Genomic DNA, 57,381 nt, shown 5'->3' on the forward strand with positions numbered 1-57,381 from the left:
CGGCTCGCGCTCCCGACTCACGCGTCGACGAAGCAGGGCTCGAATCTCGGTGCTCAGCAGACGGGCACCAGCCCCGCGCCACACGCGCACCGCTCAGACGAAGCTCCTCATGCTCGTCCGCTCCGCTTCGGAGCGCGCGATGACCGGCTGATCCGCACCGCTCGAATCACGCCGAACGTCGTGGTTCCGCAGCGGCCAGCAGACAGCTACGCAATCAGATCTAGGAAAGCCACATGTCATCTGACACCGCTCCGGCCGTTCCCCGGCCTCCCGCACGCAGTTCCGCCCAGGCGCCCGTGCTCACGGGAGCAGAGGCCGTCGTCCGTTCGCTCGAGCTGCTCGGCGCGGACGACGTCTTCGGCCTGCCGGGCGGCGCGATCCTTCCCGCATACGACGCGCTGATGAGCGCGAACTCGCTCAACCACATCCTTGTTCGTCACGAGCAGGGCGCTGGCCACGCGGCCGAGGGGTACGCGTCGGCGAGCGGCAAGGTCGGCGTCGCGATCGCGACGTCAGGGCCCGGAGCGACCAACCTCGTCACCGCGATCGCCGACGCGCACATGGACTCCGTGCCGCTGGTCGCGATCACCGGTCAGGTCTTCTCGACGCTGATGGGGACCGACGCGTTCCAGGAGGCCGACATCGTCGGCATCACGATGCCGGTCACCAAGCACTCGTTCCTGGTGAAGAAGGCGGAAGACGTTCCGGGCGCGATCGCCGCGGCGTTCGAGATCGCCTCCACCGGCCGTCCCGGCCCGGTGCTGGTCGACATCACGAAGGATGCCCAGCAGAACGAAGCGCCGTTCGTGTGGCCCCCGCGCTACGACCTGCCCGGCTACCGACCGGTGACCAAGGCGCACGGCAAGCAGATCCAGGCCGCGGCGCAGATGCTCTCCGAGGCCAAGAAGCCGGTGCTCTACGTGGGCGGCGGCGTGATCCGTGCCCGCGCGGCCGAGGAGCTGAAGACGCTCGCCGAAACGAGCGGCGCCCCCGTCGTGACCACACTGATGGCACGCGGTGCGTTCCCGGATTCGCATGAGCAGCACCTCGGCATGCCCGGTATGCACGGTGCGGTTCCGGCGGTCCTGGCCTTGCAGGAGGCGGACGTGCTCGTGGCACTCGGCGCTCGCTTCGACGATCGCGTCACGGGCAAGGCGAACCTGTTCGCCCCTGACGCGAAGGTCGTGCACGTCGACATCGACCCCGCCGAGATCTCGAAGATCCGCACGGCGGATGTGCCGATCGTGGGCGACCTCAAGGAGGTCCTGGTCGACCTCGACGCAGCGCTGCGCGGTGCGGAGGCACCGGAGATCGACGAGTGGTGGGCGTACCTGAGCGGGCTGCGGGACCAGTACCCGCTCGGCTTCTCACCGACGACGGACGGCCTGCTCGCCCCGCAGCAAGTGATCCAGCGCATCGGTGAGCTGACGGGACCGGAGGGCGTGTTCGTTGCCGGCGTCGGCCAGCACCAGATGTGGACCGCGCAGTTCATCAAGTACGAGCGCCCCAACTCGTTCCTGAACTCGGGCGGCGCCGGCACGATGGGGTACTCGGTACCCGCGGCGATGGGCGCGAAGGTCGCTCAGCCGGAGCGCGACGTGTGGGCGATCGACGGCGACGGCTGCTTCCAGATGACCAACCAGGAGCTCGCCACGTGCGTGCTCAACGACATCCCGATCAAGGTCGCGGTCATCAACAACTCCTCGCTCGGCATGGTGCGCCAGTGGCAGACGCTGTTCTACGACGGCCGCTACTCGAACACCGATCTGAACACGGGGCACGACACACGCCGCATCCCCGACTTCGTCAAGCTGGCCGAGGCGTACGGCTGCCTCGCGATCCGCGTGGAGAAGGAGGAGGAGATCGATGACGCGATCAAGCTCGCTCTGGAGACCAACGACCGGCCCGTCGTGATCGACTTCGTCGTGAGCGCCGACGCCATGGTGTGGCCGATGGTGCCGCAGGGCGTCTCCAACAGCTACGTCCAGTACGCGCGCGATCACGCGCCGGCATTCGATGAGGAGGTCTGATCCCATGTCGACTCACGTGCTGAGCCTCCTCGTCGAGGACACACCCGGTCTGCTCACCCGCGTCGCCGGACTGTTCGCGCGCCGAGGCTTCAACATCAACTCCCTCGCCGTGGGCGTCACGGAGATTCCGGGTCTGTCGCGGATCACCGTGGTGGTCGACGTCGATGATCTCCCGCTCGAGCAGGTGACCAAGCAGCTCAACAAGCTCATCAACGTGCTCAAGATCGTGGAGCTCGAAGAGGATCAGTCGGTGCAGCGCGAGCACATGCTCGTGAAGGTGCGCGCCGACAACCAGTCGCGGTCGAACGTGATCGAGGTCGTCAACCTGTTCCGCGCGCGCATCGTCGACTACGCCTCTGATGCGCTCGTGATCGAGGTCACCGGCGACCCTGGCAAGGTGCAGGCCTTCCTCAAGGCCGTCGAGCCGTTCGGCATCAAGGAGCTGGCGCAGTCCGGCCTGCTCGCCCTCGGGCGCGGAAGCAAGTCGATCACCGAGCGCGTGCGCTCCGTCGGCTGAGACATCCGGAACCCACGAACCGTGGGACGGCATCCGGATGTCCTCCCGCACAATCCTCCAGACCGAAGTCACAAACACAAGGAGAACAATGGCTGAGATCCTGTACGACGCAGACGCCGACCTCTCGCTGATCCAGAGCAAGAAGGTGGCGATCGTCGGCTACGGCTCGCAGGGCCACGCCCACGCGCAGAACCTGCGCGATTCCGGCGTGGAGGTCGTCATCGCGCTCAAGGACGGCTCCAAGTCGACCCAGAAGGCCACCGAGGACGGCTTCGAGGTCAAGTCCGTCGCCGACGCCACGGCGTGGGCCGACGTCATCATGATCCTCGCGCCGGACCAGCACCAGCGTTCGATCTACACCGACGGCATCGCACCGAACCTGTCAGCAGGCAAGGCGCTCGCGTTCGCCCACGGCTTCAACATCCGCTTCGACCTGATCCAGGCACCGAGCGATGTCGACGTCATCCTGATCGCACCGAAGGCCCCCGGTCACACGGTGCGCCGCGAGTTCGTCGCGGGCCGCGGCATTCCCGACATCATCGGTGTCGAGAACGATGCGTCGGGGAAGGCATGGGATCTCGCACTGTCGTATGCGGCGGCGATCGGCGGAACGCGCGCCGGCGTCATCAAGACGAGCTTCACCGAGGAGACAGAGACTGATCTGTTCGGCGAGCAGGCCGTGCTCTGCGGTGGCACGAGTCACCTGGTGCAGACCGGATTCGAGGTGCTGACCGAGGCCGGCTACCAGCCCGAGATCGCATACTTCGAGGTGCTGCACGAGCTCAAGCTGATCGTCGACCTGATGTGGGAGGGCGGCATCGCCAAGCAGCGCTGGTCGATCTCCGACACCGCCGAGTTCGGCGACTACGTCTCGGGCCCGCGCGTCATCGACGCCGGCACGAAGGAGCGGATGCAGGGAGTCCTCGCGGACATCCAGTCCGGCGCCTTCGCGAAGCGCTTCATCGACGACCAGGACGCGGGCGCTCCGGAGTTCAACGCACTGCGCGAGAAGGAGGAGGGCCACCCGATCGAGAAGACCGGCAAGGACCTCCGCGCCCTCTTCTCCTGGCAGGGCGGCGACGACGACTATGTCGAGGGAACCGCTGCGCGGTAACCCTCGACATAGTCGTCGGGACGACGCGTCGCTGTCTGTTCGCTCCGCTCACGGCGCCGCTGTCGCGCCACGGGTCGAAGGCAGCACCGCGCGCTGACCCCAACCCAATGGCCCCGCACCCCGGTGCGGGGCCATTGCCATACCCGTGCCAGCCGACATCCGGATGACCGGTGCGGGGCAGATGGGGCCGGACACGCCGCGGATCGGGCCAGGAAGCGGCAGAATCGAGCCGATCGCAATACCGTTGGGGTATGGCATCAATTGATTCGACCGATAATCCCGCTGAGGCTCCGGTCGAGACGACCCCGACCCCGACCTTCACCGAACTCGGGCTCGGCGATGCCGTACTCCGCGCGCTGAAGGACGTCGGCTACGAGACGCCGTCGGCCATTCAGGCGCAGACCATTCCGCTCCTGCTCGGCGGCCGCGACGTGCTCGGCGTCGCCCAGACCGGAACGGGCAAGACGGCGGCGTTCGCGCTGCCGATCCTCGATCAGATCGACACCAGGCCCAAGACGCCGCAGGCGCTGGTGCTCGCACCGACCCGTGAGCTGGCACTGCAGGTGTGCGAGGCGTTCGAGAAGTACGCCGCGCGTGTCAAAGGCGTGCACGTGCTTCCCGTGTACGGCGGGCAGGGCTACGGCACGCAGCTGTCGGCGCTGCGTCGCGGCGTCAACATCGTCGTCGGTACGCCTGGCCGCATCATGGACCACCTCGACAAGGGCACGCTCGACCTGTCGGATCTGAAGTTCCTCGTGCTCGACGAAGCGGACGAGATGCTCAAGATGGGCTTCGCTGAGGACGTCGAGACGATCCTCGCCGAGACGCCGGCGACCAAACAGGTCGCACTGTTCTCGGCGACGATGCCCGCGCAGATCCGGCGCATCTCGCAGCAGCACCTGAACGATCCGGCCGAAGTCACCGTCAAGGGGCGCACAACGACGTCCGCGAACATCACCCAGCGCTACCTCATGGTGTCGTACCCGCAGAAGGTCGACGCGCTCACGCGGATCCTCGAGGTCGAGAACTTCGACGGCATGATCGTGTTCGTGCGCACCAAGAGCGAGACCGAGACTCTCGCAGAGAAGCTCCGCGCCCGCGGATACACGGCGGCGGCGATCAGCGGCGATATCGCCCAGGCGCAGCGAGAGCGCACCGTCGACCAGCTCAAGTCGGGAAAGCTCGACATCCTCGTCGCCACGGATGTCGCCGCGCGCGGCCTCGACGTCGATCGCATCACGCACGTGGTGAACTACGACATCCCGATCGACACCGAGTCGTATGTGCACCGCGTCGGTCGAACGGGCCGGGCGGGGCGCTCGGGTGCGGCGATCAGCTTCGTCACGCCGCGCGAGCGCAGGCTCGTCTCGGCCATCGAGCGCGCGACGCGCCAGCCGCTGACCGAGATGCACATCCCCACGGCCGAGGACGTCAACGTCACCCGCCTGAGCCGCTTCGACGACGCCATCACCACGGCGCTCGCCGACGGAGAGCGACTCGCCGAGTTCCGCGACATCGTCGCCCACTACGTCTCGCACCACGATGTGATCGAGTCGGACGTGGCCGCGGCACTCGCACTGGTGTCGCAGGGCGACACGCCGCTGCTGCTGCCGCCTGACCCGCCCAGGCGCGAGCGCGCAGCGCGAGCGCAGCGCGACGACCGCGGGCCGCGGGAACCGCGCGGCCGTGCGAACCTCACGCCGTACCGCATCGAGGTCGGTCGCCGTCAGCGCGTCGAGCCGCGCCAGATCGTCGGCGCCCTCGCGAACGAGGGCGGCCTGCGCCGCGACGATTTCGGTCGAATCGACATCCGGCCCGATTTCTCGATCGTCGAGCTTCCTGCCGAGCTGCCGCGCGACGTGTACGACAAGCTTGCGCAGACGCGCATCTCGGGCCAGCTGATCGAGCTGAAGCCCGATTCGCGTCCGTTCCGCAGCACCGGCGGTCCCCGCGGGGGCGGCAGAGGAGCAGGCCGTGGAGACCGGGACGATCGGCGCGGTTTCCGCAACGATCGGGACGACCGGCGCAGCGGAGGCGACGGAGCGGGAAGCCGCGGCGGACGCAAGCCGCGGCACTGAGCCGTCGGCTGCGCTCGCGCGGATCATCGGTGTCCGCCGCGCGCGGTCCTTGAATCTGCGCGGAATGCGACTACGGTGACGTCATGAACGAGAAGACGGCTTCCGAGTTGCGCGCGCTGCTCGTGGCGCGGCGCGAGGCCGTGCTCGAGCGCGAGCGGGTCGGTGACGAGACGATGGCGATCGTGGCCGACGCGCGCAGCTTCGCCACGGCGGACGACGAGCACGACCCGGAGGGCGGAACCCTCGCCGAGGAGTGGTCGCGCGCCGCAGGGCTCGAGGCAGAGGCGAAGCGCGAACTCGACGACATCGATCGCGCGATCACGAAGCTCGATGCCGGCGAGTACGGTACGTGCGAGTCGTGCGGCAAGCGCATCGCCGTCGGACGGCTGCGCATCCGTCCGATGGCCACGCGCTGCATCGACTGCGCCGCGTAGCGCGATCTCACGTGGTCCGTGCGAGACGGTCCCGCAGAACCGCGGTGTGATCGATGCGCGGGTCACGGGCGGCATGGGCGAGCGTCACGACCGGATCAGCACCGCCTCGACGTGGTCGGGCGATGAGGGAGCACTGCTCATTCCCGAACCACCGCGACGCCGCGGGGCTCCAGCACGGGACCGCCGTGCAGGAACTCTCCGGTGATGCTGCCGAGGGGCACCTCGTCGTCGGTGCGGTTGATCAGGAACCGGATGCGGCCGTGCTCGCCGGTGCGCGATGTCGTCTCGACCTTCCCGTGCAGCGGCTCGGGGAGGTCGGAGGCGACATCGGCGCCGCCCAGCAGCGCGGGCAGCAGCCTGCGCACGCCCTCGATGCCGAGGCTCGTCGACACATAGGACGCGGAGCCGGCGCCGACCGAGCGACGTGTCACGGCCGGTAGACCGTCGAGCTCGTCGGCGGCGTAGCGAAGGAGGACGTCGACGTCATCGGATGTGACGTCGACGGGTTCGCTCCACAGCGACCCCGTGCCGCCGTCCGATAGAGGGATCGTCTCACCCTCGTACAGGGGCCGGAACTCTTCGATCCGGACGCCCAACAACTCGCGCAAGGCGCCCGGGTAGCCGCCGAGCCACACTCTGTCGTCATGATCGACGACGCCCGAAAAATACGTGGCTACGAGGTGGCCGCCGGTCTCGACGAAGGACGACAGGCGCAGGCGCAGCTCATCGGGAACGCTGTACAGCATCGGAGCGATGACGATCCGGTACGACGAGAGGTCGGTGTCAGTGGTCACCACGTCGGCGCGCACGCCGAGATCCACCAGCCCCGTCCACCAGTCCTGCGCCTCGCGGCGATAGCGCAGGCGCTCTGTCGGGTGGGAGTCGAGCTGCGAGCCCCACCACGAGTCCCAGTCGAACAGGATCGCGACGTCCGCCGGGTCGCGGTCGCTGCCTGCGACGTCGCCGATGTCTTCGAGGATGCCGCCCAGGCGCACGACGTCGCGGAAGATTCGGGAGTCCTCTCCGGCGTGCGGGACCATCGCCGAGTGGTACTTCTCCGCACCGGCCGCCGACTGCCGCCACTGGAAGAAGCACACCGCGTCGGCGCCATGGGCGACGTGCGTCAGCGAATCGCGGATCATCTCGCCCGACCGCTTCGGGCGGTTCACCGGCTGCCAGTTCACGGCACTGGTGGAGTGCTCCATCAGGAACCACGGGCGCCCCCGCGCAACACCGCTGGTCAGCGCGGCCGAGAACGCCAGCTCGTCGAGATCCTGCGTGACGTAGTGATCGTTCGAGACGAAGTCGATCTCGCGCGCCCAGGCGCCGTAGTCGGCGAAGTTCGTCTCACCGACGATCATGAAGTTGGTCGTGACCGGGATGTCGGCAGACATCCGGTTCAGGATCTCGCGTTCGGCGACGAGATGATCCTTCAGAGCGTCGGACGAGAACCGCGCGAAGTCGAGCTGCTGCGTCGGGTTCGGGAACGCCGCGGCCAGGCGCGGCGGCAGGATCTCGGCGAACGAGCCGTACCGCTGCGACCAGAACGCCGTGCCCCAAGCGTGGTTGAGAGCGTCGATCGAGCCGTAGCGGGCCTCGAGCCACACGCGGAAGGCGCGCGCCGCGTCGTCGGAGTAGTCGAATGCGTTGTGGCAGCCGAGTTCGTTGTTCACATGCCACGCCACCACTCCCGGATGGGAGCCGTAGCGCTCGGCGAGCTTCTCCACCACACGCAGCGCATGCTCACGGAAGACGGGCGACGTGGGTCGCCAGTGCTGCCTGCCGCCCTGCGCGAGAGTGTGCCCCTCGGCCGTCACCGGCAGAACCTCCGGATGTGCTGTGGTCAGCCACGGCGGGGGAGAGGCTGTGGCCGTGGCGAGGTCGACGCCGATGCCGTTCGCATGCATCAGATCGATGACCTCGTCCAGCCACGCGAAGTCCCACACATCCGGTGCCGGCTGCAGTCGCGCCCAGGAGAAGATCGCCACCGACACGACGTCGACGTTCGCGCGCTTCATCAGCCGAACGTCTTCGTCCCACACCTCGCGCGGCCACTGATCGGGGTTGTAGTCGGCGCCGAACGAGATGCGGCGCTTCGCGCTCTCCGGGGCGCGAAGCCAGCGGTGGTTCTGCATGGGTTCCTCTGTATGACGTCAGCGTGCGGTTGCTCGGGGAGCGGAGTCCGGATGGGACGCCGCTCCCCGGCGTGCGGTCGGGCGCGCTATTCGACAGTGAAGCCCTGATCGTTTCCGTAGGTGATGAGGCTGTCCTGCCATGCGGCGAGGCCGTCGGCGATCGTGCCGTCGCCGTTGTAGGCATCTCCGACGGCGTCGTTGAACACGCTGTTCCCGTACACCTGGTACGGCAGGTACTGCCAGCCATCGACGACGTTCGCCGACGACTCCGAGAGCACCTCGTTGGCCTTCTGGCCGCCGAAGTAGTCGAACTCCTTCGACAGGAAGTCCTCCGACTCGAGATCGGCGACCGTCGACGGGAAGCCGCCGCCGTCGATCCGGTGCTGCACGCCGTCGCCGCTGGAGGCGAACTCGAGGAAGTCGTAGGCGAGCGCCTTGCTCTCGCTGGCCTGCATGACGCTCATCGCACTGCCGCCGTTCTCGGCGGTCGCGGTGCCGCCCTCCTCCCACTGCGGCATCGGGGCGACGCGCCAGTCTCCCGCCGCGTCGGGAACGCCGCTCTCGAGGTTGCCCGGCATCCAGGCGCCGATCGTCAGCGTGGCGATAGAACCGTCGCCGAGTCCCTGGTACCACTCGTCGCTCCACGAGCTGATCGGTGCGACGAGGTCGTCATCGAGCAGCTGCTGCCAGAACTCGGCGAACTGCGCCGAGCCCTCGTCGGCGAGGTCGACGGAGACGTCGGTGCCGTCGGCGGAGAACGGGTGGCCGCCGGCCTGCCAGATCATCGACGTCGTGAAGCCGGCGTCACCGGTGTCGTTCGTGATGTAGAGATCCGGATCGGCTTCGTGCAGCTTCTGCGCCGCCTCGAGATACTCGTCCCACGTGGCCGGCGCCTCGATGCCGTTCTCGTCGAAGACGGCCTTGTTGTAGAACAGCGCCATCGGGCCGGAATCCAGCGGCAGGCCCCACACGCCGTCGCCGCCGTAGGTGACGGCGCCCCATGGGCCTGGCGCGAATGCGTCGGCGTCGGCACCGGCGTCGAACTCGCTCAGATCGGCGAGCGACTCGCTGATCGCGAACTGCGGGATCGCGTAGTACTCCACCTGCGCGAGGTCGGGGACGCCGTTCCCCGCGGCGACGGCGTTCTGCAGCGCCGTGTACTGATCGTTGCCCGTTCCGGCGTTGACGACCTCGATCGTCACACCGTCGTGAGATTCCTCATAGGCCTCGGCGATGGGCTCGACCGTGGTGTCCCAGGCCCAGACGGTGAGCTCCCCGCCCTCTTCCGCGGCGTCGCCCGGGTCGGGCTCGCCGCCGGAGCAGCCCGCGAGCGCGACGGCCGCGACTCCGGCGAATGCGACGCCCGCGAGCGCGCGGCGTCCGATCCGATTCGTGTTGTGGTGCATGATCACTCCGTTGTGTGTTGGTGGTGTCGGGGGGAGGGGAGTCATTCCTTCACGGAACCGGCGGCCAGCCCTGACTGCCAGTACCGCTGCATGAACAGGAAGGCGACGATCAGCGGGACGATCGTGAGCAGCGAGCCGGTGATCACGAGGTTGAAGATCGCCTCGCCGCCGGCGGTCGCGGCCTGCGAGTTCCACTGGTTCAGGCCGATGATGAGCGGATACCAATCGGCGTCTCGCAGCATGATCAGCGGCAGGAAGTAGTTGTTCCAGGTGGCGACCATGGTGAACAGCAGCACGGTGATGGTGCCGGGTGCGAGCAGCGGCATGCACACCTGCCAGAACGTGCGGAGCTCACCGGCGCCGTCGATGCGCGCCGCCTCCATCAGATCGGTCGGGATGGCCTCGCTCGCGAACGTCCACATCAGGTAGAGCCCGAACGGCGAGATCAGCGACGGGATGATCACCGACCACGGCGTGTTCGTGATGCCCATCTCGCTGAACATGAGGAACGTCGGCACGGCGAGCGCGGTCCCCGGCACGGCGACGGCGCCGATGATCACGGCGAAGACGACCTTCTTGCCGGGGAATGCGAACTTCGCCAGCGCGTAGCCGCCGAGGATCGACAGCAGTGTGGCACCGCCTGCGCCCGCACCGACGTACAGTAGCGTGTTCGCGAACCAGCGCAGGAAGATGCCGTCGTCGTAGGTGAGGGTGCGCGAGATGTTGTCGAACAGCGCGAAGTCGCCGCCGAACCACAGTCCGAAGGTCGACAGCAGATCGCCCTGAGTCTTCGACGAGTTGATGAACAGCCAGACGAGCGGCACGAGCGAGTAGACCAGCACGATGCCCGTCAGCACCGTGAGCAGCAGGCTGCGGCGAGGGCGGTCCACCGTGCCGAGGCGCGCACGGTGCTGCCCGCGGGTCGCGTTCGGCGTGAGAGTGATCAGCGATGTCGTGGTCATGTCAGGCGCCCTTCCGCATCCCGCGCAGCTGCACGGCGTACGCGATGATCATCGTGATGACGCCCATGATGATGGCGACCGTCGCGGAGTAGTTCAGCTGCTGGCCCGAGAACGCCAGCGAGTACGCGTACAGATTCGGTGTGAACGAGGTCGTGATCGAGTTCGGTGCCAGCGACTGCATGATGCTCGGCTCGTTGAACAGCTGGAAGCTGCCGATGATCGAGAAGATCGTCGCGATCACGAGCGCGCCCCGGATGGCGGGCAGCTTGATCGCGGTGATCACCCTGACCTGGCCGGCGCCGTCGATCGCCGCCGCCTCGTAGAGCGAGGTGGGGATCACACGCAGTGCCGAGTAGAAGATGAGCATGTTGTAGCCGAGGAACTCCCAGGTGACGACGTTCCCGATGGCGGCGAGCACGAACGGAGGGGAGAGCACGCTCGGCAGGTCAACGCCGAGCAGATCCTGAAGGTTGCCGATCAGGCCGAAACGCTCGCCGTACATGAAGCCCCACATGAACGTCGCCACGACAGCCGGAACGGCGTACGGCAGGAAGATCGACAGGCGGAAGAAACCGCGCCCGTAGAGGCGTCCGCTGTCGATGGCCAGGGCGACCAGCAGCGACAGGAACAGCATGATCGGCACCTGGATCGCCAGGAAGAGCGCGACCCGGATGACGCCGTGCCAGAGCTGCGGGTCGGTGAACGCCTTGACGTAGTTGGCGAAGCCGACGAACTGCGTGCCGCCGACGAGCTGGTCGTGGAACAGGCTGAGCCAGAGCGCGTAGAGGATCGGTGCGATGAAGACCAGTGCGAACACGATCGCGAAGGGCGCGAGGAATCCCCAGCCGGTCCATCGGCCAGCGGCGCGGCTGCGTTTGCGCAGCGGTGGCGCCGCGTGCGTCGTCTCCGACGTGATCGTCATGCTCGTCCTTCGCTTCTCTGCGTGGGGTGCGAGTACTATGTTTACGCAAACATCCTTCATTTCGCTACCCCGGATTCGAATTCGCACTGGTTAGATTGGTCGGGATCCGCCATGAGCACAACGCACTCCCGCCCCCGTCGCAGACGCGTGTCGATGGCGGACGTCGCCGCCCGCGCCGGCGTGTCGGCGCAGACCGTCTCGCGGGTGGCAAACGGAACCGGCACGGTGATCCCCGATACCCGCGACCGCGTCATCCGGGCCATGAACGAGCTCGGCTACCGGCCGAACAGCGCAGCCCGTGCGCTGAAGCTCGGTTCGTTCCGCACGATCGGCGTGCTCTCGCAGACGCTCTCGACGATCGGCGATGTGCGCACGATCGAGGCGATTGCGCAGAGCGCGGCAGCGGAGGGCTACGCGACCACCCTGATCCCTGTGCATGCGACGAGCCTCGCCGATGTGGATCGTGTGTTCTCTCGGCTGCAGGAGCTCGCCGTCGATGCGCTGATCCTCAACCTCGAGGCGCCGCAGCTGCTGCACGCAGCCGGCCTGCTGCCGCCGGGTGTGCCCGCGGTGTATATGGATCCGGATGCGCCGGGGGCGGAGGTGATCGTCGACACCGATCAGATGGGCGGTGCGACTCTGGCCACCCAGCACCTGCTCGGGCTCGGTCATCGCACGGTGTGGCATCTGGCCGGTCCGGAAGCGTCACGGCCCGCGTCGCGTCGCATCCGCGGGTGGCGAGAGACGCTCGAGCGAGCGGGGTGCGACGTGCCGGAGCCGCTGCGGGGCGACTGGAGCGTCGCTTCTGGCTACGAGGCGGGGAGGAGGCTCGCCGAGCGAAGCGACGTGACAGCCGTGTTCTGCGCGAACGACCAGATGGCGCTCGGGCTGTACCGCGCGCTCGCCGAGGCGGGCAGATCGATTCCGGATGACGTGAGCGTGGTCGGCTTCGACGACATCGCGGACGCTCGCGCCTATGCGCCGCCGCTGACATCCGTGCACCACGACTTCGCGGACGTGGGCAACCGCTGTGTGGCGGCCGCGCTCACCCTGGTGCGCGGCGAGACGGCGGAGTCGCTGTCGGTCGTGGAGCCGCAGCTCGTCGTGCGGGAGAGCACCGCGGCGCTGGCGGGGTGAGCCTGGGTGTGACGCTGATCCGCCGCTGCGATGCCTCGCAAAGGGCGGTGGGAACCTGTTAGCATGGGGTGTCACGCGTGTGCGTGCGTATCGGCGTGTTCGCCGGTCGTTCGCCTGCGAGGCTCAGCACAACCCAACCATCGCCTCGGTTCATCCGTGGTCGCGTGCGCCGGGACGCCGACGCTCCGCCGAACCGAAGCCCGAGTAACAAACCCTTAAGGCAAACCACTACATGACTAACGAAACGACCGCCACGGCCACCAAGCAGGTCGCGATCAACGACATCGGCTCTGCTGAGGACTTCCTGGCCGCGGTCGAGAAGACTCTCAAGTTCTTCAACGACGGCGACATCATCGACGGCACGATCGTCAAGATCGACCGCGACGAGGTGCTCCTCGACGTGGGGTACAAGACCGAGGGCGTCATCCCCTCGCGCGAGCTCTCGATCAAGCACGACGTCGACCCCAACGAGGTCGTCGAGGTCGGCGACAGCGTCGAGGCCCTTGTCCTCCAGAAGGAGGACAAGGAAGGTCGTCTGATCCTGTCGAAGAAGCGCGCGCAGTACGAGCGCGCGTGGGGCGACGTGGAGAAGATCAAGGAGAACGACGGCGTCGTCACCGGCACCGTCATCGAGGTCGTCAAGGGCGGCCTCATCGTCGACATCGGACTCCGCGGATTCCTGCCGGCTTCGCTCATCGAGCTGCGCCGCGTTCGCGACCTCACGCCGTACCTCGGCCAGGAGATCGAGGCGAAGATCCTCGAGCTCGACAAGAACCGCAACAACGTCGTGCTCTCGCGCCGCGCCCTCCTCGAGGAGACGCAGTCGGCCAGCCGTGCGCAGTTCCTCAACGGTCTGCACAAGGGTCAGGTCCGCAAGGGCACGGTCTCGTCGATCGTCAACTTCGGTGCGTTCGTCGACCTCGGCGGCGTCGATGGCCTCGTGCACGTCTCCGAGCTCAGCTGGAAGCACATCGAGCACGCCAGCGAGGTCGTCGAGGTGGGCCAGGAGGTCACCGTCGAGGTTCTCGACGTCGACCTCGACCGCGAGCGCGTCTCCCTGTCGCTGAAGGCGACGCAGGAGGACCCGTGGCAGGTCTTCGCCCGCACGCACGCCATCGGCCAGATCACGCCGGGCAAGGTCACCAAGCTCGTTCCCTTCGGCGCGTTCGTCCGCGTCGCGGACGGCATCGAGGGCCTCGTGCACATCTCCGAGCTGTCGGACAAGCACGTCGAGCTCGCCGAGCAGGTCGTGTCGGTCGGCGAAGAGGTCTTCGTCCGCGTCATCGACATCGACCTCGACCGTCGTCGCATCTCGCTCTCGCTCAAGCAGGCGAACGAGATGGTCGACCCGAACGGCACCGAGTTCGACCCGGCGCTGTACGGCATGACCACCGAGTACGACGAGAACGGTGAGTACAAGTACCCCGAGGGCTTCGACCCCGAGACGAACCAGTGGCTCGAGGGCCACGACGAGGCTCGTCAGACATGGGAGAACGAGTACTCCGCCGCTCAGGCTCGTTGGGAAGCGCACAAGGCGCAGGTCACCAAGGCGCTCGAGGCCGAGGCGACTGCCAGCCAGGACTTCGGCGGCGAGTCCGCCGCGTCCTCGGACCAGCAGCACACGGCCGACGCCAACGGCGCAGGCACACTTGCCGACGACGAGGCACTCGCGGCTCTGCGCGAGAAGCTCGCCGGCTCGTAAGCACACGAGAGCAGGCTGATCGGGTCGGGTCCTTCGGGGGCCCGGCCCGATTCGTGTTTCTGCAGTTCATCCGCGAGCCATCGCACGCGAACGGATGTGCCGTCGTGCGCGTGTGATGGGCTCGTCATCTGTGTTGTCGTCGGCGTACGGTCTCGCGGTGATCGATGACGGCGCAGACGAACGCCGTTTCGGCGCGGTGTCGCGCAGAATGGAAGGCATGGACGAATGCCCCTGCGGACGCGCCCCGTACGCCGAGTGCTGCGGCCCGCTGCTCGAAGGGCAGCGGGCGGCGGAGACGCCGGAGGAGCTGATGAGGTCGCGGTACACGGCGTTCGTGAAGGGCGACCGGTTCCACCTCGCCCGTACCTGGCATCCGCGCACGCGGCCCGAAGACGTCTCCGCCGACCCGTCGACCCGCTGGACGGATCTGCAGATCCTCTCGTCCGCGGACGACGGCGACACCGGCACGGTCGACTTCGTCGCCCGATTCGAGGGCAGGCACGGCCCGGACGAGCTGCGCGAGCACTCGCGCTTCGCGCGCCGGGCCGGACGCTGGGTCTACGTCGACGGAGATGTGGGGTGAGAGCCGGCTCGCGAGATGCGCCGATATCGAGAGGACGCGCCAAGAAGTCGGCGCATCTCGGCGACGGTCCATAGACTCGGACGCATGCCGCTCATCGCACTCACCGGGGGGATCGCGTCCGGCAAGTCGACGATCGCGCGACGGCTCGCCGAGCGCGGGGCGGTCGTGGTGGACGCCGATGCGACGGTCCGCGAGCTGCAGGAGCCAGGTCGGCCAGTCACGCGGGCGATCGGAGAGGCCTTCCCCGGGGTCGTCGGGCCGGACGGTGCGCTCGACCGCGCGGCCCTCGGCTCGGTCGTGTTCGGCGATCCGGATGCCCTCGCGCGGCTGAACGCGATCGTTCATCCTGCCGTGAAGCAAGAGACTCAGCGGCGCTTCGCCGCGGCTTTCGCCGCCGACCCGGACGCCGTGGTCGTCTACGACGTGCCGCTCCTGGCCGAAGCGCGCGGCACGGGGGAGTGGGATCTCGTCGTGGTCGCGGATGCCCCCGCCGAGGAACGTGTGGCGCGGTTGGTCTCGGAGCGCGGTATGAGCGAAGCCGACGCGCGAGCGCGCATCGCCAATCAGGTCGACGACGCCGAGCGCCGTGCCATCGCCGATGTTGTGATCGACACATCAGGCGCGCTCGAAGACACCATGCGCCAGTCCGACGCGCTGTGGGCGCAGGTCGCGGGCTGAGGCGCGCTCCCGCTCCGGACACAACGCAGTCGATCTGCGCGAGCATCGGGCGAAACGGCAGGAGCGGCGCGGACGCACTGTTCGAACATCCGGAATCGACTGCGTTGTGTTCAGGCAACGGCGAATGCGCGGTCCCGGTTCGGCGGCGCGAATCGCCGAGCCGGGCGTCAGCCGTTCTGGGCTGATCGCAGCAGGCTGCGGGCGACGCGATCGGTCTCGCGCAGCATCGTCGCATCGGCGCCCGGCATGGGGCTGATGATCGCGTCGTGCATGGTCTCGTCGACCGGAATGCCCGCGATGTGGAACGCACGGTCTATGGTGCCGTCGGCGCGGATGAGCCGCCCCGTGCCGGGGGCGACGTCGACCCCGCCGGTCGCCACGACGTCCCCTGCGCGCGATGACACCTCGAACGGACGGATGCGACCAGCGTCGCCCAGGGACCGGACGAGCGGGTCGGCGCTGCGACCGACGTCGTGGAACCGCATCAGAGCGTCGATGAGCACGGGTGCCGTCACATCGGCACCGGTCACGGCGGATGTCGCGCGGAATCCGTCGGCATCGGCCTCGACACCTGCGGCTGGGCCGATGAAGCGCACCAGCCCCGCTCGGTGCAGCGCCAGCAGCTGACGATTGCGGAACGCCGGCGGCCCGGAGCCGGCATGGTTGCCGATCGCCTGGAACCGCGCCTGTCCGCCCCAGCGCGACTCGGCGTCGAACCCGCCGAACGCGCCGGCCCGGTATGCCACGCCGCGTGCCGACGCCACTGCCCACAGCGCCGCCTTCACCGGGCTGTCCGCGCCGCGCTCGGCCTCGTGCAGGTCGTCCGCGACGAAGCGCGTCGCCCATTCGTCGAACTCCTCGGGCCCGGAGAAGCGGATGTCATGGCCGGGGGAGATCACCGCGCCGAGATCGAGCCGGTCGTCGGGATCGGGGACGAAGGGTGCGACGGCCTCTGCGAGGGCGGTCACGATCGGGGAGCGGGCCGGATCGCCGACATCCGGATGAGCGCTGTTCGCGCCGATGTCGACGGCGTCGATCGCCGCGAGAGCGCCGTCCAGGTCGATGGCGCCCGGCTTCACACGATGGAGCGTCGTGCTGTGGGCGCAGTAGGCGTCCTTGGCGATCAGGGGCCACAGCTCGCGGTCGAAATCGATGGGACGTGGGTGCGCCGACCAGTCGATGCTTCGTGCGTACCGCAGGTCGGCCTTCGGCGGCAGGGAGCCGTACAGGGTCTTCGCGCGGTAGGGCACGCCGCGATTCGAGGTGACGAACAAGCGGGGCTCTCTGCCCGACGGCTCGTACCGCAGCCCCCACGGCACCTCGCCGTCGGCGACGAAGCGCCCGCCGCGCTCCACCGTGAGCAGTGCCATGGCATCGAAGAAGCCCATGCCGACGCCGCGGACGATCGCGTCGGCGCCGTCCGGCACGGCGGAGAGGTTCTGGTCGACGGGACTTCCCTGCCGTACCCACACCAGCGCGGGGCTCGCCGCCACGGCATCGGCCAGCTCCGTCTCGCGGCCCGAGGGCGCAGAGCGAAGCCATCCCGTGGCCGCGACGACCGCGTCAGCCTCGATCCGTTCACCGGATCGGAGGGAGAGCACCTGCCTGCCAGCCTGCTCATAGACGCCCGTGACTCGATCCGTGTGCTCGTGCACGTGCACGTCATCCGGGGCAGAGGCGACGGCGCGCCCCCAGCACCAGCGGATGTACTCGCCGTAGAGCGACCTGCTGGGATGCGACTCCGGACGCTGCGCCTCGAGCTCGTCGCGGTACTCCTCGACGAAGCCCTCGCGCACCGGATGAGATGAGAAGACCCGCACGTGCTCCGGATCGACGTCGTCGATGCGGCGACGGACCTCGCCGGCCGGAACGGCATCCGGAACATCCTGCGCGAGTGCGAGCTGGCACCACTCGTACATCGTGGGCCCCTGCCTGACCGGACCGTCCATCTTCACCGACTCGTCGGTGAAGAGCGTGACGGCGTCCGCCAGGGTGTTCATGCACAGTTCGCGGGTCTGATCGGTGCGCCACACTCGGCCGGCGCCGATCTGGGTGTCGTCGATGATGTGCACGTCGAGTGGTCGAGGGCCGAGCTCACCGAGGTTCGCGACCATCCGGTCGAGAAGGAGAACGCCCCGGGGGCCGCCCCCGACGATCGCGATGGCGGGTCGGCGGGAGGTCATCGCTCCATTCTCCCGCGCACACGGCACGCCGGAGCGCACTGGGTGGTTCGTGTCGTCGTGTTTCGTCACGTCGTGCCACCGTGCCCGCGTATGGGGGAAGATGGTACCTACGTCTTTAGCTACGACGTGGCATCCGACCCCGAAGAAGGACCATCATGACGAAGCGTTTCCGCGTGGCCGCCGCAGCCGTTGTCGCCGCCTCAGCCCTCGCCGCGACGGCGTGCGCCGCCGGAGACGGCTCGTCCGGCGGTTCCTCAGACGAGCCGATCGTGCTCGGAGTCTCCGGCCCGCTCACGGGCAACCAGGCCGAGTACGGCAAGAACTGGCAGGAGGGCTTCCAGATCGCCCTCGATGAGATCAACGGCGACGGCGGTGTGAACGGCCGCGAGGTCGAGATCCAGTTCGAGGACAGCCAGGGCGAGGCCAGCCAGGCCACCACGATCGCGCAGCGCTTCGTCAGCGACGACAGCATCCTCGCCGTGATGGGCGACTTCTCGTCGGCGACGTCGATGGTCGCGAGCCCGCTGTACCAGCGCGGCGGACTCACTCAGCTCGGCATCACCAACTCGCACCCCGACTTCACCACGACCGGCGACTACATCTTCGCCACGTCGATCACACAGGAGGTCGAGGGCCGCGAGGTCGCCACCAAGACCGGCACCCTCGGCGAGAACATCGCGGTGTTCTACCTGAACACCGACTGGGGCACGACGGCGTTCGACGTGATCGAGGACCAGATCGCCGAGGACGGCAACAACCTCGTGTATTCGACGGGCGTCGAGGAGGAGTCGACGGACTTCCGTCCGCAGCTCATCGAGGCGCGCGATGCGGGCGCCGATGTGGTGCTCTACTACACGTACTACTCGTCGACGGCGCTGCTGGCGAAGCAGGCCGACCAGGTGGGGCTGGACGTTCCGGAGGTCGCGGTGAGCTCCAACTACTCGCCGGAGCTGCTCGACCTCGGCGGAGAGGCCGTGGAGGACATCTATCTCAACACCGTGTTCTTCCCCGGCGCCGACGACCCGGCGGTGACCGACTTCGTGACCAGGTTCAACGACGAGTTCGGCTACGACCCGAACTCGTTCGCCGCCTATGCGTACGACGGCGTGAAGCAGCTCGCCTGGGCCGCGGAGAACGCGGAGACAACGGATCGCGACGGCGTCCGCAACGCTCTCGCAGAGGGAATCGACATCCCCTCTGTGATCTTCGGGCCGACCACGTTCAACGACGAGCGCCGCATCGACGACCCGACTTTCACCTGGCTCCAGGTGCAGGACGGCGATTTCGTGCAGACCGACGACCTGAACTGACGCATGCTCGACACACTCGTCGCCGGACTCATCAACGGCAACGCCTACGCGCTCGTCGCGCTCGGGCTGTCGCTGGTGATCGGCGTCGCGAACGTCGTCAACTTCGCGCAGGGCTCGCTGTTCGCCGTCGGCGCGATGGTGGGCTGGTGGGTCACCACGACCATGGGCATGCCGCTGTGGGCCGCGGCGCTCGCTGCGATCATCGTGACCGGTGCGCTCGGGTGGGTGATCAATCTCGTTGCGGTGCGCCCCTTCGCGGGGCGCGCGCCCATCGCGGCCGTACTGTCGACGATCGCGGTGATGATCATCCTGGACAATCTCGTGCAGGTCGTCTTCGGACCGCAGGTGCGCCCGTTCGAGACAGGACTGCCGGATGTCAGACTCCAGGTGGGCGGCATCTCGATCGGGCTGATCGACGTGATCATCCTGGCCACTGGGATCACGCTGATGGTGGCGCTCTCGCTCGTGCTCCGCTTCACCAAGCTGGGCCGCGCGGTGCGCGCGACGAGCCAGGATCGCGATGCGGCCGCTCAGATGGGGGTTCCCGTCCGTCGCGTGCAGGCGGTGGCGTTCATCGTCGCCTCAGCGCTCGGCGGCCTCGCGGGCGTTCTCGTCGCGGCGTACTTCGGCACGATCGCGCCCACGCAGGGCTTCCAGATCGGCATCGCAGGCATCGCCGCGGCGACGCTCGGCGGGCTCGGTTCGCTGCTCGGCGCCGTGGTGGGCGGCTGGATCCTCGGCGTGCTCGAGGCCATCGGCGTGAGCTTCTGGGGTGATTCGGTGCGTCAGCTGATCACCTTCGGAGCGCTGCTGCTCGTGCTCTGGATCCGTCCAGAGGGCATCTTCGGCAGGAAGACCGTCAAACGAGAACCGCTCACCGGAACCTTCTTCTCGCAGGGGCGCGCGATCGTGATGCGCTGGTGGCAGATCGCGATCCTCGTCGGGCTCGCCGCACTCCCGATCATCCCCGGAATATTCTCCGGCTACACCACGCAGGTGGGCATCCAGGTGATCGCGTTCTCGATGATCGCGCTGTCGATGACGGTCATCGGCGGAGCGGCCGGCCAGCTCTCCCTCGGGCAGGCCGGTGCCGTCGCGATCGGCGCCTATGCGGCCGCGCTGCTGATGAAGAGCGCCGGGCTGCCGTTCCTCGTGGTGGTGATCCTCGCCGGTCTCATCTCCGCGGTTCTCGTGTCGCTGCTCGCAGCACCGAGCTGGCGCCTGTCCGGCCACTATCCAGCGATCGCCACGCTCGCCACGGGAGCGGGGATCTCGGCGCTCATCCTGTTCGCCGAACCGCTCACCGGCGGCGGATCCGGGATCTCGCTGATCCCGTTCATGGACGTCTTCGGCTACGAGCTCACCTCGACCAGTGAGATCTACGCGATCGGTCTCGCGCTGCTGCTCGCGCTTGTGCTGATCGTGTGGCGCCTCGGGGGCTCCCACATCGGCCGTTACTGGCGAGCGATCCGCGACGACGAGGTCGCCGCGCGATCGGCGGGCATCGCGGCTCCGCAGTACAAGTCGCTCGCCTTCGGCGTCGGCGGCTTCATCGCCGGCGTCGCCGGCGCCTACTGGGCCGGACAGTACGGCTACCTCGAGCCGCGCATCTTCGACCCGATGCTGTCGTTCCAGATCGTCACGATCGCCGTGCTCGGCTCGATGCTGCGACCCTTCGGCGCGATCGTCGGGTCGGTGATCCTCGTCGGAGGGCTGGAGGTGTTCCGCTTCAGCGCGGAATGGCGACTGGTGATCTACGGCGTGATCCTGCTCCTGCTCGTCCGGTTCCGTCCAGAGGGGCTGTGGACGGTTCCGCGCTGGCTCGAGCGCCTTCGCGCGCGCCGCTCCGACCCGAACGCCCACGTCGCCGCGATGGCGTCGTCCGAGACCGTGGGGACCCTCGGCGCCTCGGATGACGCGGAGCCCGCCGAGAACGGGAGCGAGCGATGACCCGGATCCTCGAGGTGTCAGGTCTGACCCGCCGTTTCGGCGCGCTCAGAGCGGTGGACGAGTCCTCCTTCCATGTCGACGACGGCGAAGTGGTCAGCATCATCGGTCCGAACGGGTCGGGCAAGACCACGACGATCAACCTGCTCAGCGGCGAGCTGAAGCCCGATGGCGGCGCAATTCGGTTCCGAGGACGCGACATCGCCGGTCTGAGCGCCGACCGGATCGCCGGCGAAGGGCTGCGCCGCACCTTCCAGAACGGTCGCGTGTTCGCGAACGCCTCCGTCGAGGAGAACGTGCTGATCGGTCAGGCGCCGCTCGCGCGCGCGGCGGCGCCGATGGGGTCGCTGCGCCGGCTTCCGATCATCCGGTGGGTGCCTCTGGTCGTCGAGACCGTGCTGGCGATCGTGGGCACGCCGGCGCAGCGCAAGGAGGAGCGCGAGCGGCAGCAGCGCGCCGAGACGCAGCTCGAACGGTTCGGCCAGCGTCTGCTGCCGCGGCGCGACCACCCCGCATGGACGCTGTCGTACGCGAACCGCAGGCGCACCGAGATCGCACGGGCGCTCGCCTCCGATCCGGCGCTGCTGCTCCTCGACGAGCCGACGGCGGGCATGAACACGGCGGAGACCCAGGAGGTCATGCATCAGCTGCTCGATCTCAAGGCGCAGGGGCAGACGATCCTGCTCGTCGAGCACAAGCTCGATCTGGTGATGTCCGTATCGGATCGGGTCATCGTGATGGACGGCGGCCAGGTGATCGCCGAGGGCACACCCGTCGAGATCCAGAACGATGAGCGCGTGATCGAGGCGTACCTGGGCAAGCGGCGCGGCACCATCGCCGCACGCACGCATGACGTCGCCTCAGCCGTGCTCGACGACGAGGGCGAGGCACGATGAGCACACTTCTGGACGTTCAGAACGTCGATGTGTACTACGGCGAGTTCCACGCCCTGCAGAACGTCAGCTACACGATCGGCGAGGGAGAGATCGTCTCCCTCCTCGGCGGCAACGCTTCCGGCAAGTCCACGACGATGAAGACGATCCTTCGCCTCGTCGACGTTCGCTCGGGCGACATCCGGTTCGACGGGCGCAGCATCGCGAAGGCCTCGACGGCCGACGTCGTGCGTGCGGGCATCGCCAGCGTGCCCGAGGCGCGGCGTGTGTTCCCCGAGATGTCGATAGAGGAGAACCTGCTCGTCGGCGCCTACACCAGGCGCGGCGGCGCGGACCTGAAGGCCGATCTGGAGACGCAGTACGAGATGTTCCCCAAGCTCGCGCAGCGGCGGCGTCAGATGGCAGGAACCATGTCGGGCGGCGAACAGCAGATGCTCGCGTTCGCGAGGGCGCTGATGTCGAGGCCGCGGCTGATCTGCATGGACGAGCCGACCATGGGCCTCGCCCCCATCGTGGTCGATCAGGTGCTCGAGTCGATCCAGCGCATCAATCGGGAGCTCGGCGTCGCGGTGTTCATGGTCGAGCAGGCGGCCGAGCTGGCGCTGTCGATCGCGCACCGCGGCTACGTTCTGGTCAACGGCGTCGTCAGGCTGGAGGGGTCGGCACGCGAGCTGCTCGCCGATCCGGAGATCCGCGAGGCCTACCTCGGTCAGAGCGCCCAGCAGCAGGACCCGGATGATTCACGACCGGAGAGAAAGGACGTTCGATGACTGACGTGGTCGATTCCATCGTCGGTGTGCGACCAGGGGACGCGCTCGACGCGCTCCGTGCGCGCAGGCCGGAAGCCAGGAGCAACGCGCAGGCGGCGTACGAGGCGCTGTTCGTCGGCGTCGACGAGACGCACGCGAGCCTCGCCGAACGGCGCGCCGTCGGGCTGTTCGTCGCACTGCTGCACCGTCAGGCGGCGGTCGCGGAGCACTACGGCGATCTGCTCTCCGAGCAGGATGAGGAGCTCGCAGAAGCCGTCGCGGGCGCGTCGGACGACGGCGAGGCAGAGGGACCGTACGGCAGGTTCGACGGGCCGCTGGCCGACGAGTCGGTCGACGGCGCGAGCTATCGCGTCGCCGATCGCTCAGCACTGGGAGAGAGGCTCAGCGCAGCGCTCGAGCACGCGCACCTGCTGACCTTCCACCCGCGGGACGCGAAGCGAGAGCACCTGCAGGCGCTCCTCGACGCCGGATGGACGACGACGGGCGCCGTCACGCTGTCGCAGCTGATCGCCTTCCTCGCGTTCCAGATCCGGCTCGTGCACGGGCTGACGGTGCTCGGCCGCCGCGGCGTGAGCGTGTCGGACATCGATGCAGACCGGCTGGCTGCGGCGACTGCCGCGGCTCAGGAAGGAGAGGACGCATGAGCGATCAGCTGGCGCCGCAGCGCGACGTGAATGTGCCCGAGGAGTTCACCCAGGAGATCCTCGGCTGGGTGTCGTGGCTCGAGCCCGTGGCGGAAGCCGAGCTCACCGAGGAGCAGTACGAGGCGATGATCCAGCGCGGTCGTGCCAAGCAGGAGTACTTCCGCCTGCTCGCTCACGACCCGGCCGTGCTGCTGCACCGCACGCGGGCGGATTTCGACATCTTCTTCAACAAGGCGGCGGGGCTCCCGCGCGCCGATCGCGAGATCGCGGCGGCCGCGGCGTCGCGCCTGAACGGGTGCGTCTACTGCGCCTCCGTGCACGCCAGGTTCGCGTCGCACCACGCGAAGCGCACCGATGACGTGCAGCGACTGCTGGACGAGGGCACCTCGGCCAGGCTCGACCCGCGCTGGGATGCGATCGTCGACGCGACCGTGGACCTCACCCGCACGCCGAGCGCGTTCGACGAGTCGACCCTCGATGCGCTCGCCGACGCGGGGCTGGGCGATGACGAGGTGTACGACGTGATCCTCGCCGGCGGGTTCTTCAACTGGGCGAACCGCCTGATGCTCACACTCGGGGAACCTGAGCTCCCGGAGAAATGACCACAGGCGCCGGGCTCGCAAGGGCCCGGCGCCTGATGTCCGTGGTGGGGCATAGCCTGGAAGCATGCAGACGACGCGGAGCGTGCGCCCCTTCGAAGTGGTCAGTGAGTATGAGCCGAGCGGCGACCAGCCCAAGGCCATCGCAGAGCTGGCAGCCCGCATCAACGCGGGCGAGACGGACGTCGTGCTGCTGGGCGCGACGGGAACGGGCAAGTCGGCGACGACGGCCTGGCTGATCGAGCAGGTGCAGCGCCCGACACTGGTGCTCTCGCACAACAAGACGCTCGCGGCCCAGCTGGCGAACGAGTTCCGCGACCTGATGCCGAACAACGCGGTCGAGTACTTCGTGTCGTACTACGACTACTATCAGCCTGAAGCGTATGTTCCGCAGACCGATACCTTCATCGAGAAGGACAGCTCGGTCAACGCCGAGGTCGAGCGGCTGCGCCACTCCACGACCAACGCGCTGCTCAGCCGTCGCGACACGGTTGTGGTGAGCACCGTGTCCTGCATCTACGGCCTCGGGTCTCCGGAGGAGTACCTGCGCGCCCTCGTCGCGCTGCAGGTCGGCGAGAGGTACGACCGCGATGCGATCATCCGGCAGTTCATCGCCATGCAGTACAACCGCAACGACGTCGACTTCTCCCGCGGGAACTTCCGCGTGCGAGGCGACACGATCGAGATCATCCCGGTGTACGAAGAGCACGCCATCCGGATCGAACTGTTCGGCGACGAGATCGAGGCGCTGTACCGGCTGCACCCGCTCACGGGCGACGTGATCGACCGGCTCGACGCGGTCGCGATCTTCCCCGCAACGCACTACGCCGCGGGCACGGATACGATCCAGCGCGCGATCAAGACGATCGAAGACGAGCTGCGCGAGCGGCTCGCCGAGCTGAACGCGCAGAACAAGCTGCTCGAGGCGCAGCGTCTGCAGATGCGAACGCAGTTCGATCTCGAGATGCTCCAGCAGATCGGGTTCTGCTCCGGCATAGAGAACTACTCCAGGCACCTCGACCAGCGAGAGGCAGGGGAGCCGCCGCACACGCTGCTCGACTTCTTCCCCGACGACTTCCTGCTCGTCATCGACGAGTCGCACGTGACGGTTCCGCAGATCGGCGCCATGTACGAGGGCGACGCCTCGCGCAAGCGCACGCTCGTCGAGCACGGCTTCCGGCTGCCGAGTGCGCTCGACAACCGGCCGCTGCGGTGGGACGAATTCCGGGAGCGCATCGGGCAGACCGTGTATCTCTCGGCGACGCCCGGGAAGTACGAGATGGGCATTGCAGACGGCGTGGTCGAGCAGATCATCCGGCCCACGGGGCTGATCGATCCGGAGATCGTCGTGAAGCCGTCGAAGGGGCAGATCGACGACCTGCTCGAGGAGATCAGGGTGCGTGCGGAGCGGGACGAGCGCGTGCTCGTGACGACGCTGACGAAGAAGATGGCGGAGGAGCTCACCGACTTCCTCGAGGAGCACGGTGTGCGGGTGCGCTACCTGCACTCCGACGTCGACACGCTGCGCCGCGTCGAGCTGCTGACGGAGCTCCGCCAGGGCGTGTTCGATGTTCTCGTCGGCATCAACCTGCTGCGTGAGGGCCTCGATCTGCCGGAGGTGTCGCTCGTGGCGATTCTCGACGCCGACAAGGAGGGGTTCCTGCGCTCGAGCACGTCGCTGATCCAGACGATCGGGCGTGCGGCGCGCAACGTGTCCGGCCAGGTGCACATGTACGCCGACGTGATGACCGATTCGCTGACCAGGGCGATCGAGGAGACGGACAGGCGTCGTGAGATCCAGGTGGCGTACAACCTCGAGAACGGCATCGACCCGCAGCCGCTGCGGAAGAAGATCGCTGACATCACCGATCAGCTGACGCGCGAGGAGGCCGACACCGCCGAGCTGCTGTCGAAGCGCGGCGGTGCGGGAGGCAAGGGCAAGGCGCCGACGCCGACGAAGCGCGAGGGCATCGCGGCGGAGGGCGCGGAGCAGGTCGAACAGATGATCGCCGATCTGACGCAGCAGATGCTCACCGCCGCAGGCGAGCTGAAGTTCGAACTCGCCGGCCGCCTGCGCGACGAGGTGCAGGATCTGAAGAAGGAACTGCGCGCCATGGAGCGCGCCGGCCACGCCTGACTCGCTGGGCCGCCGGAGCAGGTCTCACGGTGTTGTCGTCCGTCAGGACACTCTCGGTGCCCTTCCCTCCTTCGTCTTGCGATACGCACCCTGGCGACCCAGCGGGCGCCGCCATACGTCAGGGCAGGAGGGGGATGACCTCGCGCAGGTCTACGGGGCCGATGACCAGGGGTGCCTCGGCGCGGACGCGGGGCTTGGCGTTGAAGGCCAGGCCGAGTCCGGCGTCGGCGATCATCTTCAGATCGTTGGCGCCGTCGCCGATGGCGATGGTGCGGGTGAGCGGTACACCGCGCTCGGCGGCCCACTCGGCGAGGTGGTGTGCCTTGGCGTCGGCGTCGACGATCTCGCCCGAGACGTTCCCGGTGAGCACGTCGTCGTGCACATCAAGGCGGTTCGCTCGCCATACGTCGACTCCGAGCGTCGGGGCGAGCGGATCGAGGATCTCGTGGAAGCCGCCGGAGACGACGCCGACGGCGCCGCCGCGCTCGTGCACCGCCGCGGTCAGCTCCCGCACGCCGGGCGTCGGTTCGATGCGGGAGAGCACCCGCTCGAAGGCGCGCGTCGGCACCCCGGCGAGGGCCTGCACGCGTGAGCGCAGGCTCGTGGCGAAGTCGGTCTCGCCGCGCATCGCCGCCTCGGTCGCTGCGGCCACCTCGGCGCCGCGACCGGCCTCGTCCGCGATCAGCTCGATGACCTCATTGCGGATGAGGGTCGAATCGGCATCAAGAACCACCAGAAAGCGCGTCGTCACAGACAAAGACCCTACCGGCACGCGGGTAGGGTGAAAGGCATGGCAAGCGTGCTCGAGTTCTCCGATGTCGTCGTCCGTCGCGGGGGAAGGAACATCGTCGATGAACTCAACTGGTCGGTGAACGATGACGAGCGCTGGGTCGTGCTCGGCCCGAACGGTGCGGGCAAGACCACATTGCTGCAGCTCGCCGACACGTTCATGCACCCCACATCGGGCGAGGTCACGATTCTCGGCGAGACGCTCGGCAAGACGAACGTCTTCGAGCTGCGACCGCGCATCGGGTTCACGTCGTCCGCGCTCGCGCGCCGCGTGCCGGCAGACGAGACGGTGCTGAACGTCGTGATGACCGCGGCGTACTCGGTGCTCGGCCGTTGGAACGAGGAGTACGAGGGCATCGACGAGGAGCGCGCCCGCGAGGTGCTGCGCGACTGGGCGCTCGATCATCTCGCCGACCGCGTGTTCGGCACGCTCAGCGACGGCGAGCGCAAGCGGGTCATGATCGCACGAGCGATCATGACCGATCCGGAGCTTCTCCTGCTCGACGAGCCCAGCGCCAGCCTCGACCTCGGGTCCCGCGAGGTGCTGCTGGGGCTGCTGTCGACGTTCGCCAAGTCGCCGCTGACCCCCGCGATGGTGATGGTCACTCACCACGTCGAGGAGATCCCGCCAGGGTTCACCCACGTGCTGCTGCTGCGCGAGGGCCGCACCGTCGCCGCCGGCCCGATCGCCGAGACGCTCACGCGCGAGAACCTCACCGAAGCCTTCGGCATGCAGATCGCGCTGGCCGAGGCCGGCGGCAGATTCGCGGCACGAGCCTACTGAGCGTCCCGCAGGCACAGCATTGGCTGCGTCCTTCTCATCGGCACGTTCAGAAGCGTCTTCCTCATCCGCCTCGTCGTCGCTGCACCAGCGACGAACCGCTCAGGCGACGGCCGCTCGGCTCTGGTAAGCTTGCTCGTCGGCGCTCGAGGTGCGCCCGCGGGCCGCGGCTCGTGCTTCCCTCCTCACATCGACTCCCGCAAGGACTTCTCATGCAGCATGACATCCACCCCGAGTACAACTCCGTCGTCTTCCGCGACCTGGGCTCGGGCACCACGTTCCTGACGCGCTCGACCGCGAAGAGCGACAAGACGATCGAGCTCGACGGCACCGAGTACCCGGTGATCGACGTCGAGATCTCGTCCGCTTCGCACCCGTTCTACACGGGCAAGCAGCGCATCATGGACTCGGCCGGCCGCGTCGAGAAGTTCAACCAGCGCTTCAAGGGCTTCGGCAAGTAGTTCCGTCGCGCGAAAAGGGCCCGCTTCATTCGAAGCGGGCCCTTTTCGCGCGACTTGGACGTCAGATCGCGGTGAAGCCACCGTCCATCAGCGCGTTCGTGCCCGTGACCATCGCGGCCTCGTCGCTGGCGAGGTACGCGATCAGGCCGGCGACCTCCTCGGGCTGCGCGAAGCGGCCGACCGGGATCTCCGCCTTGGCGCGCTCGCCCTTCTCTCCGGCCCACGCGGCCTTGCCGAGCGGCGTTTCGACGACAGTGGGGGAGACGGCGTTCACCGTGACGCCGTCTCGCGCCCACTCGCGGGCGAGCACGCGCGTGAGGCCGACGACGGCCGCCTTGCTGGCGCAGTACGCGGCGTGCTCGTCGAGACCGATCACCGACGCCTGCGATGCGAGGTTGACGATGCGACCGTAGCCCGCCGCGGTCATCACGCGACCGGCGGCCTGGGCCATGTAGAACGTACCGGACAGGTTGATGTCCATGGTGAGCTGCCAGCGTGACGCCGGCACATCGAGCGCCTTGTCGAGCAGCGCGACACCCGCGGAGTTCACCAGGATGTGGGGCGTGCCGACCGCGTGGATCGCCTCGTCGAAGACGCGCGCGGCGGCCTCGGGGTCGGTCAGATCGGCGACGATTCCGTGGTGACCGTCGCCGGGGAGGTCGCGGACGATCTCGCCCACCCGGTTGTTGACGTCGACGCCCACGATCGTCGCGCCGCGCTCGGCGAGGTGCGCGGCGACGGTGAGCCCGATTCCGCTGGCCGCGCCCGTGACGACGGCGATACGGCCTCTGAAGCCGCTCACTTCTCGTACTCCGTGATCGCGCACACCTTCTCGTAGGACGCGCTGGTCGGGTCGAAGGTGTAGCCGAGCCATTCTCTGGCGAGGCGGCGGGCGAGTTCGATGCCGACGACGCGTTGGCCCATGCAGAGGACCTGAGCGTCGTTGGAGAGCACGGAGCGTTCGACGGAGTAGGAGTCGTGTGCGGTGACGGCCCGGATGCCCTGAACCTTGTTGGCGGAGATGGCGACGCCGAGGCCGGTGCCGCAGATCAGAATCGCCCTGTCGGCTTCACCGTTCGCGACCTTGCGCGCAGCCTCCACGGCGACGTGCGGGTACATGGTGTGTCCGTCGGCGGCGACGCCGACGTCGGCGACGGAGGCGACGCGGGCGTCCGCCTCGAGATCGGCCTTGATGATCTCCTTATAGTCGAAGCCGGCGTCATCGCTGCCGACGACGAGGCGGAGCTGTGAATCGCTCATTGCGTGTCCTTGTCCTCTCGGTCCATGGCCGTTCCGAATGTCGCGGCCTGATGGTTCAGTTCGTGAATCGCGCCAGGGCGCCCACGATCAGCGCGAACGATGTCGCGCCGGGGTCAGCCGTGCCGAGGCTCTTCTCGGCGAGCGGTCGCGCGCGGCCCTTCCGCGGGGTGAGGTCGGCGGTAGCACGTGCGGCAGCCTCAGCGGCGTCGGCGCCGGCGGCCCAGGCCGCGCCGACACCGTCTGCGATGCCTTCGCGCAGCGCATCGCGGAACGGCAGGGCGGCATCGATGATGGTCTTGTCGCCGATCTCCGCGCGACCGAGGTCGAGCATCGCATCGACGAAGGCGTCGACGGCGCGCACCGCGTCATCCGGAGCGTACGCGTCGCGGTCGTCGCCGAGCGCCTGCCCCGCTGCTTCGAGCGCGGCGCCCCACAGCACACCGGATGTGCCGCCGGCAGCGGCGGCCCACGCACGGCCCGCCTGCAGCAGCGTCCATCCGGGGCCCGCGCCTTCGAGACGTTCCGTCGCGACAACGGCCGCCTGCGCGCCCTTGACCATGCCGCGGCCGTGGTCGCCGTCGCCTGCGATCGCATCGATCCGCCCGAGTTCGTCCTCGGCGTCGACGAGAACGTCGCGGATGATGCGCACCGCCTCGGCGGTCAGCGGGGAGAGCCGCGCCGCCGCAGGAGTCGGTGTCGGTGCGATCTCGTCGTCGTCGGCGCCGGACGCGCGTGCGGAGGGCGTCAGCGCGGCCACGGGAGATGCCTGCTTCCGATACCCCGGCGCGTACGCGTCAGCGTGCCATGCGCGCTCGAGGTCATCATCGAGCCACATCAGGGTGAGCGAGCACCCGCCCATGTCGAGGCTGGTGACGAGTTCGCCCACCTCGGGCTCGACTGCCTCGAGCCCCGCGTCCGTCAGCAGCGGCCGGATCTCATTCCACAGCAGGAACAGCTCCTCGTACTTCGTCGTGCCGAGCCCGTTGACGATCGCGGCGACCCTGTTCCCACCGTCGGCCGGCCGCTCGGCGAGCAGGCCGTCGACGAGCAGGCCGGCGAGTTCGCGCGCGGTGGCGATGGGTTCGTCCCGGATGCCCGGTTCGCCGTGGATGCCGAGGCCGACGCCCATCTGTCGATCCGGCACGCGGAACAGCGGCTCCGCGGCGCCGGGCATCGTGCATCCGGAGAACGCGACGCCGAAGGAGCGGGTTGCCGCGTTCGCGGCGCGTCCGATGCGCTCGACTTCGTCGATGTCGTGCCCCGCGGCGGCCGCGGCGCCGAGCGACTTGAAGACGGTGAAGTCACCGGCGATGCCCCGACGCTCCGACTCCGTCACAGACGATGCGATGTCGTCCGTGACGAGCAGCACACGCGTGTCGATGCCCTCCCGGCGCAGACGCTCCGCGGCGATGCCGAAGTTCATCACGTCGCCCGCGTAGTTGCCGAAGGTGAGGATCACGCCGCGGCCCTGGTCCGCGGCCTTGGCCACCGAGTACACCTGGGCGGCAGACGGTGAGGTGAAGATGTTGCCGACCACGGCGCCCGACGCGAAACCTGGGCCGACGAGCCCAGCGAACGCGGGGTAGTGGCCGGAGCCGCCTCCGACGACCACCGCGACGATCGGTTCGTCGCCGCGATGCGCGATCACACCGCCCGGCACGCCGGTGAGGCGATCGGCGTAGAGGTCGACGAAGCCGGCGAGCTGATCCTCGGCGAACTCCGCTGGGTCGTTGAAGATGGTGGTCATCGGCTCAGCGCTCCTGTCCCTCGAGGCCCTCGTACGCGATGTTTCCCGCGGCGAGGTTCTCGTCGATGAGCGTCGGCAGGTTCTCGAGGAAGGACTCGCGCTCCGTGACGACGTTCTTCATGGTGTCCTCGACGTTCTCGGCGTTGACCGCGGGCATCGTGTAGACGGGCTCGAGCGGAACATCCTCGCCGCGGACCAGGCCGGCGGCGACGGCGAGACCGGATGCGAGCTCGACGGTGCCGTGCTGCAACGAGGTGCCGATGAAGTCTCCGCTCTCCACAGCGTGCAGGCCGTCTTCGATCCCGTCGATGCCGACGATCGGAACGTCGTCGATGCCGGCTTCCCGCAGCGCCTGCAGCGCGCCGAGCCCCATGTCGTCGTTCTGCGAGATCACACCGTCGATGTCGTCGCCGAAGGCGGAGATCCAGTTGCCCATCTTGTTGACCGCCTCAGCACGGTTCCAGTTCGCCGTGTCCTTGGCGAGCACCTCGATGTCGGGATTCTCCTCGAGGACGTTGTCGATGCCCGCGCCGCGGTTGATCTCCGGGGACGAGCCGAGCGGCCCCTGGAAGATCACGACCTTGCCCTCGCCACCGAGCTCGTCGACCATCATCTGCGCCTCCTGCTCGCCGGCGGCGACATCGTCCGGCTGCACGCTCGCGTCGACATCGACGCCTGTCAGGGCGGTGTTCACCGCGATCACAGGAATGTCCGCGCCCTGCGCCGCGGCGACCTGAGGCTCGAGCGTGTCGGCCTGCACCGGAACGATGATGATCGCGTCGACGCCGGCGCTGACGTACTGGTCGACCTGATCGGCCTGTGCCGTCACGTCGTTGCCCGCGGAGTTCCACTGCAGATCGATGTCGTTGGCCTCGGCATAGCGCTCCATGCCCTCCTTGCCCTGCGTGATGAAGGACGACATGTCGTACACCGAGACGCCCACGGTGATCGTGTCGTCTCCTGCGCTCGGGTCGCCCGCGCCGCAGCCGGCGAGCGAGACGGCCGTGCCTGCGGCAACAGCGGCGGTGGCAAGGCGGATGGACAGTGAACGCTTCATCGCGTGCTCCTTCGTCGATGGGGAGGGATCCGGGCTCCGCTGACGGGCGGCGGATGATCCGACGATAGACGGTCCGCTGCTCAGAATGCGAATGTACTGCTCACCTGTGCAGTGGGAGCTCGCGAGACACCGTCGTTGCTCACGTGAGCGCGGCGAGGGCTACTGCTCGAGCAGGCGGTACGCCGTGAACGTGTCGGTGATGGCAGCGGTCATCAGCCCGGAGCGCAGCACGGCGCGCAGCGCGCGGGTCTTCGACGGACCGCCGGCGATCGCCACGCGGGAACGGACGGCGCGCAGCTGACGATCGGAGATGGCGATGCAGCGCGGATCGAGATCGTGGATGATCTCGCCGTCCTCCGCGATCAGCGTGGATGCCACCTCGGCTGCCACGCCGCGGGCTCGCAAGCGACGTCGGTCATCGTCGGTGACGGCAGGATTGATCATCATCAGCGAGTTCGGCGGGTCCCACGAGCCGACGGCGCACAGGGCGACCGTCACCTTTCCGAACTGATCGATCGCGGCTCGCGCTCCCGGCTGTCGCCTCACGCCCTGTGCGGCCTCGGTGTCGCTCATGACCAGGGAGGCATAGATCGGCCACGGGCGCACGTCGGGCAGTGCCGCGAGCGACCGGATGACCTCGAGGCCGCTCTCCAGGATCGGGCCCGCGATGCCCGCGAGCTGGACGACATCACGGCACGGCAGGTGCGTGAGCTTGCTCGCCATCACGTTCAGCGTTCTGCCCGAGGTGAGCCCGAGCACGTCGTCCGGGCGCACCAGCTCTTCGACCATCGTGGCCGCCGCGGCGCCCAGCCCCAGCTGTGCGTCGGCATCGGTGTCGGCGGACTGTTCGAACACTACGGCGTGTTCCAGGCCGTAGTGGGCGGCGAGCCGCCCCGACAGCTCGACGTCGACCCCTGGCGACGCGACGATCTCGAATCGGATGATGCCGCGTTCGACCGCCTCGTCGAGCATCCGGCCGATCTTGAATCGGCTCAGACCGGTCTCCTCAGCGATCTGAATGCGCGACTTGCGCCGCACATAGTGCTCGCGGGCGATGTGTGCGAGCTGCACGCTGGAGAGCGGACCGGTGGACATAGCCGGTGAATATACCCGAAGACCCGCGTCAGCGGACGGGCCACGTGCCGTCGAGACCTTCCGACGGCTCCAATCGGCCCACTCCGACGAGATACTCCGTGAGGCTCTCTGCCTGTTCGCGGGCCCACACGATCTGCTGATCATGCAGGGCGTCGAGAGAATCGGGGAGCTCATCGGCGAAGCGCGCTGCAATGGCGATCGCGATCCGCCCCGCGGCGATCGCGTCGGCCGATGCCTCATGCGCGTCGTCGAGTGCGACGCCGTAGTGCTCCGCAGCGCGATCGAGCGTGCGCTTGCCCTTGCGATATCGGTCCACCGCTTTGTCGATGACCAGTGGGTCGATGATCGGGCGTGGCGCGTCCAGGGGCGGCACCGCATGTCGTACCGCCTCGTGTCGAAGCAGCGAGAGATCGAATGCCGCGTTGTATGCCACAACCGGAATGTTCTCAGCGATCAGCAGGCGCAGGGTCTCGACGATCTCCGCGACGACCTCACCGGCGGGGCGCCCCTCTGCTCGGGCGCGTTCCGTGCTGACCCCGTGGACGGCGGCAGCGGCATCCGGAATCTCGATTCCCGGATCGGCGATCCAACTCGAGGTGCGTCCGACCTGGCCCTCGTCATCGACGACGCCGACGAATGCTGTCACGATCCTGTCGTTCTCGACGTCGACGCCCGTCGTCTCCAGATCGAACACCGCAACGCTCCCGAGAAGCGAGCCGACCGGGTGCGTGTCGGGGAGCGGCGCCGTCGACGAGTCCGTCGGGCTCGCCGCAGCCGGGGAAGCCGCCTGCGGCATCGATCCCGAGGCAGCTGCCGTGGACTCGGGGCCGATGGCGGGTTCTTGCGCGACCGACGCCCGGCGGACGCGTGCCGAGGCCGTGCGGCTCGAGCCGGGGGATCGTTCCGCTTCCGTCAGATCGAACAGCGGCGGGGGATCGGGCCAACGGTCGCTCATGCCGCAACGATAGGTCGGCTGCCGCGGGAAATCACCCCGCCGCGCCGCGCGGTGCTCGGCCGGCGAACTGCGCAACTGAGCGTCGTTCGGGGTGATGTGCGTCTTTCGGCACCGCAGCGAGAGGCAGCGGCGGGCTCGGGAAGGAAGGATGCGGTGGCTAGAGTTGTGGTGTGAGTCACGCGCCGTACGCCCAGCAGCTCGAGGACGCGAAGGCCGGCGCTCGCAGGCGGGAGATCGACGTCTGCGGCACGCGCGCCGCGTACTGGGAGTACGGCCCGGATGGTGCCGCGGAGACGATCGTCGCGGTGCACGGCTTCCGCGGCGATCATCACGGTCTCGAGCCGGTCGTCGCACATCTGCCCGAGGCGCGGGTGATCATGCCCGACCTGCCCGGGTTCGGTGCCACGCCGCCGATGGAGCGGCACGCGCACGATCTCGACGGCTATGCGCGGTTCGTCACGGAGTTCACCCGCTCGGTCGCCCCGGGTGCCACGATCCTCGGGCACTCCTTCGGATCGATCGTCGTCTCTGCGGCTGTCGCAGGCGGCCTCAGCACCCCCCAACTGATCCTCGTCAACCCGATCGGCGCTCCCGCGCTGGAGGGACCGCGCGGTGTGTTCACCCGGCTGGCGGTGCTGTACTACTGGCTCGGCGCCCGACTGCCGCGCCGGATCGGCACGTGGCTGCTGCGCACTCGCATCGTCGTGCGGGTGATGAGCCTGGCCATGGTGAAGTCGCGGGAGAGGCGCATGCGCGCGTTCGTGCACGACCAGCATGATCGCTACTTCTCGGGCTTCAGCGATCGGGACGTGCTGCGTGAGGCATTCGTCGCCAGCGTGTCGCACGATGTGACGGAGTTCGCCCCGCGCATCGACGTGCCGACGCTGATGATCGCCGCCGACCGCGACGACATCACGCACATCGAGGCGGAGCGCGCGCTGCGCGACGAGTTCCCGCGCGCGACCCTGGTCGAGCTGAGCGGAGTCGGGCACCTCATCCACTATGAGAAGCCGGGTGAAGCGGCGGACGCCATCCGGTCGTTCCTGTTCGACTGAGGCGAAGCCGATCAGCTGTTGCGCTTGGCGAGCTCCATGAGGCCGGAGACGCGATACGGAACGGCTTCGCTCATCACGAGCGATGTCTCCGTGCGGTCGACCCCCTCGATGCTGAGGATGCGCGCATCGACGTCGAACAGATGACGCGCGTCTCGGCAGGCGACGAACGTCATCAGATCGGTCTGCCCGCTCATGCCGTGCGCCTGCACGATCTCAGGGATCCGCGCCATCTCGGTCGTGATCTGCGGCAGCTTCGCCTGGCGCACGCCGACGGAGATGTAGGCCTCGAGCGGGAAGCCGAGTGCCACCGTGGAAAGCGAGCGCTCGAACGACCGGAAGACACCGGACCCGTCGAGTCGGGCCATCCGGGCCTGCACTGTGTTGCGCGACAGGTGCAGCCGGTCAGCGAGCGAGACCACGGTCGTCCGCGGATCGTCGGCGAGCGCCGCGATGAGTTCGAGGTCGACGTGGTCGAAGGATGGCATGCTGAAAAGATATCAGCGCGGCGCCGTCGATTTCGTGCAGGGTGCTCAGTCGTTATCCGTTCGAGTGCGCGTGCATCGGCGAACGGCGTTTCCCCGAGGGCAGAATGTGGAGATCACTGCCCGGCTGTGGGCGAGAGCTCGTCGACGAACCGGATGTCGTCGCCGGCGACCTCGAAGGTCCACACCGAACCGTTGAGCACGCGCGGATGGTCGCGCGACGGGAAGCCGCTGTTCGGCAGATCTCGCAGCAGGCGGCCGATCACGCCGCCGTGCGTGGCCGCGGCGATCCTGTCGTCGGCGAACCGCGCTGCGAGGTCGACCATCGCGCGACGGGTGCGGGCGACGACCTCAGCCTCTGGCTCGGCATCCGGGACCCCGTGGGGGAACAGGAGCGGCAGGTCTTCTCCTGGCACGCCCTCCGCCGCCCCGTAAGCGCGTTCCACGAGATCGGGAACGCGCTCATCCGGGCCCGTCAGGCCCAGCTGGGCCGCGACGAGCTGAGCCGTTTCGGACGCCCGCACCAGCGTGCTGGAGACGACCTTGGTGAAGCCGCGGCCGGAGAGCCGGCGACCGGCGTCGCGCGCCTGATCCCGACCGGTCTCGTTCAGCGGGATGTCGGATGACCCCTGGATGCGCCCCGCGAGGTTCCAATCGGTCTGGCCATGTCGAATGAGCACAATCGTAGTCACCAACCCACTTTAGTCGGTGCAGCTGTGCCGCAGGTACGGGCACATGGTCGTCGCTCGGAGTGTGCGGACTTCGCCTCAGTGGGGCCGCGGCAGCAGCGGCGGGAGCTCTTCGGCCAGCCGCGTGAGGACCTCGCTCGTACCGGCGTCGATCTTCACGGTGGCGCGGCGGTCGCCGCGTGTCTCACCGCGGTTGACGATCACGATCGGCTGGTGCCGTCGTCTGGCGCGCTCGATGATGCGCTGACCGGAGTTGACCACGAGTGACGAGCCGGCCACGAGGAGCGCCTCGGCGCCCGCGACCAGCTGCTCGGCGAGGCGGAAGCGGTCGGCGGGGATGAACTCGCCGAAGAACACCACGTCGGGCTTGAGCATGCCGCCGCACACGGTGCAGTCGGGCACGACGAAGCCGTCCGTCGTCGCGGGGAGCGCGTCGCCGTCAGGGCCGAGCGCCACGTTCTCCGGTACAGCGATCCACGGGTTGTCCGCTTCGATCCGCGCAACGATGTCGCGGCGGTCGTACACCTGCCCGCAGTCGAGGCACAGCACGCGGCGCATGGTTCCGTGCATCTCGATGACCCTGGTGCTGTCGGCGCGCAGGTGGAGGCCGTCGACGTTCTGGGTGATCACGCCGGACACGACGCCCGCACGCTCCAGGCGGGCGATCGCGAGGTGGCCGACGTTCGGCTCCGTGGAGGTGAACGAGCGCCAGCCGAGGTGCGAGCCGATCCAGTACCGGCGACGGGCGGCTTCGTCGGCTGAGAAGGTCTGCCACTTCATGGGTGTTCGCCTCGGCGCACCCTGGCCGCGGTAGTCGGGGATACCGGAGTCGGTCGAGACTCCGGCGCCCGTCATGACGACGATGCGGCGCCCGGCCAGCGCCTCGATCGCTTCGGCGACGCGGTCGTCCGATGCCTGGTCGGGGAGGGAGCTCACCCATCGATCCTACGACCGCTCCGGCGTGCGCGGGCGCCGGAGCGGCACCCTAGTCTTGAGGCGATGAACATCCAGCGCGTGCTCGAGGACAGTGAACTGCTCGCGGACTACCGCAGCCTCACGGATGTCGCACTGCGTCGCAGGCTCGAGCCCGAGCACGGTCTGTACATGGCGGAGTCGGCGAAGGTGCTCGCGCGCGCCCTCGCGGCGGGGCACTCGCCGCGCTCGGTGATGACGGCCGAGAAATGGCTGAGCGACGTCGAGCGCATCCTGGGCGAGCACGCTCTCGACGAGGTGCCGGTGTATGTCGTGCCGGATGATGTGGCGGAGCGCGTGACCGGATACACGGTGCATCGCGGCATGCTAGCGGCCATGAACCGGCCAGCAGATCGTCCGGTCGCCGAACTGCTCGCCGGTGTCACCGAACGCACCGGATCGGCGACGCAGCGCGACGGGGATCCGCGCCGAACCAGGATCGTGATCCTGGAGGACCTGGTCGACCACACCAACGTGGGCGCGGTGTTCCGATCGGCCGCGGCGCTCGGCGTGGACGCCGTGCTGGTGACGCCGCGCTGCGCCGACCCGCTCTACCGGCGCAGCGTGCGCGTCTCCATGGGCACGGTCTTCCAGGTGCCGTGGACGAGGATCGACGACTGGCCGGGCGGCCTCCAAGAGCTCAAGGACGCCGGCTGCGTCGTGGCTGGGATGACTCTGGGTGAAGGGGCGATCTCTCTGGATGAACTGGTCGCCGAGGACCACGAGAACCTGGCGCTGGTGTTCGGCAGTGAAGGGCACGGCATCACCTCTCGCACGGACAGGGTGCTCGACCGGCGCGTGACGATCCCGATGATGGGCGGCGTCGACTCGCTCAACGTCGCGGCCGCCTCGGCCGTGGCGTTCTACGCGACTCGATAACCTGCGGTCGTCGTTCGTGTGATGCGCGCCTTGAGCCGGCCCCTCGCAGCGCGCAGCGCGGACGAACCGTTCAGCTCCGCCTGTGCGGGGCGCGAGCGGCGGGTATGCCGACGTCGGTCGGATGGTCTGCGACTCAGGCGAGCGCCTTGACAGCGTCGAGGTACGCGTCGATTGCGTCTCGATTGCGGGTGAGGAAGTCGATGCGCTCGGTCATGCGATCGCGCTCGTGCTCCAGCGTCGCAAGCATCTCAGGTGTCGCATCGGTGAAGTGGATCGTCCTCGGCTTGTCGAGGCAGGGGAGGATCTGCTTGATGATCCGGGTCGGCAGCCCGGTGTCGATGAGGCCGCGGATCTGGATGACCCGGTCGACGAGGTAGTCGTCGTAGTCCCGGTACCCGTTGGGCATGCGGCCCGGCACGATCAGTCCCTCGTCCTCGTAGTACCGCAGCGCCCTGGTGGACGTGTCCGTGAGCTTGGCGAGCTCTCCGATCCTCATGCGTGCCCCTCTTCGTGGTCCGTGACGGTCGGCTTGACATTCACGTTAACGTCAATCTTCGACCATGGGGACATGACACGAATAGACGCCCCGACACCGACTGCTGCTCGCTCCGACCGTCTTCCTCTGGCGGGGCTCCTGTCGCTATGCACGGCGAGCTTCATCACGATCATGACCGAGGCTCTGCCTGCTGGGATCCTGCCCGCGATGAGCGGCGACCTCGGAGTGACCGAGTCTGCTGCCGGTCAGACCGTGACCGTCTACGCGATCGGTTCAGCACTCGCTGCGGTGCCGTTGACCGCGGCGACCATCGGCTGGCCGCGTCGGCGACTGCTGCTGCTCGCGATCGGCGGATTCGCCGTGGCGAACACGGTCACGGCGATCTCGGACAATTACGTCCTGACGATGGTGGCGAGGTTCATCGCCGGTGTGGTCGCGGGCTTGCTGTGGGCGCTGCTGGCCGGCTACGCCCGCCGCATGGTCGCGCCCCACCAGCGCGGACGGGCGATGGCGATCGCGATGGCCGGGACGCCGATCGCGCTGTCCATCGGCGTGCCCGCCGGGACGTTCCTCGCCGGCCTCGTCGGCTGGCGCTTCGCCTTCGGGGTCATGACACTGCTGACTCTCGTGCTGGTCGGATGGGTGCTCGCCGCGGTCCCGGACTTCCCCGGGCAGAGGAAGGAAGCGCGTCTGCCGCTGCGCCGGGCGCTCGCGGTCCCCGGCGTGGTCGCGGTGCTGTTCGTGACCCTCGCCTTCGTGCTGGCACACAACGTCCTCTACACGTTCATCGCACCGTTCCTCGAGCCGCTCGGGCTGTCCGGGCAGGTGGACGTGCTGCTCCTCGTCTTCGGCGTGCTCTCGCTGGCGAGCATCTGGATCACCGGGGCGCTCATCGACCGTCACCTGCGCACACTCGTCATCGCCAGCTGTGGGCTGTTCGCCGTGTCCATGCTCGTGCTCGGCCTGTTCGCGGCGACGCCGTGGCTGGTGTTCGTCAGCATCGGCGCGTGGGGGCTGTCCTTCGGAGGTGCGGCGACGCTCCTGCAGACGGCTTCGGCGGAGACCGCCGGGGCTGCCGGCGACGTCGCGCAGTCGCTCGTGGTCACGTGCTGGAACGTCGGGATGGCCGGAGGCGGCATCGTCGGCGGGCTGCTCCTGGCCGGCGCTGGTGCCGCGTCCCTGTCGTGGGGCGCTCTCGTGCTGGCCGCCACCGCGCTCGTCGTGACTGCAGCGGCGCGACGCCACGCGTTCCCATCGTGCGGTGTGCGTCGCGACCGTGAGAGTGCGGACACGCGAGATTGATGACCACTGCGAGTCCGGTGGTTTCGGCTGCGATCCCTCGTGCTGGCGATCCTAGGTGGGTCAGCTGAGAGGCTGTTCTGGATGGGAACGTCCTGCCCTGACGAGAAGCGCAGCGGCGGCCTTGGCTGATTGTGCGGTCGAGTGTCGTCCGGTGATGGCCGCGGTCACGATTGCGCCCTCGGCGAGAAGGCACACGGGTTCCGTCGGGGCGGCGGAAACGGCACGCGCCCACGATGCGATCTGTTCGTGGAATGCTTCCTTGTGTCGGCGCACCTCGGCGAGTATCACGGGTGAGGAGGTACCGAGCTCCCCATACGCGTTGATCCAGGCGCAGCCGCGGAAACCTGACGCGCGGAACCACTGCTCAAGCCAATCGAACGCGGACAGCAGTCGTTCCTCGGGGTCGTCGAAACTCTCCACGTAGGCGCTGAGCTCGGCTCGCCAGCGGAGGTCTCGTCGGCCGAGCACCGCGACGACGAGTTCCTCCTTGGTGGCATAGAAGCCGTAGATCCGCTTCAACGGCAGCCCTGCGGCACTGCGGACTGCGTCCATTCCGACTGCTTGGATGCCGCGTTCGTAGTAGAGCCTTTCGGCAGCATCCAACAGCGATTCACGGTCGCGGGACTTCTGCTCATCGCTGATCGGTGCTGGCACGGAGCGCTCCTTGACGTTGAGAACGGACGTTCTCTAGAGTAGGCGATGCACGTAGAGAACGTGCGTTCTCAGAAGGAGATCCCATGTCCGAATCACGTCCACCTCTTCCGCCGTTCACCGAAGAGACCGCGCTTCTGAAGGTTCAGGCCGCTGAAGATGCCTGGAACTCGCGAGACCCGGAGCGTGTTGCGTCGGCGTACACACCGAACTCCATCTGGCGCAACCGTGACACGTTCGTCACGGGGCGGGACGAGATCGTGCAGTTCCTCGCCGACAAGTGGGAGCGTGAGCTCGATTATGTGCTGCGCAAAAGCCTGTGGGCCTTCCAAGGGAATCGCATTGCTGTCCGATTCCAGTATGAGTGGCGAGATGCATCCGATCAGTGGTGGCGCAGCTACGGCAATGAGCAGTGGCAGTTCAGCGCCGACGGATTGATGGATCGCAGAGAGGCCAGCATCAACGACGCGCGTATAGACGAGACCGAACGGCGCTTCTTCGGCTCGCGTCCCGGCAGCGAGCGCGGAGTCGATTTTCCTTTGCAGTAGTCGGTGCGGGAACCGACCGGCCATCTTCGTCTGCGCGAAATGCAACTTCTGGGCAGTCAATCGCAGGGCTAGGTGCAGGTGACCGCTCAGGCCCGCCTGCGCGGGACGACGCTCAGGCGTTGTCGTCGGGGCGGTTGATCGGGGTCGGATCCGGGCGCTTCGATGTGCGTCCGTCGCCGGACGACTGGTGGTTCAGTCGCCGGAGCACCCACGGCACGAAGTGCTCCCGCGCCCAGACCAGATCGTCCTTGCGGGCATCCCGCCAGCTTCTGTCCGGTGCCTGTTCGGGCTGCATCGGCTGCAGCCCGTTCGGCACGTTCAGTGCGCGCAGCGCCATCCTCGCCACCTCGTGGTGGCCGAGGGCGTTCAGGTGCAGGCGGTCCGGTGACCAGAACCCGGGAGCCTGAATCGACTTCAGTGCCCACATATCGGCAACGATCGCGTCGTACTCCTCAGCGACGGCGCGCATGTTCTCGTTGTAGATTGCGATCTTGCCCCGCAACGGTCGGAACACGGGGTTCCAGCCGACATCGAATCCGGTGAACACCACGAGGGCCGCTCCGGTGCTCGAAAGCCTGCGCACCTGTTCGGCGAAGATGTCGGCGATCGTGTCGGGATCCGTCCCCGGGCGCAGCACGTCGTTCCCGCCGGCGCAGAATGTGATCAGGTCGGGCCGCAGCTCCAGTGCGTGGTCGATCTGGTCGGCGGCGATCTGCCGGATGAGCTTGCCTCGGACGGCAAGATTCGCGTAGGCGAAGTCGTCGGTCTCCGCCGCGAGGGACTCCGCGACTCGATCGGCCCAGCCGCGGTGGCCGGGCTCCTCGCCGCCGGAGGAGGGCAGCGGATCTCCGATGCCCTCGGTGAACGAGTCGCCGACGGCGACGAAACGCCGCCACGGGTGCGGATCGGCGTGGGGAACGTGCGGGGTGCGCTGTCGCTCGTCGTCGTCCATGCCGTCCACAATACGAGCTGAGACGTCGTTGCGGTGGGCGTCAGGCTCCGGGGGCGAGGATGCCCACGTCCTCGAGGCGCGTGGCGAGCCCCGCGCCGTCGTCCTCCGTGACCCACGGAACCTCACTCGCCTCGTGGTCGTCGACCACCGTGCGTCCGCCGGCGAGCACCGCCTGGGCAGGGGAGAGGCGCCGGATGGCGACGCCGGCGACGGACGAAGGGTACTCCGTCGTGAAATTCGTGTAGATCTCGTCGTCGTGCTGGCCGTCGTCGCCGATGAGCAGCCACCGGATGTCGGGGAACTCCTCGGCGAGGCGGCGCAGATTGCTGCTCTTGTGCTCGCGCCCGCTCCTGAACCACCTGTCGTGAGTCGGCCCCCAGTCGGTGAGCAGCATGGCGCCGGAGGGGAACAGATGTCGCTCCATGAATCGGGTCAGCGTCGGCGCGACGTTCCACGCGCCGGTGGACAGATAGACGACGGGCGCTCCCTGATGCGTCCTCGCGAGTCGCTCGAGAAGCACCGCCATGCCGGGGACGGGCTGGCGCGCGTGCTCGTGGCGCACGAACGAGTTCCACGCCGCGAGGAACGGTCGAGGCAGAGCCGTGACCATGACGGTGTCGTCGACGTCGCTGACGATGCCGAAGCGCACATCCGGGTCGACGATGAACACGCGTGCCTCGACCTCGTCGCCGTTCTCGACGGAGAGCCGGACGGTCTGCCAACCGGGATCGAGCTCGGCTTCGATGCGCACATCGACGACGCCGCCTCGATCGGCCGCCACCGGATGGGCGCGGCCGTTCACCATGACCGTGACGGGGGCATAGCCCACGGGGATTCCGAGGAACGAGCGCCATCCCCTCGCCGTCGGCGTCTCGCCGCGACGGCTGCGCCGCTTGGTGGTCGGCGGCAGGATCAGCACTCTGCCGAGCACCCGCACCCAGCCGCTGCCGCCGTAGCCGGCGAACGGCACCAGGCTGGGGCGCAGCCCGGCCCGGCGTGCGCGGCGCTCGCGCCACCCGTGGATGCGGGCCTCCAGCCGCGCGACCAGCCGTGGGCGGTTCTTCTTGGGGCGTCTGCGGCTCACGCGCTGCCCTCGTCTCGGCGATGGTCGCTCATCGAGGAGCTCCGCTCGTCGTCTGCGTCGGTGCGATCTGACGCACCGTCGGGAGCGGCCTCATCCGGAGTCTCTTCCATGTGGCGCAGCTCCGCGCGGTGCAGCAGGTGCTTGACACCCCAGACGATCAGGAGGAACGCCAGCATGATGCCGACGAAGATGTAGCCGAGCCAGTGGGCGTTGCTGCCGAGCTGATCGCCGAGTTCGCGGTAGGTGCCGGCGGCCCCGGCTGCGATGCCGATGTACATCCCCGACCAGAGCACGCAGGCGGGAAGCGTCCACGCGATGAAGCGTCGGTAGCTGTAGCCGGACATGCCGACCGTGAGCGGGACGAGGGAATGCAGCATCGGCAGGAAGCGAGACAGGAAGATCGCGATCCCGCCTCGACGGCGCAGGTAGTTCTCGGCGCGCTGCCAGTTCTTCTCGCCGATCCACCTGCCCATGCGCGAGGATCGCAGGTGAGGGCCGACCCAGCGGCCGATCGCGAAGCCGAGAGATTCTCCGGCGATGGCTCCCGCCACCACGCACACGCCGAGAACGATGCCGCCGGAGACGGATGTGACGCCCGTCGCGGTCACGAGCACGACCGTGTCGCCCGGCACGATGAGGCCGATCAGCACACTCGTCTCGAGCGCGATCGCCACCGTCGCGATGAGCACGCGCAACCACGGATCAACTCCGGCAACAGAGTCCAGAATCCAGTCGAGTGCGTCGTTCAGCCAGCCCACGATCCCCAGCCTACGGGGCTGGGAGGCCTGGGTCCCATCCGGAATCCGCCACGGCGCGGCCGCTGGAGTAACCTGGGGTATCTGTGCCGGGCGAAGCCGGCGCGCCGTCCCCTCACTCATGTCGATTGGCCTATTCGCAGTGTCGCACGAGACATCCCCAGAGCAAGACAGCACCACGCACGCCATCGAGGCGAAGTGGCAGGCCCGCTGGGCCGAGAACGATACGTTCCGCGCCGGAGATGAAGGCGACCTGCGGCCGCGGAAGTATGTGCTGGCGATGTTCCCGTACCCGTCGGGCGACCTGCACATGGGGCACGCGGAGAACTACCTCTACAGCGACATCGTCGCCCGGTTCTGGCGCCATCGCGGTTACAACGTGCTGCACCCGATCGGGTGGGACTCCTTCGGGCTGCCCGCCGAGAACGCGGCCATCAAGCGCGGGGCCGACCCGCGCGAGTGGACGTACGAGAACATCGAGCAGCAGGTCACGAGCATGCACGCCTACGGCGTCTCGTTCGACTGGTCGCGCCGGCTGCACACGTCCGACCCCGACTACTACCAGTGGAACCAGTGGCTGTTCCAGCAGATGTACGAACGCGATCTTGCCTACCGCAGCCAGAGCCCGGTGAACTGGTGCCCCAACGATCAGACGGTGCTCGCGAACGAGCAGGTCGTCGACGGCGCGTGCGAGCGCTGCGGGGCGACCGTCGAGAAGAAGAAGCTGACCCAGTGGTACTTCAAGATCACCGAGTACGCCGACCGGCTGCTCGATGACCTGAATCAGCTCGAGGGCGCATGGCCGAGCAAGGTGCTGCAGATGCAGCGCAACTGGATCGGCCGGTCTATCGGGGCCGACGTCGACTTCGCCATCGAGGGCCGCGAGGAACGGGTCACCGTCTTCACCACGCGGCCCGACACCCTGTACGGCGCGACGTTCATGGTCGTCGCGCCCGATTCGGACCTCGCCGCGGAGCTCGTGGACGGCGCATCGGATGAGGCGAAGGCGCGCTTCGCCGGGTATCTCGATGCCACGCAGAAGCAGACCGACATCGAGCGCCAGGCCACCGACAGGGAGAAGACGGGCGTCTTCCTCGAACGGTATGCGATCAACCCAGTCAACGGCGAACGGCTGCCGATCTGGTCGGCCGACTACGTGCTCGCCGACTACGGCCACGGTGCCGTGATGGCTGTGCCGGCGCACGACCAGCGCGACCTCGACTTCGCGCTGAAGTTCGACCTGCCCGTGCGAGTCGTGGTCGACACGAACGCTCCGATCACCGGCGCGATCCCGGTGGTCGACGCCGACGCCGAGATGGCGGATGCCGACTCGATCGATCCCGTCATCACGGGGGAGGCGCTCGCGGGCGACGGCCGGATGATCAATTCGGGTCCGCTCGACGGCATGTCGAAGCGCAATGCGATCGCACACGTCATCGAACTGCTCGAGCAGAAGGGCACGGGGCGTGCAGCGAAGCAGTACCGTCTGCGCGACTGGCTGATCTCGCGCCAGCGGTTCTGGGGCACGCCGATCCCGATGGTGCACACCTCGGACGGACGCATCGAGCCGGTCCCCGCCGATCAGCTGCCCGTGACGCTGCCGGAGGCACGCGACATCGACCTGAGGCCGAAGGGCGCATCTCCGCTGGGCGCGGCGAGCGGATGGGTCGAGACCACAGACCCGGTGACGGGGGAGGCCGCGCTGCGCGACCCCGACACCATGGACACCTTCGTCGACAGCTCCTGGTACTACATGAGGTTCCTCTCGCCCGGCAGCACGTCCGGTCCGTTCCGGCCGGAGGATGCGCAGCGGTGGGCGCCTGTCGACACCTACATCGGCGGCGTCGAGCACGCGATCCTGCATCTGCTCTACGCGCGCTTCATCACCAAGGTGCTGCACGACATGGGGCTCGTCGACTTCAGCGAGCCGTTCTCGAGCCTGATCAACCAGGGCATGGTGATCCTGAACGGCGCGAAGATGTCGAAGTCGAAAGGCAACCTCGTGCTGTTCAGCGAGGAGCTCGAGAAGCACGGTGCGGATGCCCTGCGCGTCGCGCTCGCGTTCGCGGGCCCCGTCGAGGACGACAAGGACTGGAAGGACGTCTCCACCACAGGTGCGCACAAGTTCCTCTCCCGCGCACTGCGTGTCGCCGAGCAGGTGACGAGCGACGTCGGCGTCGACTTCACCGGAGGCGACCGGATGCTGCGCAGAGCGACGCACCACGTGCTCGAGGACGCGACGAGCCTCGTGGAGCAGACCAAGTACAACGTGCTGGTCGCGAGGCTGATGGAGCTCGTCAACGCGGCTCGAAAGACGATCGACTCGGGTGCCGGTGCCGGCGATCCCGCCGTTCGGGAAGCGGCTGAGACGGTCGCGATGATGCTCGACCTGTTCGCCCCGCACACGGCGGAGGAGATGTGGGAGCAGCTCGGCCACGAGGCGTCGGTGTCGCAGGCGCAGTGGCGCAGGTCCGATCCGACGCTGCTCGTCGAGGACCAGATCACGGTGGTCGTGCAGATCGACGGCAAGGTGCGCGCGAAGCTCGACGTCGCTGCGAACATCTCCAGCGATGAGCTGGAACAGCTCGCGCGCGATGATGAGCGCGTGAAGCGCTCGCTCGGCGATCGCGAGATCACGAGGGCGATCGTGCGGCTGCCGAAGATCGTGAGCTTCTCGACGAAGTAGCCGGCCGCGCCGCTTCCCTCACAGGGGCGGATTCACCCCGATCCGGTGGGTCTGGGTGTGAGCAACCCGATTCTGGGCGTCTGCTCCTCGTAGCGTCGGGCTATGGAGCCGGAGGATGCCGTGGGCGCGCCGCGCGGCGTCCGACTGGGCATCGGCGCGGCGATCGTCGTGGTCATCGTGGTCGCCGCGATCGTGATCGCGGTGGCCGTGTGGCGCGGTGCGAACGCCCCGGTCGAAGTCGTAGACGGCGCCGGAACGCCCTCGCCGAGCGCTGGCCCGGTGGAACAGGGCGATGTCTCGCCCTCGCCGGACGCTGAAGGCGAGCTGTACATCCACGTGTTCGGTGCGGTGGAGGATCCCGGGCTGTACGTGCTGCCCGATGGGTCGAGGGTCGTCGACGCCGTGTTCGCCGCGGGCGGGCTGCGCGAGAGCGCGGCTCCGGAGGGAGTCAACCTGGCGCGCGAGCTCGCAGACGGGGAGCAGATCGCCGTGCCGACCAAGGAGCAGATCGCGTCGGGGGAGGTGCCGACGCCTGCACAGCCGGGTGGGAGCGGTGGGGGATCGGAACCGCTGATCGACCTGAACGCCGCCGCTCCGACCGAGCTGGAGAGCCTGCCGGGGATCGGGCCAGCACTGGCAGAGCGGATCGTCGCCTGGCGCGATGAAAACGGCCCGTTCGGCAGCGTCGACGACCTGCTGGCGGTGAGCGGCATCGGTGAGAAGGTGCTCGCCGGCATCCGGGATCAGGTGCGGGTGTGACGGGCGTGGGGCGGGGCCGCGGAGGCGGGATGGCAGGCCTTTCCTCGGCGGGCGCGGCCGCTTCCGTGGGGGAGAGCCGGCAGGCGTCTCGCACCGACATGCGGCTGCTGCCGGTGGCGATCGCTGCGTGGGCGGTCTCGACCGCTGCTGCGGTGCTCCCGACCATCGCTGCGATGCTCGCTCTCTCTTTGGCCGTAGTCTGCGCCGTGCTGGTGCTGCTCGTTCTGTCCAAGCCGGGATGGGAGGTCCGGATCGCGCGCGGGTGGCTCGCGATCGCTGCGGTGGCCGCGGCCGTGGCAGGCGCCGCAGCCGTGCACGTCGCGGTGGCGCAGCCGGCGCGTGAAGCCGCCGTTTCGGCCGTCGATGCCGGGCACGTCGAGGTCACGGGTGTGGTGACGACGAAGGTGCAGCTCCGCGGCGACGACGTGATGTTCTCGCTGACGACCGAGCTGATCGACGAGGCGGGGAGCGGTGCGCTGCGGGTCGCTGTTCCGGTGCGCGTCTTCGCCCCGACCGATGCGAGTTCCGGCGGCCGACTCGACCTCGGCTCGCGGGTGACGGTCGCCGGCCGTGCGGATGCGGCGAACGGATCCGCCGAAGTCGCGGTCGTCTATGCCGCGAGCATCGCCGTGGAACGGGAACCGCCGCACGTGCTCGGCGCCGTCAGCGGCATGCGCGACACCTTCGCCCGGCTCGCCGCCGAGCTGCCCGGACAAGGTGGAGAGCTGCTCCCCGGCCTGTCCGTCGGCGATACGCGCTTCGTCTCCGGTGATCTCGACGAGGCGATGAAGGCCTCGTCTCTCAGTCATCTGACGGCCGTGAGCGGAGACATCACATGGATCAAGGGTGAGTCTACCTACGCACACTGCACGCGTGTTGCATAGGCGCTGCGTCACTCCTAGAACGGGTCGGTGACGCTACTGCCTGCGCCGTGCTCGGGCAGGATCTCGCGCATTGCTCGCCACCTACCGCGTTGACCTCACAGCCAGCCCGAGCGCGGGTGACGACCTGCGTCCGTACTCCTCGGCCTGACCTGAGCCGTGCCGCCCTGTGAGCTCGATTCGTGCCTGGCGTCCCTTTGACCTAGTTGGAGTTGAAGGCCAGCCAGTCAGTGATTCTAAGCAGATGCTTGAACAGACGATGAGACGACCCACGGCGCGATCGTGACGCGGGACGGTCCGCCTCTGCGTTTCTAGCTGGGTTGGTACGTGCGACCATGGAATGGCCTGATTGGAATATCAGGATGATCTCTTCGGTAGTTCTCCTCAGAAACTGCTCTCATGAAGCCAACGACGCTCGCCGCCCTTGCCTGCACGTCTCTCCTTCTTCTCACAGGCTGCGCGGGACCAGGCGAGGACTCCCCGGAGCCGGAAGCGCCCACGGTGGAGCCGGCCACGACACCATCCGAGACGCCGGAGCCTGACCAGCCCCGCGACGAAAGCGAACGTGGAAACCTCATAAAGGAGGTTGGGGAGACTTTCGGTCTGGGAAGCCCAGACTCCGGTGAGCCCACGGTCACGTTCAGCGTGACAGCTATCGAAGTCGATCCCAAGTGCACCAACGAGTGGGCGGAACCATCCGAGTACGGGCACTTCGTCAAGATCGATCTCGAAGGAGAGACCACGTCGGAGCTCGCCGACATCGGAGGTGGACTGTGGTGGGGATCCGTCGCCTGGGACGTCATCGCAGAGAACGGTACAACCATGAACGGGTCACCTGCCACCAGTGCTGCCTGGTCCTGCCTTCCTGACAGTGACACGCTCCCACAAGAGATCGGGCCTGCCGAACGAGTCTCAGGATCGGTCGTCCTGGACGTGCCCACTCCGTCGGGCATCGTGATCCTTACAGACAACCCCGACGCCGCATGGGAATGGGAGTACCCACAGGAATAGCGCTGTCCTGTTCGGATAGTTCGCCCTCCATGCACTTGAGAACACTGGAACGCAGCATGCGGCTCGACTGGTGCTGCCAGAGGCAGCTCCCCTGACATTCGGCACCACGCGCACAGAGCGCGCAACGCGGTCGTTGCAACGGGCGCGTTGGCCCGCGTGGGGCCTGGATCGCTTCTCTCTGTCCTATACAGCTTCATGCGGAGCGTCGCCGGCATGCTCCGCCGCCCGTGCAGCCAAGCTGAGCATGGCTTGGTAGTTCTCGCTTTCACCGTGCTGCGACGTCTCGAGTGCACCATGGCACCGCATCGCGACGCGATGGCCGAAGTCGATCGCGCTGAGCGCAGCACCCGGGGGAGTAGAAGCGGCGTACGCACCTGAAGCTCAAGGCCCGCAGTGAGGACAGTGCCGGACTGTCATTCTGGACGCCCCGTGCCTACACGCTGGAGAAGGCGCTGCAGGACCCGGACAATCTCGCTGAGAACCTCGTCGACTGTATCGGTGGATTCTCCACGAGCCTCGACGTGTTCAGACCTTTCGAGTAAGAGCTCCGCTCTATCAGGGGTTACTGCGGGTTGCCATTGTCTTCGGAATGTCCTGGTCAGCGGCCATATTATTTGCCACCGTCTACTGCTCGTTGCCAGCGAATGTGCGGAGTAGATGCGGGCTCGCAGGCGGCCCGGATCGCGGACATCACGCTCAAGCGGCGATGTCGGGAGCATCGTGGGACTCGGAGTCACAAGTTGCTCGCGGAGTTCGGGCAGGTCGCCGAGCGTATCCGAGTTCTTGATCGCCTTGATCCGCAGAAGGAGCTTCTTCGTGAAGTCCGGCCGTCGCTTCTGCATCTCGCGATCCAGCGGCACAATGTCTATGCGCTGGCGCGCGCGTCCTGCCCGATCGATGACATCGACGCGTCGGCACAGACCGCCGCTACGGCCGTCACCAGACAGGGGCCGCTGTAGCCGCTCCTCGACGACGCAGGAATCGAGGAAATCTGGATCAACGATCCGGTCGCGATCAACTTGTCTTCAACGAACAACGGCGATTCTGCTCGTATTTCAAGCAGAATGGCGTCGTGACCACCCGCGATCCGCAGGGATTCTGATGCCTCATGCGCTTCAGAACTTCTCCTCGACATGTCAACCGACAATAGGTTGCAAGTCGGAACACGGTGCTCATCGAGCAGCCATCCCGTGCCGTGTCTCAGGCTCTGGATGGGGTCGGTCCGCCGCGTACTCGGTAGGGAGTCCGAGCCGAATCGCCTGACTCTGCGGAGACCATCGGCCAGCCGGCGGCCGTCGAGGCCCTGCTCATCGCGGCGGCCAGCGGCCACCACCTGCTCATGTCGGGGCCGCCGTGTGTAGGTCCTTAAGTGTGTAAGTGGTGTCCGAACCTTTGGATAAGCTGTGAGGGTCAAACAGATCAACGGCGAATTACTGGGGACGCATGGCGAACAAGACGATGTTCGGGTTCAGGCTCGACAAGGTGAACATCCATCACGGGCACACACGGCAGGCCCAGGACATCGTTGAAGCGAGGCTGAACGGTGGAGCCGGTGAGTCCTTCCTCGAGTCGCTCGAGGCGATGCGGTCGCGATTGGTCGGCACGACAAGGATGGGCAAACTCACGTATGCGCTGGCCGACAACGACGAAAGTGCCACTGCGCCCGTGGACGCGCTTCCGACCATCAGAGTGGAGGAGATGTCGATCAAATCGTCTCGTGTCGACTTTGTTGTCCGTGTCGGGCGACGGGGCAGTCACGATCTCGCGATCGGGACCCGGGTAGAACAGGACGTAGCTCTGGAGGAACTCGCGTCGACGAATCCGTTCCACGTGTCCCTGTACTTGCCTACCACGGGGGCGGATGCTGTGCTGGTGTCGGAGGCGCGTTCCCGAAGTTCAGCGGGCTATCAGCTGCTCAAGCTGATCAGCGTCGTGTCATTCGAGCTCGCGAGCATGGACGGCGATGCTGACAATCAGCGGTGGTGGCGGTTGATGAGTAGTCCGGTCGGTGACATGGAGCGTCTCGAAGAGGTCCTCACGAAGGGCAACGGCTTGGCCTTCCAGCTCGAACGGCGCAACGCTCCGCGGGGGAAGGCGCGCAGCTCCAGCGAGATTGTGCTCCGTCGGAACGGATTGCCGGCCGGGGCGCTCAGCTCGATCAAGTCCATGGTTCTCGGCTGGGCCAAGCTCGATGTGCCAGCCGACTACGACCCTGCTCCCATCGGCACCCCGGTAGAGCAGCTAGCGAGCCTCGTTGGCGTCGAGATCAATCCTTCCGACTTCAACGATGGCAGCCTCTCATACGATGATGCAGAAGGCCGGACACAGACAATCCGTCCCTCGAACGTCAACGACGTCTTCATCTACCCGGTCTCCATAGGGGATAGGCCGACGGCCGCGAAGATGCAGTCTGCGGCCGAGGCTCGGCTTCGCCTTCTCGTCCCGAGCCTGAAGATCCCGCTGCCGATCTAGGAGGTGCTAAATGGGCTCGACCAGCCTGTCGGCACTCCTGCGTGCTCAGCTGAAGGTCACGCGCTTCAGGTCACGCAACACGTTCACGTACTGGGCGAAGATCGTCGGGATGGTACTCGTTCTGGCTGCGATCGTCGTGTGCAGCCTCGTGTTCGGATGGACGATCAGGTCGTCTGACGGTCTCATCGCGGGCATCGCGATCTTCGCTGGAGGGTTCCTAACGGCGTTCACCCATCTGTCGGGAGTTCGTCGGACGCTGGATGCACGGCACGGTCAGCAGGGAGTGGCTGAGAGGCCAGAGCGTGACCTCGTAGACATTGCGGTGACCCGGCTGCTCGGAGCGACCCTCGTGAGCGCAGCTACGGCCGCGGTCCTCGTCGTCGGGACGAGCGTCGCCACGGATGACCAGGGCCGAGTGGCGGGCGTGTTCGCAGCCGTGACCTGGGTCGGATCGGCTTTGTCGCTGGCGCTATTCTTCTCAGCCGTGCCAGCCCTGTACAGCGCCTACGTACAGATGAACGCGGTTGACAAACGCTTGGATGGCTCACATAGAACGTGAACGTCACGCGACGAGCATGGCCACTCCAACGGACATGGGCAGGTCGCAGACTCTGTCCGTGTCGGACCTCGCCGATAGGGTGAGGTCGGTACCCCAGCCACTCTCGTAGACCAGGAGAACTTCGCGCGTGTCAGTCCTTTCCAGCTTCGTGTGGAGCGTCGCCGATACACTTCGCGGCCCCTACTCCGAGGCCGAGTACGGCTCGGTCATCCTCCCGTTTACAGTGCTGCGGCGGCTGGAGTGCGTGATGGGTCCGCATCGCGAGGTCATGGCCGATATCGTCGCCGGCTACGAGGGCGAGCAACAGCGACGCACGCACCTGAAGCTGAAGACACGGACGGCCGAGAACCCGGGTCTCTCGTTCTGGACGACAAGCGACTACACGCTGAAGAAGGCCCTCGAAGATCCGGACAACCTCGCGGAGAATCTGATCGACTACGTCGGTGGGTTCTCGGCGAATCTTGACGTGTTCAATGCCTTCGACTTCGAGAACATTATCCGCACCCTGGACAGTCGCGACCGGCTGTCGCAGGTGACCCGGCACTTCGAGAGCATCGAGCTGTCGCCGGCCGTGGTGTCGAACGCGGACATGGGTGACCTGTTCGAGAACCTCATCTACCGGTTCGCCGAGTCGGCCAACGAGGGCGCTGGGCAGTTCTACACGCCGCGGGATGTCGTTCGGCTCCTTGTCGATCTCGTCTATGCAGACGACGCCGATGCGCTTCGGGGTCGTGGCACGGTCCGGTCGATCTACGACCCGACTGTCGGCACGGGCGGCATGCTCAGTGTCGCCGACGAGCACCTGCGCAGTTTCAGTCCGGGTGCGTCGACGGCGCTGTTCGGGCAGGAGATCAACACGCGCACCTATGCGATCTGCAAGGCCGACCTGCTGATCACTGGCCAGGACCCGTCGAACGTGCGACAGGGCGACACACTCGTCGTTGACCGGTTCGAGGACCGCCAGTTCGACTACGTCCTCTCGAACCCGCCGTTCGGTACCGATTGGAAGGCCGTCGAGTCGGACGTGAAAGCCGAGCACGACCGCGGTGGCCAAGGGCGCTTTACGCCGGGGCTGCCTGCCGTGGGCGATGCGGCGATGCTGTTTCTCCTGCACGTGGCCTCGAAGATGCGCGACGTCGACGAGACAGGCCGCGGTGGCAAAGCCGGCATCGTCCTGAACGGCTCGCCGCTGTTCAACGGTGGGGCAGGCTCGGGCCCGTCGGAGATCCGCGGACACATGCTCGAGAACGACCTCGTCGAGGCGATCGTGGCGCTGCCGAACGACATGTTCTACAACACCGGCATCGCGACCTACCTGTGGATCCTGTCGAACGCGAAGCCCGCGGATCGCAAGGACACGGTCCAGCTGATCGACGCGACGAAGCTCGGCACGAAGCTGCGCAAGTCGATCGGGTCGAAGAGGATGGAGATCCCCGACGCGCACCGCGACGCAGTTGTTCGGGCCTTCACTGGCACCTTGAGCGAGGACGACGTCGAGGTCCCGGTGAAGACGTTCCACAAGCGCGACTTCGCGTACTGGACGGTCACGGTCGAGCGCCCGCTGCAGCTGCGCTTCCAGTGCACGCCCGATGCGATCAGCGCCGTTGCAGAGCAGAAGACCCTGACTAAGGTCGACGGCCTTAGCGAGGCTCTCGAAGCGTTCGGTGACGAGGTCTATCTGAACCGGGAGACATTCGACAAGGCGATCGGCCGTCACCTCGGCGATCATGGCGTGCGGCTCACGCCGGCACAGCGCAAGAAGCTGTGGCAGACGATTGGCGTCCACGACGACACCGCCGACTACTGCCGCGTGCAGTCCGGCAAGAACAAGGGCGACCTCGAACCAGACCCCGCGCTGCGTGACACCGAGAACGTCCCGTTCGGCTGGGGCGATCATCCCAAGATGCACGAGGCGCGCGATGAGACCGTGCAAGCGTACTTCGATGCTGAGGTGAAGCCGCACGTCGCCGATGCGTGGATCGACTGGGACAAGACGAAGACCGGGTACGAGATCCCGTTCACCCGGCACTTCTACACGTACGAGCCGCCCCGGCCGCTCGAGGAGATCGACAAGGACCTCGAGCGCGTCGTCGGCGAGATCATGACACTGCTGCGGGAGGTGGAGTCGTGAGTGTCGTTGTTGAGGACCCTGTCGCTGATCGCGTGCAGAAGTGGCTGGGCGACATCCCGTCAGGGTGGTCGGGCGTGCGTCTGTTCGAGGTCGCGGACGCATGGACGAGCAACGTCGACAAGCACACAGTCGAGGGGCAGCCATCAGTAAGGCTCTGCAACTACGTGGACGTCTACAAGAACGCTTCTATTGTCGGCTCGCTCGACTTTATGGCCGCCACCGCAACCCGCGAACAGATCAGGAAGTTCCGCATCCGTCGAGGTGACACGCTCATCACCAAGGACTCGGAGACCGCCGACGACATCGGTGTCCCGGCGTTCGTCGAGTACGAGGCAAACGACCTCATCTGCGGGTACCACCTCGCCATCGTCCGGCCCTTCACAGGAAGAGTCGTTCCCAAGTTCCTCTACTGGGCGCTCGGCTCCGAGCCCATTGCGCGGCAGTGGGGCGTCATCGCGGCCGGCGTCACCCGCGTCGGGATCCGCAGCACTGATCTCAACAAGGTCACGATCCCGCTCCCAACTCTCGGCGAGCAGCGCGCCATCGCCGACTACCTGGACCAGGAGACGGCCCAGATCGACGCGCTCGTAGCGAAGCAGGAGGAGTTCGTCGGGCTGCTTCGGGAAAGGCGCTCACGCGCGCGGGAAGTGCTCGCCGACCGAGTGAACCACGGCGAGCGACTCCGCTGGTTCCTGTCTGAAATTGACCACCGTGCAGGAACACGGGCAGTGGATCTGCCGCTGTTGTCCGTCTCGATCGACTGGGGGGTTCGACGCCGGGAGGAAACCACGGAAAAACTCTCCCGAGCGGAGGACCTGGGTCATTACAAGAGCTGCCTCAAGGGTGACATCGTCGTGAATCGGATGCGCGCGTTCCAGGGCGCGCTCGGTGTGGCTCCGGAGGACGGAGTCGTGAGCCCGGATTACGCAGTCCTCAGGGTTGCTTCGGCAGTTGACTCGGACTGGCTGTCCGAGCTGATGCGGACGAAAGCGTTCGTCGGCGAGATCATCTTGCGTCTGCGCGGCATCGGAGGCATGGACAGCGGCAACGTGCGGACACCGCGGATCAACACCTCTGATCTGCTCAAGATCCGCGCGAACGTGCCTGATGAGGACATCCAGCGCACGGAACTCACGAACCTGGTCGCCGAGACCGCTCAGATCGACGCCCTGATCACCAGGGCCGAGGAGCACATCACCCTCGCCAAGGAGCGCCGCGCCGCGCTGATCACGGCGGCGGTGACGGGGCAGTTCGATGTGCGCACGGCACGGAAGGCAGCGTGAAGGCGATGGCAGCATTGGACGCAACGCGCGAGGAGAAGCTCGAGATCGAGATCGCCGAGCACCTCGGCAAGAACGGTTGGCTGTACAGTCCGAACGACGACGGCTACGACGCCGAGCGGGCGATCTGGCCCGAGGACGTGATCTGGTGGCTGAGTGAGACGCAGCCGGATGAGTACGCGAAGGTTGTGCGCGTCGGCACGGGTGCGGAGCAGGCCGATCGGGAGGCGTTGCTGTCGATGCTCGTCACCAGGCTCGATACTCCGATGAGTTCGGGCGGTGGGACGCTGAACGTGTTGCGTCGGAAGTTCTCGCACACACGTGGGGCGACGGCGCATTTCCGGATGTGCCAGTTCAAGCCCGCCACGACGTTGAACAAGACCGTGACCGAGCAGTACGAGAAGGTGCGGCTGCGTGTGGCCCGTCAGGTCTATTTCTCGCCGAAGCGCGGGGACAAGCGGTCGATCGACTTGGTGTTTTTCGTCAACGGGCTACCGGTCGCCACGTGCGAGTTGAAGTCGTTCTTCAAGCAGCAGTGGCGCACGGCGGTTACGCAGTACCGGAAGGATCGTGACCCGGCTGGTCAGCCGCTGCTCGGGTTCGGTACGCGTGCGCTGGTGCATTTCGCGGTCGACGACGACCAGGTGTACATGACCACGAAGCTGGCGGGGGAGAAGACGTATTTCCTGCCGTTCAACCGCGGCCATGACGACACCGGTGCCGCGGGGAACCCGGCCAACCCTTCGGGGCCCGCGACCTCGTACCTCTGGGAGGAGGTTCTGCAGCGCGACAACTTCCTGTCGGTCCTTGGCTCGCAGATGTTCCTGAAGACCGATGTCGACGAGGATCCGGCGACGGGAAAAATCACGCGGTCGACGGCGCTGATGTTCCCGCGCTATCACCAGTGGCGTGCGGTGAGGAAGCTCGTCGGCGCGATCGGTGACGACGGCCCGGGGCAGCGGTATCTGATCGAGCACTCCGCGGGGTCGGGGAAGACGAACACGATCGCGTGGACGGCGCACCGGCTTGCGCGCCTGCACGACCAGTCGAACGAGAAGGTGTTCGACAAGGTCATCATCGTCTCGGATCGCCGTGTCCTGGATGCCCAGCTGCAGCAGGCGGTGGAGCAGGTCGACGACACCGGCGGCAGCGTCGCGGTGATCGACTCGGCGGCTGTGCGCCGGTCCGGGGGCTCGAAGTCGCGCGCGCTGCTGGACGCGCTGACCGGGTCGTCGCTGATCATCGTCGTCACGTTGCAGACCTTCCCGTTCGTGAAGGACCTGCTGGAGACGAAGCTCGGCACGAAGAACTTCGCGGTGATCGTCGATGAGGCCCACACGTCCCAGTCGGGCAAGACCGCTGCGGAGCTGAAGAGCGTGCTCACCGAAGGCGGCGAGGTCGCCGATGACGG

General features: G+C 67.5%; 53 protein-coding genes (1 of these 53 cut by a window edge). 33 read left to right on the forward strand and 20 right to left on the reverse strand.

The genetic code is table 11. The features are described from left to right. Positions 1-233 precede the first annotated feature (233 nt). From DZG09_RS09635 to DZG09_RS09655, 5 genes are all read left to right on the forward strand, one after another. The gene (locus tag DZG09_RS09635; protein WP_119697540.1) at positions 234-2,030 is read left to right on the forward strand and encodes an acetolactate synthase large subunit; all 1,797 of its coding nucleotides are present in this window, start codon (positions 234-236) and stop codon (positions 2,028-2,030) included. A gap of 4 nt (positions 2,031-2,034) precedes the next feature. Then, complete coding sequence (gene ilvN, locus DZG09_RS09640) at positions 2,035-2,547, forward strand: acetolactate synthase small subunit (RefSeq protein WP_119697541.1); 513 nt, start codon at positions 2,035-2,037, stop codon at positions 2,545-2,547. An 88-nt stretch (positions 2,548-2,635) separates the two neighbouring features. After that, the gene (gene ilvC, locus DZG09_RS09645) at positions 2,636-3,661 is read left to right on the forward strand and encodes a ketol-acid reductoisomerase (RefSeq protein WP_119697542.1); all 1,026 of its coding nucleotides are present in this window, start codon (positions 2,636-2,638) and stop codon (positions 3,659-3,661) included. 251 nt (positions 3,662-3,912) lie between these two features. Beyond that, positions 3,913-5,739 (forward strand): DEAD/DEAH box helicase, encoded by a 1,827-nt coding sequence (locus tag DZG09_RS09650; protein ID WP_119697543.1) that lies wholly within the window; start codon positions 3,913-3,915, stop codon positions 5,737-5,739. An 83-nt stretch (positions 5,740-5,822) separates the two neighbouring features. After that, positions 5,823-6,173 (forward strand): TraR/DksA family transcriptional regulator, encoded by a 351-nt coding sequence (locus DZG09_RS09655; RefSeq protein WP_119697544.1) that lies wholly within the window; start codon positions 5,823-5,825, stop codon positions 6,171-6,173. 137 nt (positions 6,174-6,310) lie between these two features. Here DZG09_RS09655 and DZG09_RS09660 read toward each other — a convergent pair whose 3' ends face one another. The 4 genes from DZG09_RS09660 to DZG09_RS09675 form a co-directional block, all read right to left on the reverse strand. Further along, complete coding sequence (locus DZG09_RS09660) at positions 6,311-8,308, reverse strand: beta-galactosidase (protein WP_119697545.1); 1,998 nt, start codon at positions 8,306-8,308, stop codon at positions 6,311-6,313. 86 nt (positions 8,309-8,394) lie between these two features. Continuing rightward, positions 8,395-9,714 carry an ABC transporter substrate-binding protein gene (locus DZG09_RS09665; RefSeq protein ID WP_119697546.1) on the reverse strand — a complete coding sequence of 440 codons (1,320 nt, stop codon included), beginning with the start codon at positions 9,712-9,714 and terminating at the stop codon, positions 8,395-8,397. A gap of 41 nt (positions 9,715-9,755) precedes the next feature. Then, on the reverse strand, positions 9,756-10,676 hold the full coding sequence (locus DZG09_RS09670) for a carbohydrate ABC transporter permease (protein WP_119697547.1): 921 nt from the start codon (positions 10,674-10,676) through the stop codon (positions 9,756-9,758). Between the two features lies 1 nt (position 10,677). After that, positions 10,678-11,598: a carbohydrate ABC transporter permease gene (locus tag DZG09_RS09675; RefSeq protein ID WP_119697548.1), complete on the reverse strand. Its 921-nt coding sequence runs from the start codon at positions 11,596-11,598 to the stop codon at positions 10,678-10,680. A gap of 111 nt (positions 11,599-11,709) precedes the next feature. On the opposite strand from DZG09_RS09675, the gene DZG09_RS09680 reads away from it, so the two are divergent. The 4 genes from DZG09_RS09680 (at position 11,710) to coaE (ending at position 15,698) form a co-directional block, all read left to right on the forward strand. Further along, on the forward strand, positions 11,710-12,735 hold the full coding sequence (locus DZG09_RS09680) for a LacI family DNA-binding transcriptional regulator (RefSeq protein WP_240423914.1): 1,026 nt from the start codon (positions 11,710-11,712) through the stop codon (positions 12,733-12,735). 232 nt (positions 12,736-12,967) lie between these two features. Then, complete coding sequence (gene rpsA / locus DZG09_RS09685; protein WP_119697549.1) at positions 12,968-14,437, forward strand: 30S ribosomal protein S1; 1,470 nt, start codon at positions 12,968-12,970, stop codon at positions 14,435-14,437. A gap of 157 nt (positions 14,438-14,594) precedes the next feature. Continuing rightward, positions 14,595-15,020 carry a YchJ family protein gene (locus DZG09_RS09690; RefSeq protein ID WP_240423915.1) on the forward strand — a complete coding sequence of 142 codons (426 nt, stop codon included), beginning with the start codon at positions 14,595-14,597 and terminating at the stop codon, positions 15,018-15,020. 84 nt (positions 15,021-15,104) lie between these two features. Beyond that, the gene (gene coaE / locus DZG09_RS09695; protein WP_119697550.1) at positions 15,105-15,698 is read left to right on the forward strand and encodes a dephospho-CoA kinase; all 594 of its coding nucleotides are present in this window, start codon (positions 15,105-15,107) and stop codon (positions 15,696-15,698) included. A gap of 167 nt (positions 15,699-15,865) precedes the next feature. Here coaE and DZG09_RS09700 read toward each other — a convergent pair whose 3' ends face one another. After that, positions 15,866-17,881 (reverse strand): FAD/NAD(P)-binding protein, encoded by a 2,016-nt coding sequence (locus DZG09_RS09700; protein WP_119697551.1) that lies wholly within the window; start codon positions 17,879-17,881, stop codon positions 15,866-15,868. A gap of 155 nt (positions 17,882-18,036) precedes the next feature. Between DZG09_RS09700 and DZG09_RS09705 the strand changes: the two genes are divergently transcribed. The 7 genes from DZG09_RS09705 (at position 18,037) to uvrB (ending at position 26,181) form a co-directional block, all read left to right on the forward strand. After that, positions 18,037-19,191 (forward strand): ABC transporter substrate-binding protein, encoded by a 1,155-nt coding sequence (locus DZG09_RS09705; protein WP_119697552.1) that lies wholly within the window; start codon positions 18,037-18,039, stop codon positions 19,189-19,191. Positions 19,192-19,194: 3 nt separating this feature from the next. Beyond that, complete coding sequence (locus DZG09_RS09710; protein WP_119697553.1) at positions 19,195-21,141, forward strand: ABC transporter permease; 1,947 nt, start codon at positions 19,195-19,197, stop codon at positions 21,139-21,141. After that, positions 21,138-22,034 (forward strand): ABC transporter ATP-binding protein, encoded by an 897-nt coding sequence (locus DZG09_RS09715; protein WP_119697554.1) that lies wholly within the window; start codon positions 21,138-21,140, stop codon positions 22,032-22,034. The genes DZG09_RS09710 and DZG09_RS09715 overlap by 4 nt, the downstream gene beginning before the upstream one ends. Continuing rightward, the gene (locus DZG09_RS09720) at positions 22,031-22,801 is read left to right on the forward strand and encodes an ABC transporter ATP-binding protein (RefSeq protein ID WP_119697555.1); all 771 of its coding nucleotides are present in this window, start codon (positions 22,031-22,033) and stop codon (positions 22,799-22,801) included. The genes DZG09_RS09715 and DZG09_RS09720 overlap by 4 nt, the downstream gene beginning before the upstream one ends. Then, entirely contained in the window at positions 22,798-23,445 is a 648-nt protein-coding gene (locus DZG09_RS09725; protein WP_119697556.1) for a CMD domain protein, read from the forward strand. Before DZG09_RS09720 ends, DZG09_RS09725 begins: the two co-directional genes overlap by 4 nt. Further along, complete coding sequence (locus DZG09_RS09730; protein WP_119697557.1) at positions 23,442-24,047, forward strand: alkylhydroperoxidase domain protein; 606 nt, start codon at positions 23,442-23,444, stop codon at positions 24,045-24,047. Before DZG09_RS09725 ends, DZG09_RS09730 begins: the two co-directional genes overlap by 4 nt. A gap of 64 nt (positions 24,048-24,111) precedes the next feature. After that, positions 24,112-26,181, forward strand: a complete 2,070-nt coding sequence (uvrB, locus tag DZG09_RS09735; RefSeq protein WP_119697558.1) for an excinuclease ABC subunit UvrB — start codon at positions 24,112-24,114, stop codon at positions 26,179-26,181. 118 nt (positions 26,182-26,299) lie between these two features. Here uvrB and serB read toward each other — a convergent pair whose 3' ends face one another. After that, complete coding sequence (gene serB, locus DZG09_RS09740) at positions 26,300-26,932, reverse strand: phosphoserine phosphatase SerB (protein WP_119697559.1); 633 nt, start codon at positions 26,930-26,932, stop codon at positions 26,300-26,302. 39 nt (positions 26,933-26,971) lie between these two features. Here serB and DZG09_RS09745 point away from each other — a divergent pair, with 39 nt between their 5' ends. Continuing rightward, positions 26,972-27,754, forward strand: coding sequence for an ABC transporter ATP-binding protein (locus tag DZG09_RS09745; protein WP_119697560.1), 783 nt, complete (start codon positions 26,972-26,974; stop codon positions 27,752-27,754). Positions 27,755-27,963: 209 nt separating this feature from the next. After that, positions 27,964-28,212, forward strand: coding sequence for a type B 50S ribosomal protein L31 (locus tag DZG09_RS09750; RefSeq protein ID WP_119697561.1), 249 nt, complete (start codon positions 27,964-27,966; stop codon positions 28,210-28,212). Between the two features lie 61 nt (positions 28,213-28,273). On the opposite strand, the gene DZG09_RS09755 is transcribed toward DZG09_RS09750, so the two are convergent. From DZG09_RS09755 to DZG09_RS09780, 6 genes are all read right to left on the reverse strand, one after another. Next, entirely contained in the window at positions 28,274-29,014 is a 741-nt protein-coding gene (locus DZG09_RS09755) for a GolD/DthD family dehydrogenase (protein ID WP_240423916.1), read from the reverse strand. Continuing rightward, positions 29,011-29,472: a ribose-5-phosphate isomerase gene (locus tag DZG09_RS09760; protein ID WP_119697563.1), complete on the reverse strand. Its 462-nt coding sequence runs from the start codon at positions 29,470-29,472 to the stop codon at positions 29,011-29,013. Before DZG09_RS09760 ends, DZG09_RS09755 begins: the two co-directional genes overlap by 4 nt. Before the next feature lie 55 nt (positions 29,473-29,527). Continuing rightward, positions 29,528-31,219 (reverse strand): dihydroxyacetone kinase family protein, encoded by a 1,692-nt coding sequence (locus DZG09_RS09765; RefSeq protein ID WP_119697564.1) that lies wholly within the window; start codon positions 31,217-31,219, stop codon positions 29,528-29,530. Between the two features lie 4 nt (positions 31,220-31,223). Then, on the reverse strand, positions 31,224-32,276 hold the full coding sequence (locus DZG09_RS09770; protein ID WP_162893255.1) for a substrate-binding domain-containing protein: 1,053 nt from the start codon (positions 32,274-32,276) through the stop codon (positions 31,224-31,226). Between the two features lie 159 nt (positions 32,277-32,435). Continuing rightward, positions 32,436-33,371, reverse strand: coding sequence for a sugar-binding transcriptional regulator (locus DZG09_RS09775; protein WP_162893256.1), 936 nt, complete (start codon positions 33,369-33,371; stop codon positions 32,436-32,438). Positions 33,372-33,399: 28 nt separating this feature from the next. Then, positions 33,400-34,326: an exonuclease domain-containing protein gene (locus DZG09_RS09780; protein ID WP_240423917.1), complete on the reverse strand. Its 927-nt coding sequence runs from the start codon at positions 34,324-34,326 to the stop codon at positions 33,400-33,402. Between the two features lie 170 nt (positions 34,327-34,496). Between DZG09_RS09780 and DZG09_RS09785 the strand changes: the two genes are divergently transcribed. Further along, positions 34,497-35,381, forward strand: a complete 885-nt coding sequence (locus DZG09_RS09785; protein ID WP_119697566.1) for an alpha/beta fold hydrolase — start codon at positions 34,497-34,499, stop codon at positions 35,379-35,381. A gap of 11 nt (positions 35,382-35,392) precedes the next feature. Here DZG09_RS09785 and DZG09_RS09790 read toward each other — a convergent pair whose 3' ends face one another. The 3 genes from DZG09_RS09790 to DZG09_RS09800 form a co-directional block, all read right to left on the reverse strand. Then, the gene (locus DZG09_RS09790) at positions 35,393-35,866 is read right to left on the reverse strand and encodes an Lrp/AsnC family transcriptional regulator (RefSeq protein WP_119697567.1); all 474 of its coding nucleotides are present in this window, start codon (positions 35,864-35,866) and stop codon (positions 35,393-35,395) included. A 113-nt stretch (positions 35,867-35,979) separates the two neighbouring features. Further along, entirely contained in the window at positions 35,980-36,555 is a 576-nt protein-coding gene (locus tag DZG09_RS09795) for a histidine phosphatase family protein (RefSeq protein WP_162893257.1), read from the reverse strand. A 75-nt stretch (positions 36,556-36,630) separates the two neighbouring features. Then, positions 36,631-37,488: a Sir2 family NAD-dependent protein deacetylase gene (locus DZG09_RS09800; protein WP_240423918.1), complete on the reverse strand. Its 858-nt coding sequence runs from the start codon at positions 37,486-37,488 to the stop codon at positions 36,631-36,633. A gap of 63 nt (positions 37,489-37,551) precedes the next feature. Between DZG09_RS09800 and DZG09_RS09805 the strand changes: the two genes are divergently transcribed. After that, positions 37,552-38,403, forward strand: a complete 852-nt coding sequence (locus DZG09_RS09805; protein WP_119697569.1) for a TrmH family RNA methyltransferase — start codon at positions 37,552-37,554, stop codon at positions 38,401-38,403. Positions 38,404-38,536: 133 nt separating this feature from the next. Here the strand turns inward: DZG09_RS09805 and DZG09_RS09810 are convergent, their stop codons facing one another. Continuing rightward, positions 38,537-38,899 carry a MerR family transcriptional regulator gene (locus DZG09_RS09810; RefSeq protein ID WP_119697570.1) on the reverse strand — a complete coding sequence of 121 codons (363 nt, stop codon included), beginning with the start codon at positions 38,897-38,899 and terminating at the stop codon, positions 38,537-38,539. A gap of 72 nt (positions 38,900-38,971) precedes the next feature. Here DZG09_RS09810 and DZG09_RS09815 point away from each other — a divergent pair, with 72 nt between their 5' ends. Continuing rightward, positions 38,972-40,201 carry an MFS transporter gene (locus tag DZG09_RS09815; protein WP_119697571.1) on the forward strand — a complete coding sequence of 410 codons (1,230 nt, stop codon included), beginning with the start codon at positions 38,972-38,974 and terminating at the stop codon, positions 40,199-40,201. Between the two features lie 60 nt (positions 40,202-40,261). On the opposite strand, the gene DZG09_RS09820 is transcribed toward DZG09_RS09815, so the two are convergent. Beyond that, complete coding sequence (locus DZG09_RS09820) at positions 40,262-40,855, reverse strand: TetR/AcrR family transcriptional regulator (RefSeq protein ID WP_119697572.1); 594 nt, start codon at positions 40,853-40,855, stop codon at positions 40,262-40,264. Between the two features lie 83 nt (positions 40,856-40,938). Between DZG09_RS09820 and DZG09_RS09825 the strand changes: the two genes are divergently transcribed. Then, complete coding sequence (locus tag DZG09_RS09825; protein WP_119697573.1) at positions 40,939-41,400, forward strand: nuclear transport factor 2 family protein; 462 nt, start codon at positions 40,939-40,941, stop codon at positions 41,398-41,400. A 112-nt stretch (positions 41,401-41,512) separates the two neighbouring features. On the opposite strand, the gene DZG09_RS09830 is transcribed toward DZG09_RS09825, so the two are convergent. The 3 genes from DZG09_RS09830 to DZG09_RS09840 are packed head-to-tail and all read right to left on the reverse strand — an operon-like array spanning position 41,513 to position 44,185. Beyond that, positions 41,513-42,352 (reverse strand): SGNH/GDSL hydrolase family protein, encoded by an 840-nt coding sequence (locus DZG09_RS09830; protein ID WP_119697574.1) that lies wholly within the window; start codon positions 42,350-42,352, stop codon positions 41,513-41,515. A 40-nt stretch (positions 42,353-42,392) separates the two neighbouring features. After that, complete coding sequence (locus tag DZG09_RS09835; RefSeq protein ID WP_119697575.1) at positions 42,393-43,436, reverse strand: App1 family protein; 1,044 nt, start codon at positions 43,434-43,436, stop codon at positions 42,393-42,395. Further along, positions 43,433-44,185 carry a DedA family protein gene (locus DZG09_RS09840; RefSeq protein WP_119697967.1) on the reverse strand — a complete coding sequence of 251 codons (753 nt, stop codon included), beginning with the start codon at positions 44,183-44,185 and terminating at the stop codon, positions 43,433-43,435. Before DZG09_RS09840 ends, DZG09_RS09835 begins: the two co-directional genes overlap by 4 nt. 127 nt (positions 44,186-44,312) lie before the next feature. On the opposite strand from DZG09_RS09840, the gene leuS reads away from it, so the two are divergent. The 11 genes from leuS to DZG09_RS09895 form a co-directional block, all read left to right on the forward strand. Further along, complete coding sequence (gene leuS / locus DZG09_RS09845; RefSeq protein ID WP_119697576.1) at positions 44,313-46,877, forward strand: leucine--tRNA ligase; 2,565 nt, start codon at positions 44,313-44,315, stop codon at positions 46,875-46,877. Positions 46,878-46,979: 102 nt separating this feature from the next. Beyond that, entirely contained in the window at positions 46,980-47,636 is a 657-nt protein-coding gene (locus DZG09_RS09850) for a helix-hairpin-helix domain-containing protein (RefSeq protein WP_119697577.1), read from the forward strand. A gap of 29 nt (positions 47,637-47,665) precedes the next feature. Further along, entirely contained in the window at positions 47,666-48,520 is an 855-nt protein-coding gene (locus DZG09_RS09855) for a DUF4131 domain-containing protein (protein ID WP_119697578.1), read from the forward strand. 396 nt (positions 48,521-48,916) lie between these two features. Then, positions 48,917-49,528: a hypothetical protein gene (locus DZG09_RS16590; protein ID WP_162893258.1), complete on the forward strand. Its 612-nt coding sequence runs from the start codon at positions 48,917-48,919 to the stop codon at positions 49,526-49,528. A 740-nt stretch (positions 49,529-50,268) separates the two neighbouring features. Next, complete coding sequence (locus DZG09_RS16595) at positions 50,269-50,487, forward strand: hypothetical protein (RefSeq protein ID WP_162893259.1); 219 nt, start codon at positions 50,269-50,271, stop codon at positions 50,485-50,487. 317 nt (positions 50,488-50,804) lie between these two features. After that, complete coding sequence (locus tag DZG09_RS09870) at positions 50,805-50,897, forward strand: ATP-binding protein (protein ID WP_119697968.1); 93 nt, start codon at positions 50,805-50,807, stop codon at positions 50,895-50,897. A gap of 242 nt (positions 50,898-51,139) precedes the next feature. After that, entirely contained in the window at positions 51,140-52,000 is an 861-nt protein-coding gene (locus tag DZG09_RS09875; RefSeq protein ID WP_162893260.1) for a hypothetical protein, read from the forward strand. 10 nt (positions 52,001-52,010) lie between these two features. After that, positions 52,011-52,559, forward strand: a complete 549-nt coding sequence (locus DZG09_RS09880; protein ID WP_119697581.1) for a hypothetical protein — start codon at positions 52,011-52,013, stop codon at positions 52,557-52,559. A gap of 127 nt (positions 52,560-52,686) precedes the next feature. After that, complete coding sequence (locus DZG09_RS09885) at positions 52,687-54,690, forward strand: type I restriction-modification system subunit M (protein ID WP_119697582.1); 2,004 nt, start codon at positions 52,687-52,689, stop codon at positions 54,688-54,690. Further along, positions 54,687-55,973 carry a restriction endonuclease subunit S gene (locus DZG09_RS09890; protein ID WP_119697583.1) on the forward strand — a complete coding sequence of 429 codons (1,287 nt, stop codon included), beginning with the start codon at positions 54,687-54,689 and terminating at the stop codon, positions 55,971-55,973. Before DZG09_RS09885 ends, DZG09_RS09890 begins: the two co-directional genes overlap by 4 nt. A gap of 5 nt (positions 55,974-55,978) precedes the next feature. Continuing rightward, positions 55,979-57,381 carry the start of a type I restriction endonuclease subunit R gene (locus DZG09_RS09895; RefSeq protein ID WP_119697969.1) on the forward strand. Its footprint extends 1,804 nt past the window's final position, so the window shows 1,403 of its 3,207 coding nt (coding positions 1-1,403); the start codon lies at positions 55,979-55,981; the stop codon falls past the right edge of the window.

The sequence above is a fragment of the Microbacterium halotolerans genome (assembly GCF_003569805.1).
Lineage (GTDB): Bacteria > Actinomycetota > Actinomycetes > Actinomycetales > Microbacteriaceae > Microbacterium > Microbacterium halotolerans.

Excerpts from the sequence above, each read along its gene's own strand:
- DZG09_RS09635 (WP_119697540.1), top strand. The coding sequence starts at position 234 with ATGTCATCTGACACCGCTCCGGCCGTTCCCCGGCCTCCCGCACGCAGT.
- ilvN (WP_119697541.1), top strand. The coding sequence starts at position 2,035 with ATGTCGACTCACGTGCTGAGCCTCCTCGTCGAGGACACACCCGGTCTG.
- ilvC (WP_119697542.1), top strand. The coding sequence starts at position 2,636 with ATGGCTGAGATCCTGTACGACGCAGACGCCGACCTCTCGCTGATCCAG.
- DZG09_RS09650 (WP_119697543.1), top strand. The coding sequence starts at position 3,913 with ATGGCATCAATTGATTCGACCGATAATCCCGCTGAGGCTCCGGTCGAG.
- DZG09_RS09655 (WP_119697544.1), top strand. The coding sequence starts at position 5,823 with ATGAACGAGAAGACGGCTTCCGAGTTGCGCGCGCTGCTCGTGGCGCGG.
- DZG09_RS09660 (WP_119697545.1), bottom strand. The coding sequence starts at position 8,308 with ATGCAGAACCACCGCTGGCTTCGCGCCCCGGAGAGCGCGAAGCGCCGC.
- DZG09_RS09665 (WP_119697546.1), bottom strand. The coding sequence starts at position 9,714 with ATGCACCACAACACGAATCGGATCGGACGCCGCGCGCTCGCGGGCGTC.
- DZG09_RS09670 (WP_119697547.1), bottom strand. The coding sequence starts at position 10,676 with ATGACCACGACATCGCTGATCACTCTCACGCCGAACGCGACCCGCGGG.
- DZG09_RS09675 (WP_119697548.1), bottom strand. The coding sequence starts at position 11,598 with ATGACGATCACGTCGGAGACGACGCACGCGGCGCCACCGCTGCGCAAA.
- DZG09_RS09680 (WP_240423914.1), top strand. The coding sequence starts at position 11,710 with ATGAGCACAACGCACTCCCGCCCCCGTCGCAGACGCGTGTCGATGGCG.
- rpsA (WP_119697549.1), top strand. The coding sequence starts at position 12,968 with ATGACTAACGAAACGACCGCCACGGCCACCAAGCAGGTCGCGATCAAC.
- coaE (WP_119697550.1), top strand. The coding sequence starts at position 15,105 with ATGCCGCTCATCGCACTCACCGGGGGGATCGCGTCCGGCAAGTCGACG.
- DZG09_RS09700 (WP_119697551.1), bottom strand. The coding sequence starts at position 17,881 with ATGACCTCCCGCCGACCCGCCATCGCGATCGTCGGGGGCGGCCCCCGG.
- DZG09_RS09705 (WP_119697552.1), top strand. The coding sequence starts at position 18,037 with ATGACGAAGCGTTTCCGCGTGGCCGCCGCAGCCGTTGTCGCCGCCTCA.
- DZG09_RS09710 (WP_119697553.1), top strand. The coding sequence starts at position 19,195 with ATGCTCGACACACTCGTCGCCGGACTCATCAACGGCAACGCCTACGCG.
- DZG09_RS09715 (WP_119697554.1), top strand. The coding sequence starts at position 21,138 with ATGACCCGGATCCTCGAGGTGTCAGGTCTGACCCGCCGTTTCGGCGCG.
- DZG09_RS09720 (WP_119697555.1), top strand. The coding sequence starts at position 22,031 with ATGAGCACACTTCTGGACGTTCAGAACGTCGATGTGTACTACGGCGAG.
- DZG09_RS09725 (WP_119697556.1), top strand. The coding sequence starts at position 22,798 with ATGACTGACGTGGTCGATTCCATCGTCGGTGTGCGACCAGGGGACGCG.
- DZG09_RS09730 (WP_119697557.1), top strand. The coding sequence starts at position 23,442 with ATGAGCGATCAGCTGGCGCCGCAGCGCGACGTGAATGTGCCCGAGGAG.
- uvrB (WP_119697558.1), top strand. The coding sequence starts at position 24,112 with ATGCAGACGACGCGGAGCGTGCGCCCCTTCGAAGTGGTCAGTGAGTAT.
- DZG09_RS09745 (WP_119697560.1), top strand. The coding sequence starts at position 26,972 with ATGGCAAGCGTGCTCGAGTTCTCCGATGTCGTCGTCCGTCGCGGGGGA.
- DZG09_RS09750 (WP_119697561.1), top strand. The coding sequence starts at position 27,964 with ATGCAGCATGACATCCACCCCGAGTACAACTCCGTCGTCTTCCGCGAC.
- DZG09_RS09760 (WP_119697563.1), bottom strand. The coding sequence starts at position 29,472 with ATGAGCGATTCACAGCTCCGCCTCGTCGTCGGCAGCGATGACGCCGGC.
- DZG09_RS09765 (WP_119697564.1), bottom strand. The coding sequence starts at position 31,219 with ATGACCACCATCTTCAACGACCCAGCGGAGTTCGCCGAGGATCAGCTC.
- DZG09_RS09770 (WP_162893255.1), bottom strand. The coding sequence starts at position 32,276 with ATGAAGCGTTCACTGTCCATCCGCCTTGCCACCGCCGCTGTTGCCGCA.
- DZG09_RS09775 (WP_162893256.1), bottom strand. The coding sequence starts at position 33,371 with ATGTCCACCGGTCCGCTCTCCAGCGTGCAGCTCGCACACATCGCCCGC.
- DZG09_RS09780 (WP_240423917.1), bottom strand. The coding sequence starts at position 34,326 with ATGAGCGACCGTTGGCCCGATCCCCCGCCGCTGTTCGATCTGACGGAA.
- DZG09_RS09790 (WP_119697567.1), bottom strand. The coding sequence starts at position 35,866 with ATGCCATCCTTCGACCACGTCGACCTCGAACTCATCGCGGCGCTCGCC.
- DZG09_RS09805 (WP_119697569.1), top strand. The coding sequence starts at position 37,552 with ATGAACATCCAGCGCGTGCTCGAGGACAGTGAACTGCTCGCGGACTAC.
- DZG09_RS09810 (WP_119697570.1), bottom strand. The coding sequence starts at position 38,899 with ATGAGGATCGGAGAGCTCGCCAAGCTCACGGACACGTCCACCAGGGCG.
- DZG09_RS09815 (WP_119697571.1), top strand. The coding sequence starts at position 38,972 with ATGACACGAATAGACGCCCCGACACCGACTGCTGCTCGCTCCGACCGT.
- DZG09_RS09825 (WP_119697573.1), top strand. The coding sequence starts at position 40,939 with ATGTCCGAATCACGTCCACCTCTTCCGCCGTTCACCGAAGAGACCGCG.
- DZG09_RS09830 (WP_119697574.1), bottom strand. The coding sequence starts at position 42,352 with ATGGACGACGACGAGCGACAGCGCACCCCGCACGTTCCCCACGCCGAT.
- leuS (WP_119697576.1), top strand. The coding sequence starts at position 44,313 with ATGTCGATTGGCCTATTCGCAGTGTCGCACGAGACATCCCCAGAGCAA.
- DZG09_RS09850 (WP_119697577.1), top strand. The coding sequence starts at position 46,980 with ATGGAGCCGGAGGATGCCGTGGGCGCGCCGCGCGGCGTCCGACTGGGC.
- DZG09_RS09855 (WP_119697578.1), top strand. The coding sequence starts at position 47,666 with ATGGCAGGCCTTTCCTCGGCGGGCGCGGCCGCTTCCGTGGGGGAGAGC.
- DZG09_RS16590 (WP_162893258.1), top strand. The coding sequence starts at position 48,917 with ATGAAGCCAACGACGCTCGCCGCCCTTGCCTGCACGTCTCTCCTTCTT.
- DZG09_RS09875 (WP_162893260.1), top strand. The coding sequence starts at position 51,140 with ATGGGCAAACTCACGTATGCGCTGGCCGACAACGACGAAAGTGCCACT.
- DZG09_RS09880 (WP_119697581.1), top strand. The coding sequence starts at position 52,011 with ATGGGCTCGACCAGCCTGTCGGCACTCCTGCGTGCTCAGCTGAAGGTC.